Origin of the sequence: Teichococcus vastitatis (assembly GCF_003604215.1) — a bacterium.
Taxonomy (GTDB): Bacteria; Pseudomonadota; Alphaproteobacteria; order Acetobacterales; family Acetobacteraceae; genus Pseudoroseomonas; species Pseudoroseomonas vastitatis.
In genome coordinates this window covers 56,838-112,179 of sequence record NZ_QXGS01000009.1, presented here as the reverse complement: position 1 = coordinate 112,179, position 55,342 = coordinate 56,838, and the positions used below count along the sequence as shown (strand labels likewise).

The following is a 55,342-nucleotide window of genomic DNA, read 5'->3' as shown; positions in this document are numbered from 1 at the left end:
TCCAGGCTGGCAATGGCGGCGCGAAGTTGGGGAAGCCCTTCCCGCAGCTCGGCCAGGGCCGCCTCGCGGCGGGCGGAACTGGTCTTCTGCGCCGAAGCGGCGGCCAGCAGCGCCTGCATGCCCTTGTCGCTGCCATCCCACAGGCGCAGCACCAGGTCACGGTCCATGCGGGCCGCCACGGCCAGGCGCAGCACGCGACCGTCGAGGCTCAACAGGCGGCGGTTCAGGTCCCGCATCTGCCCGACCAGCATGTCGAGCCGTGCCGGACGCAGCCGCAGCGCGCCGAACAGGCCCACCATCTCGGCCCGATGCGCCAGCGCCGCCTCGCTGCCGAGGCTCAGACCGCGCAGCGCGTCATGCGCCTCGATCGCGGCGGTGAAGGCGGCCAGCACCTCCGGCTTCATCTTCTCATCGAGGGTGGCGTGCGGCGCCGGCTCGCCTTCCTCCGCCTCCTCGGTTTCGGGCGCGGCGGCCGCTGGGCTGGCGGCGTCGGCCGCCATCGCCTCAAGCTCCACCACGTCGCGCAGCGGCATCTGCCCCTGTTCCAGGGCGGCCCGCCAGCTGCGCAGGTGATTGAAGGAGAGCGGGCTTTCGCACAGGCCGGCCAGCATCGCATCGCGCCCGGCCTCGATCCGCTGGGCGAGCGCGATCTCCTGCTCGCGGGTCAGCAGGTCGGTGCCGCTCATCTCGCGCAGGAACATGCGAACGGGATCGTCGGAACGGGCCATGGCGGCCGCGTTGACGTTGCCACCCTCCTCGCCCTGTTCCTCGGTGGAAGCCTCGGCCTCCTCCGGGTCGCGCTCTTCCTCGGGCTCGGCGGCGGCGGGGCCGGCCTGCTCCTCCTGGTCGGGATCGACGAAGCCCTCGGCAAATTCGGGGCGCCAGTCGGGATCGGCGGACAGGTCCTGTTCCATGCGGTCGCTGTTTTCCTGTCCGTCGCGTCGCAGGATGCCACCGAACGCCACGCGAGCCTTGAGCGTCGCGCCGTTCTCGGACTCGCCCTGATCCGACGCGCCGTAGTTAAACATCCCGTCCATGCGATTCACCCGTGCTTCTTTCGTCTTCTGGGGGACCAGGTCGGTCCCGGAACCCTGGCCCGCTCCGCCTTCGACACAGACCGGCCCGCCGCGTCTGGAATGACGCGCGGGCTGGGATGCGCAGCGGGATTGGGTGCCACCTCGCGTGGCAACGCGTTATTTAGGAATGTCAAACGACCGGAAACACCCCTGAGCCACCATCCTTTGTGTCATGCCAGCTTTGCCAAAGCGTCACTCCCGGTCGGGAAGGGACGCCATATGCCAGAAGGCGGGGTCGTTTTGCATCACAGAAGATGGCCTGCGGCATGAAAAACCGTAAGCAGCCGGTCACAATTGGTCATTGCGCCGCTGATCCGGGCGTCGTTCCTCGCGGCTGTGCCACACGCGGATCACGACCACGGCGTCCCGGCCTCCATCGCGGCGGTAGCGCAGGACATAGGCGCCGCTGGCGAAGGGCACCAGCAATTCGCGGCGCTCCGTGCCATCGGCCAGGGGACGGCCCAGCGCGGCATTGACGGCCAGCCGATCGGCGCCGCGGGCGATCGCCCGGGCGGCGCGCCCCGCTGCTTCGGGATTGTGCCCGTGCAGGAACAGCAACAACCGCTCCAGATCGGCGACCGCTTCGGGCAGCCAGAACAGGCTGGCCATGCCGGAGCGCTAGCGGCGCGAAAACGGCGTGGCCGCCTGCCCGAAGCCGTCCAGCCACTCCGCAACGCTTGCCTGTGGCAGCGCTTCCCCGGTCAGGCAGAAGCGTTCCCACCGGGCGAGATCCTCCTGTTGTTCCTGTTCCAGTGCTTCCTCGCGCTCCAGGAACTCCATTACGGCTCGCTTCATCAGCCAGTGCGGTGAACGATCGCGCTTCTCGCCAAGCGCCTGGAGCCGGCGCCGGGTGTCCTCGTCCAGCTTCAAGGCCAAGCTGCCCGACATATCGGTGCTCCGGTCAAAGGTGATACTTTTCTATACCGCAGCCCAGGTCGGACACAACCGAAAGCCTTAACGCCACCTGTGAACCTTGCCAGCCAGTATCCGCTGGGCAGCAATCGGGGACCGGCCGATTCGTGAACCTTGCCAGCCCCATTCCGGCGGCGTCACGGAGCGGATGTGACCCTTGCCAGCCATAGTTCGATGGAGATCAGGCCCCAAGGTGTGAACCCTGGCAGCAACACCCTTCGCCGAAAGATTGTTCATTTCCAGCAAGATACGCAGTTGTCCACGGGAACCTTGCCAGCCCTCTACAATACAATCCTTCCTTCAACCTGAAGCATTGCGGAGTGATGGCAAGGTTCACAGCAGGGCTGGCAAGGTTCGCATCGACGGAGCAGCCGACGCCGTGCAGGGTGCGCCGCATGGTCGAGGCGAACGCGAAATCCGTCACCCACGAGGCTCAGGAACAGGGCGATCTTTTTCCGCCGGCAGCCACGGTCCATGAGGTGGTGGAAGCCCGCGGCGCGAGAGGTGCCGTGCAGGCAGCCCAGATGGCCGTGCTCGACGGCAGGGCGCCGAGCCTGCCCAAGGTTCTGGCCGGGCGCATGGGCCGCCAGATCGCGGACACGGCGTCCTCGGCCATTGTGCGCGAGTTCGAGGGTAACAGCGAGATCGGCTACAGCTATTCCGCCTGGTGCCTCGCTGGCCTGCCGCACCGCGACCAGCCGAAGGACCAGAACTGGCTGATCGAGACCGATTACGCGCGACTGCTCGTGCGCCCCGGCGTCCGCCTGTGCGACGACAACAGCCAGGAATATATCGGCACGCCGTTCGGCAGCTATGCCCGCCTGCTGATGATCGACTGGCAGACCGAGGCGCTGGAGCGCGGCAGCCGAGAGATCCACATGGGTCGTTCCGCCAGCGCGGTGGTGGCCCGCCTCGGCATCAATCGCGGCGGTCCCAGCAACGGCAAAGTGGCCGACCAGCTGGAACGGCTCGCCACCTGCACCGTGGATTTCAGCTTCGGAAACGACAAGAAGGGCGTGATCGTTAACCAGAGGCTGGTCGACGCCTTCAGCTATGTGGGCGAGCGCGACCCGCGCTCCAAGCGCACCGCGCGGCTGGTAGAGCGGGTGATGCTCTCGGAAGCCTTCTTCAATGAGTTACGGCGGCATCCCGTGCTGGTGGACCGCGCCGCGGTGCGCGACCTGACCACCTCCCCCTTGGCCATCGACATCTATCTGTGGCTCGCCTACCGGCTCCACTCCTTGCCCAAGGAAACGCCGATTGGCTGGGACAGGCTGTGGCGGCAGTTCGGATCAAGGGTCGGCGCGCTGAAGAACTTCAAAACGCAGTTCGAGGCGCCCCTGCACCTCGCCTTGTCGGCCTACAAGAACGCCCGGGTGCGGGTCACCGATCGCGGGCTGCTGCTGGAACCCTCCCCGCCGCCGATCAACAGCTGAGGGGCCGGCGGAGCGGCTTCCAAGGTTCGCACTTCACCGGCTCATTCCTTTAACAGCAGGGTCGGCAACTGATCCGCCAAGCGCTGCACTGTACTGTCAGACAACGTGGTGGCGAAACGGAACACCCATTGTCCCCCGTTCCGCGTCAGCGTGCCGATGCGCTGTCCCTGATGAACAATGTGGCGCCGCTCCGGCCGCGCCGCCTGCCCGGCAGGCGCAGGGCCCCTCCCCTCGGCCGCGCGCATCAGCACGGCGATCTGCTCCTCCGGATCGAGCTTGCCCTGATCAGCGCCGAGGGCCTCGCGCTGAGCATCCAGCGCATTCAGGATGCGCGGCAGCGCTTCCGGATCGGCCTCCACGGCCTCCATCACGCGACGCGCCCGCAGCATCGCCAGCTTGCGCGGAGAGCGCAGCCGGTCGGTGATCTCGGGCGGAAACCGTGCCAGACGCAGATAGAGGCTGAAGGTGGACGGGTCGAGGCCGAACTGCGCCGCCAGATCTCGGCCCTGCAGCGTCATTCGGCTCCGCACCTCGGCAAACCAACGCGCCCGTTCCAGGGCCGAGATATCCTCACGGCGCTCATTTTCTGAAAACTGCACGCGCAGCATCGCCGCTTCGTCCAACTCACGTCGGCGCGCCAGCACCGGAAGACCAAGGCGCCGACAGGCTTCCAGGCGCCTGCGCCCCGCGGCGATCTCGTAGCGGTCGCCATGCTGCCGCACGGTGATGGCGTCGTTCTGGCCATTCGCCCGGATATCATCCAGCAAGGCGGTGAACTCCGGGCCCTCGAAGGCGGCCGGCAGGCGGTCCCGCGGCAGAGTGTCGATTACCAAGGCCGGTTCCAGAAACAAGAATTCCTCGACTGTGTCGCCCGCCGCACCGGCAACGCCGCGGATCCGAGACAATTCCGATTGCAGCGCCGTGTTGGTCGATCCTGCCTGCGCGAGTTCAGCCTCGAGCCGCGCGATCCGCTCCTTCAATCCTTCCGAAGCCAGACCCAGGGCCATGCTGGGGCGGTGTGGCGTGGCCTCCTGCGCCGCGGCCTCGGGCAGTTGCGCGGTGCTGCTGCGGACCGCCTCGGCCAGGGCGCCAAAGCGGGAGTTACGGCGGGTCATGGCCGGCTGTCCCCGGACGCCGCAATCCGTCCCCAGGCCATCCGCATCTGCTCCTCCAGCGCCCGGTTAACCGCGTTCACGCTGGCCAGCACCCGGTTGTAAGCGGCGCGGTCAGTGCTCGGCTCATATTCATAAAGTGTTTCCTTGCCGAAGCCGGCGGTGCCCACGATCCGGGAATGCAGGAAGGCTCCGGGCAGCACCATATCGCCGAAGCGCTCGCGCAGCAGCGCCGCGAGCGCCTCCTGGCTTCGGTCGGCCGGATCGAAATCGGTCAACAGGATGCGGCTGAAGCCGAACCCGATGCTCTGTCCGAAGGCCGCCTCGAAATCCGCGGTGTATCCCGCCAGATGCGAGAAGAAGGCTCCGGTGGACGCCAGATCGGTCATGGTGGCCCGGGTCGGGATCACCACGCCCGTCGCGGCGTGCAGGGCGGTGGTCATCAACATGTTCACGTCGGGCCGGGTATCGACCACCACGACGTCATAGCAATGCTGCAATTGGGCTTGCAGTGCGGAGAGTTCATCGAAGTACAGCGTGGTCTCTGCCCGACCGCCTTCCGCGCGGCGGGCTAGGATTTCCTCAGCATCCGCCAGGCTCGGTCCGGCGGGAACCAGATCAATGCCGGGCCAGTAGGTCTTCTGGCACAACCGGCCCGCCACATCCCTGGACCCGTCTTGCGGCCGTTGGAGCCAAGCCGTGAAGCAATCCTCGGTGCCGATCTCATGCACCGGGTCGAGTCCGAACTGCGCCGTGGCGCTGCCCTGGCTGTCGAGATCGATGAACAGGACCCGGTATCCGGCCAGCGCGAGGTATTGCGCGAAGTGGACGCTGCTCGTGGTCTTGGCCGAGCCGCCTTTGAAATTAGTGAAGACGATGGAAGCCAAGCCCTCACCACCCTGCCGGCGCGGCCAGGCTTCAGGCCGTTTCAGCATCCGGGCCGCCGCCTCGCGCGCGGCAAGCACTTCCTCAAAGCTGATGCGGGCCCTTGGTGCAATGCCCGTGCCGGTGCCCGCCAGCCCGGCAACCTGGCGCAACTGGCGCGGCGAAAGGTTCATCAGGGTGGCAGCTTCTTGGACCGAAAATTGCCGCAGCCTCTTGCGCTTATCCGGAGCGTTCTCGACCTCGATGGCGGTGCGTTGTGCCGCTTGCAGCACATCGGCCACATGGCGAAAAAGGCGATGTGTGCTCATGCTGCTCCTGCCGGGGATCGAATGACAATTTTCCACGCTTCTGGTTCCTTCGCGCAGAAGTTCCCAGTTCGTCAACCTCGATTGGATGCATCCAAGTGAAGATAGAATTGGATGCATCCAATCAGGCGCGTCGCCCATGACCCAGATGGCGGAACGTGAACGGGTCAAAGCAAGAATCCGTCTGCTGGTCGCCCGCACCGTCGAGAACGGATGCACGGAGGCCGAGGCGTTGGCCGCGGCGGAGATGGTGGGGCGCCTGCTGCACCAGTTTGCCCTGACTATGGACGAGGTGACCTTGCGCGAGAGCGCCTGCGTGCAGCGCAGGATCGCCTGGCCCACCACCCGACGGCGGCCGGTGGATGGCTGCGTCCCAGCACTGGCCCGGTTCTGCGACTGCAAGGTCTGGATCGACCGGCAGCAGGGCGCCGCTGCCTACATCTTCTTCGGCATGGCCGAGGATGTTGAACTGGTCGCCTACCTCTACGAGATCATCCTCCGTGGGATCCAGGGCGCAACCAAGGACTTCAGAGCCGCTCGGCCTGAATTAAAAGGCGGCGCCCTGGTCTCGGCACAGCGCCGCTACCAGACCGGCATGGCCGCGAGGCTGGCGGAGCGCCTGGAAGCCCTGCGCCAGATGCGCCACACGGAGTTTCGGCAGCAGCATGCGCGGGGCGGAGCCCTGATCCTTGTGAAGGATCAGGCGGTGGAGGCCGCTTTCCGCGCCACGGCCGTTCGCTTGGTAAGCACGAGACGCGGAATGGTGCGGGCGGATGACGCTTACCACCAAGGATACGCCGCGGGTGAGGGCATCAACCTGAACCGGCCGCTGCGCCGACAGGATCGGGATCGCATCCGGTGACGCCGGATCGGCAACGGCAAAGGGTCTATCGCTGGGAGGACCGGGTGGTTGCGCCGCGCGACGCCACCCAACTCCCTGCGGCCATCGTCGCCGGCATGGTGGAGGCCATCTGGAGCGAACTTGGCTTGCGGCACCCGCCCTGCGTGGAGCCCCTGCCGCTCCAGGCGCGCCGCAGGCTTGCCGATGGCTCGCGCCTTTGCATCCGGGTGAGTGGCACGGCACCATCCTGGGTGGTGCTGCACGAATTGGCGCATGCGCTGAGCAGCACCGCCGAGGGGTGGTCCGATGGCCACGGTGCCATCTTCGTAGGCCTCTATGCACAATTACTCACCCGGTACCTTCGCATCCCGGCTCATGAGCTGATGCTGTCGCTGAAACAGGCGGGAATCGCCGTCGAACAATCGGCGCGTCCTGTCTTTCTGGATCCCGCGGCGCCGTGGCCAGACAGTTTGTGAACCTTGCCAGCTCATCGGTTCGCGGTGCTTGACCGCGGCGGAGGGTACCCCACACAGTCGCTGCGACAATCATGAGAGGAGAGCAGGCCATGCCGCATGACGGGCACGAGCACCACGATATGCCGCCGCCGGCGCCGCAGGATGGCTGGAAGCACAGCGGGGTGCGCGTGGTTCCGGCCGGCAGCTTCGACACGGGGACGGCGCAGACCCAGGGCATGAACCGCGCCGCAGCCATCAATCTGGCCCGGGTGGGGGCGCAGAAGATCTGGGCTGGCACAGTTCACATCCATGCTAATGCCAAGACGGGCGCGCACCACCATGGCGCGCTGGAGAGCGTGATCTACGTGATCAAGGGCAGGGCGCGCATGCGCTGGGGCGAGAAGCTCGAGTTCACCGCCGAGGCTGGTCCGGGCGATTTCATCTATGTGCCGCCCTACGTGCCGCACCAGGAGATCAACGCTTCCTCCGACGAGACGTTGGAATGCGTGCTGGTGCGCAGCGACAATGAGGCGGTGGTGGTGAACCTGGATATCGAGCCGGTGGAAAGACCGGAGGACGTGCCCTGGGTGGATCCGATCCACAAGGACCCGGCCGCCGGCTGATCCTCAGTCCGTGGCCGGCCGCAGGCTCACCTGCACGCCGCCAGATCGGCGCAGCACCTCCAGTTGCACCGCCGTCCCCACCCGGCGCAGCAGAAGATCGGCACCACCATCGCCGAGCCGCAGATTGTGCAGCATCAGATGGTCGACTGATGGCGGCAGCATGGGCGCGTCCAGCACGATGGTGTTGCGATGCGCCTCGAAGCGAAGGCCGAGACAGACGCCCAGCAGGGCGATCGGGGTGCTGGCGGCCCACGCCTGCGGAGAGCAGGCGACCGGGTAAAGAGTCGGGCCTTCCCCCTGGCGCCGCCGGAAGCCGCAGAACAGCTCCGGCAGCCGGTGCGCGGGATCGTGGCTCGCCGCCTGCAGCAGGACCTGGAACACCTGCATGGCGGCTTGGCGGTGCCCGTATCGCGCGAAGCCCTCCGCGATCAGGGCGTTATCGTGCGGCCAGACGGAGCCGTTGTGATAGCTCATCGGGTTGAAGCGCGCCGCATCCGATGCAACGGTGCGGATGCCCCAGCCGCAGAAGGAGGCCGGCTCCAGCAGCGCCTCGGTCATCCGGCCAGCGCGCTCGCGGCTGGCGATGCCGCCGAAGAGAGCGTGGCCGGCATTGGAGCTGTGCACCCGGCAGGGCTGCTTCTGCCCGTCGAGGGCCAACACGTAGCTGTTCAGTTCCTCATCCCAGAAGGCTGCGTCGAAGCGGTCGCGCAGCGCCACAGCGCAGGCGTCCAATTGGGCGGCGCGGTCCGGACGATCCACGGCCTGCGCGATGCGCGCCCCGGCCCGCCACGCCGCGTAGGCGTAGGCCTGCAGCTCTACGAGCGCGATCGGTCCCTCCGCCATGGTGCCGTCGGCGTGGAAGATCGCGTCATGGCTGTCCTTCCAACCCTGATTGATCAAGCCGTTCGGCGTCTTGCGGAGATACTCGACGAAGCCGTCGCCGTCTGAGTCGCCATGCTGTTCGATCCAGCCGAGCGCGGCCTCGATATTCGGCCACAACTTCCGCAGCGTCGCGACGTCGCCGGTACGATCCAGGTAGGCCCCGGCCAGCATGATGAACAACGGCGTGGAGTCGACACTGCCGTAATAGTGCCGGAACGGCACCTCGCCGAGCAGCGCCATCTCGCCTTGGCGCATCTCGTGCAGGATCTTGCCGGGTTCGGCATCGTTCTCCGGATTGACCTCCTGCGCCTGGTGGGCCGCCAGGAAGTGCAGCACGCCGTGGGCGAGGGCGGGGTCGAGCCACAAGGTCTGCCATGCCGTGATCAAGGCGTCGCGGCCGAATGGCGTGCTGTACCAGGGCGTGCCGGCATAGGGGTAAGGTCCGTGCGGCGTATCGGTGACCAGCATCGCCAGATCGGCGGTGGAGCGGTGCAGAACCGCGTCGAGCAGCGGATCATTGCTGTCCACCCGCGCCACCCGCGCCCGCGCGGCATGGCGTGCGGCGCGGGACTGATGTAGGGCCGCGCCGAAACCATGCCGCGGCGGCAGCGCCGTTCCGTCACCGCAGCGCACCGACAGGAAGAGGGTGGTGCGGCCATTGGCTGGCAGGGTGATGTCGTGGACCGCGCGTTGAGCCTCGAGCAGCCGCGGCGCCGGATCGAAGCACAGGGCCGTCCGCCGGTCGGTGCCGTCAAGACCTGTATACGACAGGCACACGCCGTTGCCGATAAGGCCGGGGCGATGATGTTCGCCATGGGCCGGTCGGCGGCGACCGCGCACTTCGAACAGATCCGCGAAGTCGGCGGCGAAATGGAATTCCAGGCGGAATCGGCAAGCGGCACCCGAGAAATTGCGGATGGCCAGCCTTTCATGCCAGGTGCCGTTCCACAGGAAACGCGTCCGCCGCAGATGCAGCTGGCCGCGCAGCAGGGGAGCGCCGAATCCGTTATCGGGCAGCGCCGGATTGGTCAGGTCTGCCGTCAGTGCCGAGTTATCGGATTGCAGGCCGGCGCTGAGTTGCTGCGGCCGGAGCCCGTTGAGGCGCAGGCACAGAAATGACAGGTGCCGGGTGTCGCGGTGGAAGAGGCCTTGCGATCCACCGCTCAACTCGCCATCCGCACCGAACACGGCGAAGCTGTCGCCATGCTTGAGCGTCATGGCGCGGCTGTCCTGGGGTTCCGTGGCATCCTCGGTCGCAATCAGGCCCGCTGGACCATCCATCATCGGGAAGACCTGTTAGAAAAGGGCAGGAAATGGCGCATGCCGGGGCCGCTCCGCTGGAGGCCCTCTATGCGTAGAGAGTGGGAGCCGAGCCGTTCAAGCGGTTTCGGGACCGGATCCCTGGAAATCCACCACGAAGGTTCAACCTTCCGGGGAGATGTCCAGCAACATACCGACAGTAGTGGGGGATGATCCGTTCACCTCCACCGGTTGCCCGCCGCCGATCAAGCGGATCAGTTCCAGCCCGGAGCAGCCATGGTCACGCCCGCCTGCGCCGGCACAGGCCGCGGGTTCGAAGCCGGGACCCTGATCCGTGACCAGGATGCGGAGCCTGCCGCAGGATGGCTCGTGCCGCAGCTGCAGAGTGACGGTTCCGGTGCCGTGCCGCATCGCGTTGAACAGCAATTCCCACGCCACCATGCCGAGGCGCGGCGCATCCAGCGCACTCAGCCGGATGTCGTGGCCGAATTCCGTGCGCACCTGCCGCACGCCGTCCGGCAAGAGGCGGCGGAAGCTCTCGACCAGCGTGCCGATATACTCCTCAACGGCGATCCAGCGACCGCACGGCTGGCCCCGAAGCCAAGTGTGCAGGTCGGCCACGGCCTGGATCCTGCCGGCGGCCGCGGTGAGGCGATCGGCCAGGAAACGGTCCCCCAGGCCCAGCGCCTGCAGGTACAAGGCATCATTGACCATCTGCAGGCCGTTGCCGACGCGATGGTCCATCGTCTGGATCACCGAGTCGCGTTCCTGCAGCAGCTTCTGGAACCGTGACTGCGCGCAATCCGCTTCGGTCCGCGCAGCCTGCAGGGCGCGCTGCTGTTCCAGCATCTCCAGCTGGCGGAGTTGCAGCTCCCATTGGCCGGTCAGCAACTCCGCCAGGGACCAGAGGCGGGCCTGCTCCTCGGGTTGCAGCCCGAGCGGCCTCGGCTCAGTTGCCAGGATCACCAGAACACCGCGCTGCGTCTCGCGCAGGATCAGCGGCACCACGGCGCAGAACCGCATCGACAATTCGCCGAGGTGAAGCTGAAACGCCGCCAGAACCGGATGTCGTCGTGCATCCGGCACGACGACCAGGCGGTGCTGCTCGGTGAGCCAGTGCCACGCCGCACCCCTCGGGCCGTCCGGGCTTGAAGCCAGTTCCAGCCCGTCGGGCACCTGCCCGCGAAAGCAGGCCAGGGCAGCAGTGGTGCCGAAGCTGGCGCACGCGAGGTCGGTGACCTGGTCAATCGCTCGATGCAGCGGCGTGGCGCAACCGGCGCCCGGCCAGCCGGGCCAGGTGCCGACGGCAAGGACCTCTGGCGTGTCGGTGACGAAGGGGGGCAGGGCTGACAAGGCAGCCGTGTCAGCATCCATCGGCTGATCGAATGGCGTGGCACGTCTCACGGCGCTGGCTCCCCGTCTTCCGGCGACGAGCTTGGTCCGGCAACCTAATGGTTGAGCGGAGAAGCGTACCGGATGCGCGATCTTCCCTAGCACGAGATGTTCTGCAATCTATAGTTGTACAACGATGGAATACAAGCGGCAAGAACTGGTGGCCAGCCTGAAACGGACACGCGCAGGAGGCAGTCCCGAGACACGGTCGGCCCAACAGATCGTCAACGGCCAAGCTTTTTTGATTGCCGCTCGATCACAAAACCGCGAGTAGTAGGGCGGGGCTAAAACAGCCCGGTTCGGTGGCGATGCGAGCAGGGCACGCCGGGAATTCCAGAACAGGAGGCCCAAGATGGTGGCTGACGCGGAATGGTGGCGCGGCGCAGTATTGTACCAGATTTACCCGCGCAGCGTCGCGGACAGCAATGGCGACGGCATCGGTGACCTGCCAGGAATCGAGGCGCGGCTGGAGCACATCGCCAGCCTGGGCGTGGATGCCATCTGGATCTGCCCTTTCTACGCCTCGCCCGGGCGCGATTTCGGCTACGACATTTCCGATCACGTCGCGATCGATCCGCAGTTCGGCAGGCTGGAGGATTTCGACCGCGTGCTCGCCAAGGCGCACCGCCTGGGGTTGAGGGTGCTGCTCGACCTGGTAGGCGGCCATACCTCCGACCAGCACCCCTGATTCCAGCGCAGCCGCACCGCCCGCACCGCGACTGAGGCCGATTGGTATGTCTGGGCTGATCCCGCGCCGGACGGCACGCCGCCCAACAATTGGCTCAGCGTATTCGGCGGGCCGGCCTGGAAATGGGAACCGCGCCGCCGGCAATACTTCCTGCGCCATTTCCTGGACAGCCAGCCCAGCCTGAACCTTGCCAACCCGGCGACGTTGGATGCGGTGCTGGAGGTGGGCGAGTTCTGGCTGAAGCGGGGCGTCGACGGCTTCCGCCTCGACGCCATCGACTTCCTGGCCCACGACCCGCTGCTCCGCTGCTCCGCTGCTCCGCTGCTCCGCTGCTCCGCGGCAACCCGGCACGCCCCACGGCAGACGGGCAGGTACCGGCGAAGCTGTTCGGGCTGCAGAGCCACCACAACGACATGATGCATCCGGATACGCTGGCTATTCTGGGCCGGATCCGCGCATTGACCGACCGCTACCCGGGCACCACCACGCTGGGTGAGGTTTCCAGTCAGGACGGCGCTTTCAACCGCGTGCGGCGCTACACGGCGGGGGAAGAGCGGCTGCACATGGCCTATACCTTGCGGCCGCTGCGCGGCGGCTTCGACCAGGCCACGGTGAATGGCCTGATCGAGGCCGCGGCGGCCGACGCCTCGACGCCAGGCTGGCCCTGCTGGTCCTTCTCCAACCACGACGTGGAGCGGGCGGCGAGCCGCTGGAAGCCGCCCGGCGCGCAGGATGGCGATCCGCGCTTCGTGCGGTTGCTCGCCATGCTGCTGCTGTCGCTACGTGGCAGCGTCTGCCTGTACCAGGGCGAGGAACTAGGCCTGCCCGAGGCCGAGTTGCTGTTGCAGGATGTCCGCGATCCCTTCGGCCTGACCTATTGGCCGGAATTCCGCGGCCGCGACGGCAGCCGGACGCCGATGCCCTGGGCCTTCGCCCAGCCGAATGCCGGCTTCTCCGAGGCCAGGCCGTGGCTGCCGGTGCCCGAGGTCCATCGGGCCCTGGCCGTGGACCGACAGGAAGCCGATCCGGCCAGCCTGCTGCAGATGTGGCGGCGGGCGATCGGGCTGCGCCGGGCCTGTCCCGCGCTGATGCGGGGGACCCAGCGGCAACTCGACCTGCCGGCGCCGGTCGTGGGACTGGTGCGCGAACATGGGCGCCAGAGCATCCTGGTTTTGTTCAACCTATCGGCCGAGCCAGCACGGCTCAGGATCCCCGAACTGGGCGGCGCCACGGTGCTGCCGGACGTGGCGGGACTCGGCGCCTGGATCGAGGTCGAAGAGGGCGAGGCGGTGGCCATGCTGCCGCCCTTCGGCACGCTGATGGCGACGGTGGATCCGGCGCTGGTTCCGGTACTGGTTCCGGCGCGCAGCCTGGAATTGCAGACCGGCTGACGTCTGCGGGTTGCGGCGCGGACCGAGCGGCCCTTGCCCGGTCCGGCACCGGCGTGCTTTCTGGCGGCAGAGGCCCGGCAGAGGCCATCGCCAGTCCTGGTCCATGGCTCGGAGACAGGTTTCCATGCACCGCCGTACCCTGATGGCCGCCGCCGCGGCCGCTGCCCTCGCCCGGCCCTCGTTGGCCCAGCCGGCAAATGCGCGCGTCCTGAAATACGTGCCGCAGTCCGACCTCACCGTGACCGATCCGGTGCTGACCACCGCCTACATCACCCGCACCCATGGCCTGCTGATCTGGGATCAGCTCTATGGCCTCGATTCCGAACTGCGCGCCCAGCCGCAGATGGTGCAGGGCCATACCATCGAGAATGACGGCAAGCTGTGGACCTTCCGGCTGCGCGAAGGCCTGCTGTTCCATGACGGCGAGCCGGTGCGCGGCCGTGACTGCGTCGCCTCGATCCGGCGATGGGCACAGCGCGATGCCCTGGGCCAGGCGCTGCTGGCGCGCACGGAGGAGATGGCGGCGCCGGATGACCGCACCTTCACCATCCGCCTGAAGCGGCCCTTCGGCGCCATGCTCGACGCGCTCGGCAAGGTCGGGCCCTCAGCCCTGTTCATCATGCCCGAGCGGCTGGCCACCACCTCGCCGACGCAGCCGATCCCGGAACTGATCGGCTCGGGCCCGTTCCGCTGGAAAGGTGATGAACGCGTGGTCGGCGCCCGCGTGGTGTATGAGAAATTCACCCGCTACAAGCCACGCGAATCCGAGGCCGTGTCCTGGGCGGCGGGGCCGAAGCGGGTGCATTTCGATCGGGTCGAATGGCAGGTGATGCCTGATCCGGGGACCGCCACGGCCGCCCTGCAGAACGGCGAGGTGGATTGGTGGGAGAACCCGCCCAACGACCTGCTGCCGCTGCTGGAAGGCCATCGCAATATTTCCACGATGCGCGCGACCCCGCTCGGCACCCTGGGGACGGGCATATTCAACCAGCTTTATCCGCCCTTCAACAATCCGGCGATCCGGCGCGCGGTGCTCGGCGCCGTCAACCAGGACGATTTCATGACGGCCGCCGCCGGAACTGATCCCAGCCTGTGGCGCGCGCCGGTCGGCATCTTCACCCCGGACACGCCGATGGCGACCCGAGCCTCGCTCGACGTGTTCGGCACGCCGCCGGGGCTGGAGCGTTCCCGGCAGGCCTTGCAGGATGCCGGCTACAAGGGGGAGCAGGTGGTGCTGATGTCGCCCTCCGACCAGCCGGTGCTGTCGGCGCTGGGCGATGTGTGCCACGATCTGCTGAAGAAGCTTGGCATGAATGTCGACTATGTGGTGTCGGACTGGGGCACGCTGGTGCAGCGCCGCGCCAGCAAGGCGCCACCGGAGCAGGGTGGCTGGAACATGTTCAACACCACCTGGGCCGGGCTCGACATGATCAACCCGGTGACGACGCAGGTGCTGCGCACCAGCGGGGAGAGCGGCTTCTTTGGCTGGGCCGATATCCCGCGCCTCGGGGAACTGCGCGAGGAATGGCTCGATGCGCCCGATCTGGAGGCGCAGAAGAGTGTCGCCCGGGAGATCCAGTCGGTCGCCATGCGCGAAGTGCCGTTCCTGCCGCTCGGCCAGTATTTCTACAAAACCGCGTATCGCAAGGATCTGCGTGACGTGGTCGACGGGTTGTTCGTCTTCTGGAATGCGCGCCGCGCCTGACTTCGAGGAATCACCATGTCCGCCCTGGATCACATCCGCCGCTACCATGACGGCCTGACCGCCATCCGCCGCGACCTGCACGCGCATCCCGAACTCGGGCTGGAGGAACACCGCACCGCCGGCATCGTGGCCCGCCTGCTGGAGGAATATGGCGTCGACGAGGTGCATCGCGGCGTCGGCCGCACCGGTGTGGTGGGCGTGCTGCGCGCCGGCAGCGGCAATCGCGCCATCGGCCTGCGGGCCGATATGGACGCCCTGCCGATGACCGAGATGACCGGACTTGACTATGCCTCCACCACGACGGGCAAGATGCATGCCTGCGGGCATGACGGCCACACCACGATGCTGCTCGGCGCGGCGAAGTACCTGGCCGAGACGCGCAACTTCGACGGCACCGTGCACCTGATCTTCCAGCCCGGCGAGGAAGGCTGCGGCGGTGCGCTGGCTATGCTGGACGACCGGCTGCTGGAGCGCTTCCCCTGCGACGCGTTGTACGGCATGCACAACGCGACAGACCTGGACGTGGGCAAATACGCCATTGGCAGCGGCGCCTTCATGGCCGGCGGCGCCTTCTTCGACATCACCGTGCATGGCAAGGGTTCGCATGGCGCGCGGCCGGAAGGCAGCATCGATCCGGTGCTGACCGCCTGCCACGTCGCGACCGCGCTGCAGTCGATCGTGGCGCGCAACCTGTCGCCGCGCGACACTGCGGTGCTCAGCGTCACCAAGATCACGGGCGGCGATGCGTACAACGTCATCCCGCAATCGGCCACGCTGTCGGGGACGGCCCGGTTCTTCTCCACCGCCGTGTCGGACCAGATCCAGGCGGCGATGCGGCGCGTGGCGGAAGGCGTCGCGGCGGGCTTCGGCGCCACGGCGGAGCTGGATTACCGCCTGATCTTCGCCCCGCTGATGAACGACGCCGAGTGCAGCACAGCCTTCGCCGACGCCGCGGCCGAGCTGGTTGGCGAGAGCCAGGTGGTGCGGGACCGCGCGCCGCTGATGGGCTCGGAGGACTTCTCCTTCATGCTGGAGAAATCAACTGGCGCGTACATCCATGTGGGCAACGGGCCGGGCGCCGCGCCGCACAATCCGCATTACAACTTCAACGACGACGCCATTCCTTTCGGGGCGGCGCTGTATGCGCGCATCGCGGAGCGCAGCCTTTTGAAGGGCTGAAGGGCAGGTTCAGCGGCGGGACCGCAGCCCGGCCCTGCGCAGCGCCTTGTTCACCAGCCCGAACAGGCGCGGCGTCACTTCCCGCGTCGCGGCCTGGCGGTTCACCACGAAGCTGCGCGGCTCGTCGATCCGGTCCGTGCCGAGGCCCCAGAAGCGCAGGATCCCGTGGGTCGAGGAGAGCCCGACATCCAGCAGAAAGGGGCCGGCACGACCGACTTGGCCTGCCTCCTCGCCCGGCGCCAGGGGAACGCCATGGGCCAGACCGGCGATGTCGCGGCTCTCGACCACCACCTGTCCCCGGGCATTGCGCCAGCGCCGCAGCCGAACCGGGCCCTGCTGCTCGAGGCTGTCAGGCTTGTCCAGCGTCAATTCGTGCAGGTCCAGCCACTGCTTCAGGATTTCCGTCGCGTTCCCGGGCTTCACCGTGACATCGGCATCGCCCTGCCAGACCGAGATGCGCGGCCAGGGACCCCGATGCGCCGATGCGGCGCGCACGGCGTCGCCGCGGCTGCGCGCCGGCAGGCTCGTGGGGTGGTACATGGCCTCGAAAGCCCCCGCCACGCTGGTGGCGGCACGGTAGGGCAGGCCGGCCAGGATGGCGCCTCCGGCGAAGCATTCCGGATAACAGGCCAGCATCACCGAACTCATGCCGCCGCCCGCCGACAACCCGCTGATGAAGGTGCGGGCGGGATCGAGGCGGTGCTCGCGCTGCATCCAGCCGATCATCTGCCGGATTGAGGCCGGCTCGCCGCTGTCGCGCTCGATGTCCTCCGGATTGAACCAGTTAAAGCACAGCCTGGGATTGTTCTCGCGCCGCTGTTCCGGCAGCAGCAGGGCGAAACCCAGATGCTCGGCCATGGCCGACCAGCCGCAGCCGAGATCGTAGCCGGCCGCCGTCTGGGTGCAGCCATGCAGCGCCACCACCAGCGGCGCGCCTGGCGGCAAGCCGGGCGGCACGAAGCACAGCATCCGCAGGCCGCCCGGGTTGGTGCCGAAGCCGGTGACTTCCGTCAGCCGCTCCTCCGCGACCCGCGCCGCTGCCTGATCCTCGGGAGAGGCGGGAACGTGACGGAACAAGGCGCGGCTCCAGCGTTGCCGCAGCCGGACCAGCTCGTCCAGCCGGAAAAGGGTGTTGGCCATGGCGTACTCCTGATGCCCCGGCCCAGTGAACCGGTTCGCATGCTGCAATGCAGCATCATATGGGATCGGCGTTACGGAAAGCCATGCCTGCGGCCGCCCTGGCCACGGCCCCGTCGCCGGGTTTACTTCCACGCATCGAATCGAGGAACAAGTTCATGGATCTGGCTACAAGCATCGCCGGCAAGCGTGTGGTGATCACCGGCGCCTGCGGCGTGATCGGCGGCTGGCTGGTGGAAACATTCCGGGGGGCAGGGGCACGCCTCTGTCTGACCGATGCCGACCAGACCGGCTTGGCGCGGCTCGCCGCCACCCTGCCGGAGGGCAGCTTCGCCGAACCCGCCGATCTGCGAGATGCCGCCTCGGTGGAGGCGCTGGTGGCTAACATCGGCGCCCGGTGGGGGGGGGCGGACGTGCTGGTGAACAATGCGGGCATCTATCCCAGCGGCTTCCTGCTCGACATCGATGCCGAGGAATGGGACCGCATCTTCGACATCAACCTGCGGGCGCCATTCCTGCTGACGCGCGGCGTCGCCCGGCAGATGATCGCTGCGGGGGTGAAGGGCAATGTGATCAACATCTCCTCCGGCGCGGCCCGCAAGATGCGCCGCAGCGTGGTGCCCTATTGCACCTCCAAGACGGCGCTCGACCGGCTGACCAAGGGCTTCGCGCTGGAACTGGCGGAATACGGCATCCGCGTGAATGCGCTGGAGCCTGGATTCGCCGCCGGCAGCACCGCCAGCCCGCTGACGGACGCGCATGTGCAGGCCACCACCGCGGGCATCCCGCTGGGCCGTGCCTCGTCGCCGGACGATGTGGGCCATGCGGTGCTGTTCCTGGCCAGCGACGGGGCCGCCTACGTGACCGGCGCCTCGCTGTCGGTGGATGGCGGCAACTCGATCGGCAGCCTCGTGGTCCATCAGGAGAAGAAATCGGCGTTGTGAACCTTGCCAGCGCGGCGATGCGCCCATGTGGCCGCCGCGGCGCTGGAACCGGCGCGCCGCAGTTTGCTAGAAGGCCGTGGCTGGCGCCGCATTCGCGCGGCGCGGTTTGAAAGGCAGCGCCTCATGAGGCTCCGATCCACGCTTCATCTCCGGCTCATCGCCGGTGCCATGGCGCTGCTGCTGCCCTGGGCGGGGTCCGCCGCGGCGGATGGTCTGGTGTATGTGTTGAATTCAGGCGATGCCACCATTCAGGTATTGGATGCATCCACGCGGCAGGAGCGTTCCCGTATCCCAGTGCTGCGGGAGGTGCACCACCTGGCGCTGACGCCTGACGGTTCAACACTGCTGGTGGGCGATTCGGGCGCCAATGAGATGCTGTTCATCAACCCGGCGACGGGCGAGCTGCTGAAACGGGAAGCGCTCTCCAACCCCTATCATCTCGGCTTCAGCCCGGATGGCGGCACGCTGACCATCACCAGCCTGCGCCGCGGTCAGGTGGATGTTTACCGATGGGACGGCTCGAAGTTGAGGCTGGCCAAGCGGTTGGATCTGCCGGGCATGCCGAGTCACCTAGCCTATGGTCCCGACAACAAGGTCGTCTATGTGACGCTGCAGGGCAGCGGCACGGTGGTGGCGATCAGCCTGGACACGCTGGAACCGCTCTGGACCACGGAGGTCGGACCGGAGCCGGCCGGCATCATCTGGCACAAGGGCCGGCTGCTGGTCGCCATCATGGGCAGCGACCACGTGGCGGTGCTGGACCCGGCGACACATACGGTGGAGCGGCGGATCAGCGTGGGCCGCGGGGCGCATGCCGTGTTCCCCGCGCCCGACGGCAAGCTCCTCTACGTGACCAGTCGCGTGGATAGCCGCATCACCCTGCTGGATCCTGAAACCCTCACCATCACCCGCAGCCTCAGCGTGCCGGGCGGCCCGGATTGCGTCACCTTCGATGCGCAGGGACGCCTTTGGGTAACGCTGCGATGGAAGGGGCGGATCGGCATCATCGATCCAGCGACCGGCGCGATGGAGACGCAGCGGGTCGGGCGCTCGCCGCACGGCATCCTGTTCGCCACCACGCCGCCTGCCGCCTCGGCCGCGACGAACTGAGCATGGCCATGCTGCACCGGCGGGCCTGGCTCGGCGCCGCCGCGGCGCTGCTGCCCGTCATGCGGGCCGCCACGGCGCAGCCCTTAGGGACACCGGCCCTGCCGCAATGCCGCGCCGGCACGCTGTACCTTACCATCGATACCGGTTGGGGCCGGGAAGCCGAAATGATCGCCGCGGCCCTGCAGCGGAGAGAGGTGCGCGCGACGCTGTTCCTGGCCGATGAGCCGACCTTCCGTGGCGATACCTCGCTCAGCGCCGGCTGGTCCGGCTTCTGGCGAGACCGTGCGGCCGAGGGCCACGCCTTCGCCAGCCACACCTGGCGCCACTGGTATTTCGGCGCCGATCCGGGTCCCAGTCGGGTCCGCTATGCGTCGCGCCGCGGTCAGGGCACCGAATTGCTGGATGGCGCAGCCCTGTGCGCCGAGCTGGCGCGACCGATGGACATGCTGCGCGCCGCGGCACCCGAAGCGAAGATCCTGCCCCTGTGGCGGGCCCCCGGCGGGCGCACCTCGCCGAATGCCCTTCGGATGGCCGCCGCCTGTGGCCTGCGGCACCAGGGCTGGACCGCAGGCGGCTTCCTGGGTGACGAGCTGGACAGCGCCGCACATCCCAACGCCGCCCTGTTGCGGCAGGCCTTGGGGCGGATCCGGGATGGCGAGGTGCTGGTCATGCATTGGGGTGTGCGCAGCCGGCGTGAACCCTTTGGCAGAGTGTTCGAAGACCTGCTGGCCGGCCTACAGGCCAAGGGCTTCTGCTTCGCCGTGCTGCCGGCGCAAGGTGTCTGACAAGGTGGAGCAGGGCGCATGATCGGCTGGCTGCAGGATTCCTGGGACGGCGCGAATGGCTGGATCTTCGAGACGCTGGTGCAGCCGGCGCTGTATGCGCTGGGTCTGATGGCCTGGGCTGAGGACGCCTTCGAGTGGATCGATTTCGTCTTGTTCGGCTTGGTGCAGGTGCTGGTGGTCTATGCCATCTGCCGCCCGCTGGAAGCTTGGAAGCCGGTGGAACCGCGCAGTGACCAGCGCAGCATCCGAACCGACATTCTCTATACTTGCCTGTCCCGGCTGGGCTTGCTGCCGCTGCTCGCCTTTGTCGCTTTCGCGGCGCTGGGATCACGGCTGTCCGGCTGGGTTGCCGGCAGCGGCTGGGTGCCGCCGACGTTGGAAACATTGTTTCCGCTGTTGCGTGAATGGCCGATCCTGGCGCTTGCCGTCTATGTGGCGGTGCTGGATCTCGGCGAATACTGGCGGCACCGGTTCCAGCACCGCTTCTCCTGGTGGTGGTCGCTGCACGCCATCCATCATGCGCAGCGGCAGATGACCTTCTGGACCGATGACCGCAACCACATCCTGGATGATCTGATCGGTGCTGCCTGGTTCGGCGCCATCGCCCTGCTGATCGGCGTGCCGCCAGGCCAGTTTCCTGTTGTGGTGGTGATCCTGCGGGTGGCCGAGGCCATGAGCCACGCCAATGTCCGGCTGTCCTTCGGCCATGTCGGCGAACGCCTGCTGGTGTCGCCGCGTTTCCACCGGCTTCACCACGGCCCGCTCGGGTCCGGGCGGGATGGCAAGAATTACGGCGTGTTGCTGCCGGTGTGGGACTGGGTCTTCGGCACCGCGGATTTCCGCCATGACGTGTTCACCGAAACAGGCGATGCCAGGCTGCCCGAAGCGATGGCGACCGGCAGCTGGGGGCAGCAGCAGGCGGAGGGCTTCCGCCGCATGGGCCGGGCGCTGGCGAAGGGTTTCCGGAAGCGGGCCGCGCGCCGCCGGCGCACCGCCTGACGCGCCGGCGGCCGATCAGGCGGCGCGCCGCGACTTCGCCAGGGCGGAAAAGCGTTCGGCCGCCGCTTCCAGACCCGGCACCACGGAAAAGGTGGCGGCGATATCCTCGAACTTGCCGCGCGCGGCGGTATCCACCGTGGCACCGGGCTGCTCCAGCCGTGGTAGGATCAACTCGGCCAGCATGGACATCACCTGATGATAGCGGGCGGCGCTGGATGCAGGCCCCGCCCATTCCGGAGCTGCGCCCCACCACAGGATGTCGAGCAGCTTGCCTGCCTCCACGCGGCTAAAGATGCCGGCGGTGACCTGGGACACGGCGTGCAACAGGGCCTGCTTCACCGCACCATCGCTCTGTTGGCCATCGAGTCGGGCGCGCAACTGGCGGAGTTCCTGCCGCAGCACCTCCGGCGGGCACTCCAGCACGCGCGCGCCGATCATGGTCCCGGTGCCGTCGCTGAACACGCCTGGCGCTTCCAGCGCATTCACGAGCGGATGGTAGTCGTAATCGCCACTCCAGTCGAACTGCCCGCGGAAGAAGCTCTCGTCATAGCCCTTCGGCACGCCGAGGAAGCGTACACCGACATCACGGCCACTGCGGGCAATCTGGAACAGTGCCAGCTCGAGGGTGTTTACCGGCCAGCCAAGATCCACCGCGCTCCAGAAGCTGTCCGGCGCCTCGGTGCCGGACAATGCCAGCGCGTTGATCAGCAGGTGCGTAGCCTGTCGCAAATTCTGGATGTTGAAGTGACGGTCGGGCCCATGCAGCCCGACCATGCCGGCTTCGATGCCCTCGGCGATGTCGCGGGCGATGATGCCGTTCTCCAGCACATGGGTGAAGCGCGTCATGGCGAAGGCGGTGGGGCCACGCCCCTCGCGCGCCGCGGCCATCCATTGCGCTTCCGCCAGCTTCTTGCTGGCCGTGTAGACATGGTCGGTGAGGTAGGCGTAGCACTTGCCGGTGGAGGAGTAGACGGCGTGCTCGACGCCGTGCCGACGGCAGGCTTCGATGATGTTGGCGGTGCCGAACACGTTGGTGTCCACCGCCTCATGCACCACCAGCTCCGCCTTGCCCGGCTCGCGGATGCTAGCGAGATGAAACACGACCTCCGGCCGCGCGGCGGCAAAGGCGGCATCCAGCGCCGCCGCGTCGCGGATATCCGCCCCGTGCCAGCTGCCCTCGCCCGCCTCGTGCGGCACCAGGTCGAGATTGACCAGGGCGGCCGGCGCGAAGCCGGTCAGCAGGGCGCGCAGTCGGGTGCCCACACAGCCCGATCCGCCGGTCACCAGGACCCGCTTGCCGCGTAGGCGCTGGTCAGCCGCCGCCTGGTGCAGCTCCACCGTGCGGGTCAGTGCCAGCTCCATCGGGCTTTCCGCCAGCTGACCTTCGGCCTGCATGGCCTGGATCAGCTCGCGGGTCACGCGCCGCAGATCGGCATCGTTGTTCTGACCGGGTGCCGGATGCGACAGCTCGACAAGGTTGCGGATGAGGTCGGCACTGGCAGGAAGTGACATTGGCAGGAGCCCGCTTGCAGCTGGTCTTCAGAGGGAGGGAGTAACAAGGGGCAACAAGTTCAGCCCGGCACCTCGGCCAGCTGCGCAGGGTCGGCCACGGGTCCGCGCCAGGCGCCGAAGCCTCCCGTCATGTCGGTGAGGTTGCGGGCCGGGTAGCCGGCGGCAGCCAGGGCGCGGATCACCGCCGCGCTGCGCAGGCCACCCTGGCAGTAGATCACCACCTCGCGCTCGCGCGGGATCGCCGTCAGGGGCGAGCCGGCCGGCGGCTCCGAGCCGTGCGTCACGTCGCGCAGCGCCGCATCGATGTCGGGCTTCGCCAGCAGCCTGGCGCCCGGGATCACCCCGCCGGCCCATTCGGCCGGATTGCGCACATCGACCACCAGCAGGTCCTCGCCGGCATCGAGACGTGCCTGCAGGGCTTCGGGCGTGACGCTGTTGCCGACCTGCGGCGCCGAGCATACCATCTGCTCGGCCTTCAGCACGATCTCGGATGCCGGCTTGCTGCAGCAGGGACAGGCCGGATTCTTGGCGATCGTGATGGTGTCGAAGGACATGTCGAGGCCGTCATAGACCAGCATGCGGCCGATCATCGGCCGGCCGATGCCGCTGAGCAGCTTCACCGCCTCGGTCGCCTGCAACGCACCGATGGTGCCCGGCAGAACGCCCAGCACGCCGGCTTCGGCGCAGTTCGGTGCCAGCTCCACCGGCGGCGGTTCCGGGAACAGGCAGCGATAGCAGGGGCCAAAGCGGGCATCGAACACGCTGAGCTGGCCATCGAAGCGCAGCACGCCGCCGAAGACGTTGGGCTTGCCGAGCTTGGTGCAGGCGTCGTTGACCAGATAGCGCGTCGGGAAATTGTCGGTGCCGTCGATCACCACGTCATACCTGGAGATCAACTCCAGCGCATTGTCGACCGATAGGAACACGTTGTGGTGCTCGATAACCAGATCGGGATTGAGGTCGAGCATGCGGCGCGCGGCACTCTGCGTCTTCGGCACGCCCAACGTGGAATAGCCATGCGCCACCTGCCGCTGCAGGTTGGTTTCCTCGACCTTGTCGGGATCCACCAGACCGATCCGGCCGACACCAGCGGCGGCCAGATAAAGCGCCGCCGGGCAGCCCAACCCACCGGCGCCGATCAGCAGCACACTGCCGGCCTTGAGGCGACGCTGCCCCTCAATGCCGAATTCGGGCAGGATCAGATGGCGGCCGAAGCGGCGGATTTCCGCATCACTTAGTTCGGGACAGGCGTCAACATCACGCATGACTTCAGCCTCCTGCGATGCTCGCCAGGATCCGGATCTCGTCGCTGGCGACAACGGGTGTGTCGAGCCCCTGCAACAGCCTGATATCCTGGCCATTCTTGGAGATCACCACGAAATGGCGCAGCTTGTCGGATGCGAAGAGGTGGCTGCGCATTTCCGGGGCGGTGCCGGTGAGATTGGTGAGGATGTCGGACACCGTGTCTCCGGGAACGGTGACCCTCGCCTGCTGTTCCGTGTAGCGACGCAGGGAACTCGGAACAACAACAACAGGCATGGGGTACACCCTCCGCTGGAAAACAAGACCGCGCTCGCGGACGGCTAGAACATAACCCAGTCTGTCTCAGCAGAAAGAGACAACACTCACCGGCTGAAGCAGATCGCGCGATTGTGCAACTGCACGGCAAGTATCTGGCACAAACCGTACCGGCCGGAAGCAATCGCGCAACGCGCGATCTCGCTAAGACGTCATTTCGGAGAAGCAAGGCCCCGGCAACGCTTGACGATGTGTCAAAATGAGACGCGGATCTTATTACATATTTACTTGATGATCGCCGAGATCCCAGAACAGCCCGGCCATCAGGGCCAACGCCTCGCGGGTCAGGGGCACCAGCATGTGCTCGTCCGGCGCGTGTTGTGCGCAGGCCGCATAGGAATGGGGTACCCACAGCGTGGGTAGCGCCAGCAGGTCGGCGAAGACGTGGTTCGGCAGCGTGCCGCCAATGTTCGGCAGGATCGCCGGGGGCGAGCCGGACGTCCGCTGCATGGAGCCTGCGGCCCAACGGACCCAGGGCGAGTCGGGGTCCAGCCGTGTCGCGGGCGACACCTCGTGGCGCATCGAGACGAGCTCCACATCGCCGAAGCCGTGGGCATCGAGATGCGCGCGCAGCGCCGGCAGGATCTGCGCCGCATCGGTGCCCACCACGAAACGCAGCTGCATCACGGCCACGGCGCGGGGCGGCACGGCGTTTACCGGTGCGTCCGCATTGCCGGCCTTGAAGGCCAGCACTTCCAGCGTGTTCCACGCAAAGAGCCGTTCGGCGGGGGTGAGGCCGGGCTCGCCCCAATTCGCGTCGATGGCGGGATCGGTCGGGCCTCCGCCCAGTGTGATCCCTGCCAGCGCCGCCCGCACGGAGTTCGGGATGGCGGGCGGGCGCAGCCCGTCCACCAGCAGGCGGCCCCGCGCATCCGTCATGGAGGCGATGGCATTGGCCAGCACGGTTGCGGGATTGACGATCACGCCACCCCAATTGCCGGAATGATAGCCCCGTTCCCGCGCATCCAACCTCAACTCGACGTTGAAGGCGCCGCGGGAGCCGAGAAACAGCGTCGGCCGGTCCGCGGACAGGCGGGGTCCGTCCGAGGCGATCAGCACATCCGCCTTCAACAGCTCCCGCTGAGCGACGCAGATCTCGGACAAGCCGGGCGAGCCGGTTTCCTCGCCCATTTCCAGCAGCAGGACAACATTGAAGCCGAGCCGGCCGCCGCGTGCCTGCATCACCTGCTCCAGCGCGGCGAGGTTGATGCTGTGCTGGCCCTTGTTGTCGGCGGTGCCGCGCCCGTACCAGCGGTCACCCTCGGCGGTGACGCAGAACGGCGCCAAGCCTTCACGCCATTCCGCGTCCTGTCCGCGCGTGACGTCGCCATGTCCGTAAATCAGCACGGTCGGGCGCGCTGGGTCCTCGATCCGGCGCGCGATCAGGAAAGGACCCTTGCCGGCCACGGGATTGTCGAAGACCTGCGAGGCGAAACCCATCGCTGCGACGCTGGGAATGATCTCCTCGTCGAGGTAGCGATGCAGCTCCGGCAGTTGTTCCGGCACTTGGCTTTCGGTACGGAAGGCGACGCGGCGCTCCATCAGGGCCCGGAAGCGGCCATCCTCCATCAGGCCGACGGCGGCGGCGATCGCGGTGTCGCGCGTTGCGGTGTTGTTCATGCTTCAGAATGCTCCTGCCCAGCCATCACGGCGCGGGTCGCTCCCCGCCATGCGCACGCCATTGTCGAGAACCCGGATGCAGGCAACGCTGCACGGCCCTTCCAGCGGCGGCACGATTTTGAGTTGGTGGCCGCGCGCCCGCAGGTTATCCAGCGTTTCCGCCGGAAAGCCTTGCTCCAGGGTGAGCGCGTCGTCGCCGGCATGCGGCCAGTTGGCGTCCTGGCCGGGCTGGCTGCTGCTCCAGCGCGGTGCCTCGGCGATCTGTTGCGGATCAAGGCCCAGATCGATCAGGCTGACCACCGTTTGCAGGTTGATCTGCACCTGGTTGTCGGCGCCGGGCGTGCCGAGCAGCGCCCAGGGCCGACCATTCTTCAGGATCATCGGGGCATTCATGGTGTGGCGCACGCGCTTGCCCGGCCGCAGCGCGTTGGAATGCGCGGGATCGAGATGCCAGCAGGTCATGCGGTTGTTCATCAGCACGCCGGTATCGCCGGCGGTGACGCCGCTGCCGAACGGGCTGTTCAGGCTCTGGATCGCCGACACTGCGTTGCCGGCCGCGTCGATCGCGCAGAAATAGGTGGTGTTGCCATCATTCGGCGCCGGGATGTTCAGTGGAATCGCGGCGGCACGCTGCTGGTCGATGCCGGCGGCGAGTTCGGCCGCATGGGCGTCGGACAGCAACCGCTCCAGCGGCACCGGGGCGAAGCGCGGATCGGTGGCATGGCGCTCGCGGTCCAGGAAGGCGCGCTTTTTGGCTTCCACCAGCAGGTGCAGCAGCGCCGCCGATCCTTCGCCCAGGGTGGCGAGGTCGAAATGCTCCACGATCTTCAACTCCTGCAGCAGCACGAAGCCGGTGGAGTTGGGCGGCGTCTGGCAGATGTCGAAGCCGCGGTAGCTGATGCGGATCGGCGCCTGCACCTCGGCCTCGAAAGCGCCGAGATCGGCCTGCGTCACCAAGGCCCCCGCCTCGTCCAGCCCGGCGGCAAGGCGCCGGGCCAGCGGGCCGCGATAAAAGCTTTCCGCGCCGTCCTCGGCGATGGTGGCCAGGGTCTCGGCCAGGGCTGGCTGCATCAGCAATTCACCCAGCGCCGGCACCTCGCCGTCGCGCAGAAAGGCCGCGCTGCTGCGAGGATCGGCGAGCAGCCGGGCGCGCATCAGCCGCGCGAAGCGGCGATAGGTGTGGCCGACCGGCACGCCCTGCTGCGCCAGCTCGATGGCGGGGCGGCACAGTTCGGCCCAGGGCAGAACACCATGCGCCGCGTGCATCGAGGCGATTCCCGCCAGGCTGCCCGGTGTGGCGATGGCGCCGGGTCCGACGCCCGGCATGCCGTCCGGGTAGCGCCCGGACGTGGCGCCGGCTGGCGCTGTGCCGGACCCGTTATGGACGTGTCCGCGCCCCGTCCCGGCATCCCACACATGGTAGAAGCCATCGCCGCCCAGGCCGGACATGAAGGGCTCGGCCACCCCCAGCGCCAGGGCGATGGCCGCGGCGGCATCCGCGGCATGGCCGCCGGCCCGCAGCATCGCCAGCCCCGCTTCGGTGGCTGCCGGATGATTGCTCGCAACCGCGGCACGGTGCCCCATGATCAGCGGTCGGTAACTGCGGCGGTGGGGGTCCAGCACGGGTGAGCTCTCCGTTGGGCGCGGCAACAGGGCCGGTTTCCGCCCATTGGCTCCCGCGCGCAACCGGCGTGAGGCGGTTTTCCTGGCTCAGCGCGCTCCCGGAACGAACCGCAGCAGCACGTTGCCGCAGGACGCGACGTCATCGATGGCGAGGCTGCCGCCCATCTCCGAAGCGGCGATGCCGGCCGTCGCCAGCAGCCTTCCGGCCGCTGGCAGATCGGACACGGCGACGTCGATGGCGATGGCCGCGGCCTCATCCCGGCCCATCCGGGGCAGGGGCCCGGCACCGATAACAGCGTCCTCCTCGCCGGCGCGGATCACGCCGAACACGCCTTGGCCGGTCGCCACCTGCCAGCCGCCCGGCGCCGTGGTGATCCGGTCGCGGCCGAACAGGCTGGCGAGGCGGTGCAGCACGGGCTCCGGCTCCCGCGCCCGGTAATGCACGGCGGCCACGTGCGTGGCACCGTTGGCGTGCTGCATCCATTCCGGCACCCAGAGCAGCTGCGGCTTGTGCTGCTGCGCCAGGAAATGCGACACGCGAGGCAGCGCTGGGTCGCAGCTGACCTGCAGCGAGACCACCGCCTCGTCCCATTTGCCGCCCGGCGGACGGACCTTGCGGCGGAACTCGATGCCGCCCTGGAACACGGCGCCACGGGCTTCCATGATGGCGCGGTCGCCGGCTGCGTCCTGGCTGTGCAGCGCCACCAGGGAAATGCCCTCCCGCTCGGCCAGCGCGTCGCGCATGTGGCGGCCGAAGCGGAAATCTCCGGCGGCGTAGCCGTCGATCAGGTGCTCATCATAGATGGACATCAGTTCCAGCGCCGAGCGGCTCAGCACGGCGAGGCTGGTGCTGGTGCCCCAGGGATGCCGCCCCACCGGCGTCACGGTGAAGCCGAGCCGCGCATAGAAGCCGCGCGCCGCGTCGATGTCCCGCACCAGGATCAGCGGATGATCGATGCCGGGCAGGTGGCGGCCGGCAGCGGAGGAGTCGGGTGCCGTCATGCGCGGAACTCCGCATAGGGGTGGCGATGGCGCAAGCGGGGCGTGGCCGGGTTGCCGGCCATCGTGGTGCGCGGCGGCACCGGCGCCAGCACCACACTGCCGGCGGCGATCACCGCATCCTCGCCGATCTCGATGTTGCCGAGCAGCGTGGCGCCGGCTCCCAGCACAGCGCCGCGCCGCACCTTGGGGTGCCGGTCCTCGCCGCCCCGTGTCAGGGTCGAGCCGAGGGTGACGCCGTGCCAGAGGCTCACATCATCCTCGATCACCGCCGTTTCGCCGATCACCACGCCGATGCCATGGTCGAGAAAGATGCGCTGGCCGATCCGGGCCGCCGGATGGATGTCGGCGCCGAGCATCGCCGCGCCAGTCTTGCAGGCCATGGCCAGGGCGTGCTGCCCCTGCCGCCAGAGCCGATGGTTCAGCCGATGCGCCAGCAGCATGTGAAAGCCGCGGCCGCCGATCCAGGTCCCCAGCAGCCCGCCCGGCTCGAAATTCCGGATGGTAATGGCCTGCAGGTCGGCCAGCGTCGCATCCACGTCCTGCGGCAGCAAAGTCGCGCGCGCCAGGTCGCGCAACGCGCCGGGTTCCAACAAGGGGGACGGGGAAAGCCGCGCCAGCAGCGCGGCGAGACCCCCGGCCGCATCCGGCGCGCCGGCCGTATCGGCCAGAAACGGCGCCAGCGTGGCCTCGGCGGTTCGGGCCTCGGCGCCGAGGCGGCGCCAGATCTCAGCCGACATAGCCGAAGGCGACCGGCGGCGCGGCGGCGGTTTCGACCCACACGCTCTTGGTCTGGGTATAGCCGAGCAGCGCATCCCGGCCCGAGGAACGGCCGAAGCCGGAACGCCCGAAGCCGCCGAAAGGCGAGGCCACGTTGATGGTCTTGTAGCCGTTGATCCAGAAGGTGCCGGCGCGCACCGCTGCCGCGACGCGGTGCGCGCGGCCGACATCCCCCGTCCACACTGCCCCGGCCAGGCCGTAGGGTGTGTCATTGGCCAGGGCCACTGCTTCCTCTTCCGTGTCGAAGGGCAGCACGGCGAGAACGGGGCCGAACACCTCCTCCCGCGCGATGGCGGCGTCCGGCGCGATGCCGTCCAGGATGGTGGGCGCGAAGAAGAACCCGCCGGTGCCGCGCAGCGCCGCCGGGCAGCCGCCGCCGGCGGCGATGCGCGCGCCATGCCCTGCCGCCGCCGCCACCATCTCGCTGATCTTGTTGAACTGGCGTCGGTTGTGGATGGGGCCGATCTGCGTGGCCGGATCGGCCGGGGCGCCAAAGGGAATGTGACCGGTGGCTTCGGCCAGCCGCGCCACGAAGCGATCCTGGATGCGGCGCTGCACCAGCAGGCGGGAGCCGGCCACGCAGCTCTGGCCGGCGCCGCCGAAGATCGCCGCCTGCGCCCCGAGGAGGGCGCGGTCCAGGTCGGCATCGGCGAAAACGATATTGGCGCTCTTGCCGCCCAGCTCCAGGATGGACGGCACGATGTTGCGCGCCGCGGCAGCGGCGATCTGGGACCCAGCCGCCGCGGAGCCCACGAACACCACCAGCCGCGTGTCGCGATGCGCGACGGCCGCGGCACCGGTGGTGGGGCCGGCGCCCGCCAGGATGTTCACCAGCCCTGGCGGAACGCCGTCTACGGCGCCGCACAGCACGCCGAGCGCTAGCGTGGTCAGCGGCGTCAGCTCGGAGGGTTTCAGCACCACCGCATTGCCGGCACACAACGCGGGCGCGATCTGCCAGCCGGCGGTGAAGACCGGCGCGTTCCAGGGCGTGATCTGCACCACCGTGCCATAGGGCTCGGGCCGGGTGTAGTTCAGGTGGCTGGTGGGAACCGGGATCACCTCGCCATGCAGCTTGTCGGCCCAGCCGGCGTAGTATTCGAACATCTCCGCCACCTTGGCGACCTCGCCGCGGGTATCGCGGATGGGTTTGCCGGCGGACAGCATCTCCAACTCCGCCAGCTCTCCGGCCCGGCCCCGCACCGCTTGGCCCATGGCCCACAACGCACGGCCGCGTGCGGCCGCGGTCATCGCCCACCAGGCGCGCTGCGCTGGGGCGGCGGCGGCCATGGCCGCATCCACCACGCCGCGGCCGGCATCGGCGAAGCCCAGGATCACCCGGCCATCCGCCGGGTTCACCAGGTCCAGGCGGGCGCCGGTGCCCGGCAGGATCGCGCCGCCGACCAGGGAGCCGACCGCGCCGCCCGGCAGCAATTGGTTGACCAGTTCCGCGACACGCGGTGCGGCGGGGCTGAGGGCGTCGGGCATCATTCGGTTTCCCTGCTCTGCGGGTCGCGCCGGTAATCCGCCATGCGGGTAAAGTCCTCCGGATCGGGAAGGGGGGCCTCGCGCCACAGCTGGTCCACCAGGCGCGACAGCGGCAGGTCCAGGCCCACCTCGCTCATCAATCCGGTGGCCAGCCGCACATCCTTGCGCATCAGCCCGGCCGAGAAGCCGCTGTTGAAGCTGCCGGGCAGCACCCAGCGCGGGTACATCGCCTCGCTCACCGCGCTACGGCCGGTCGCGGCATTGACCACCTCTATCGCCTCCGCGGCGGACAGGCCTGCCGCCTCGGACAGGCGCATCGCCTCGCCGGTGGTGATCAGATGCGCTGCCACCAGCAGGTTGTTCACCAGCTTGGCGATGTTGCCGGCGCCGGAAGGGCCGACATGCACGATTCTGGCGGCCATCGCCTCCAGCACCGGCCGGACCCGCTCCAGATCCTCGGCGGCACCGCCGGCCATCACCGTCAGGCGGCCGGATGCGGCGCCGGACGGGCCGCCGCTGACCGGCGCGTCCAACAGGCCGTGCCCGGCTCCCGCCAGCAGGACGGCGAGCCTGCGCGAGGTGGTGGGGTCGGAGGTCGACGTGTCGATCACCACCACCCGCCCGTCATGCCGCTCCAGCAACCCGCCGGGCGCGGTGACCACCGCTTCCACGTCCCGTGCATAGGGGAGGGAAACCACCAGAACCTCCGCCTCGCGCAGCACAGCGCCGAGGTCGTGGCGAAATGCGATGCCGGCCTCGTCACAACTCGGCTTGCGGGCCGGGTTGATGTCGTGCCCCTGCACGGCGAAGCCCGCTCGGGCCAGCGTCGCCGCCATGCCGAAGCCCATCTGCCCGAGCCCGACCACCCCGACCTGCTGCCCTGTCACTGTTGCTGCCCCGACGCTGCCATCGCGTCAGGGTGGGTGGTTGCCGGCGTTGCCACAAGCAGCGTCTTGCGAACGCGATGTTGCCCCACCGGCAACGGCATCAGCCCGGCCGGCAGCAGACCAGATGCTTCGCCAGCCAGTCGCGCAGGCGTTCCGCCGCCTCCGGCAGGCGGCGGCCGGCGCGCACCACCAGATGCGCTGCGGCTTCGGCGAGCAGCGGATCGGCCAGCGGCACCGCCGTCATTTCCCCGGCTTCCTCAGGTGCGAGGGCGAAGCGCGGCAGAAACGCCACGCCCATCCGCGCGGCCACGAAGCGCCGCTGCAATTCGAAGGAATCGGTTTCCAGCACGGGCAGCAGGCGGAACCCACCATCGGCCTCCACCCGGCTGATCATCTGCCGGATGCCATGATCAGCCGGCAGCAACGCAACCGGCTCGGCAGCCAGCCGGCGCAGCAACAGCGGGCGGCGCTGCGAGGCCAGTGCGTGCCCGGCCGGCAGCAGCGCCACCAGGGGCTGCCGGGTCACCAGCGCGGCGTCAACCTCCGGATGGGCCTGCGGATTATAGGCCAGGCCGAGATCCGCCTCGCCCTCGGCCACGGCCTTCAGGATGGAATCACTGGTGCCCAGCACGACCTGGAAGGTGATGCCGGGATGCGCCGCGGAAAAGCCGGCCAGCCCGTGGCGCATCAGGTCCGGCAGGAAGCCGGCGCCGCAGCGGATCCGCACCAGGCCCCGCTGCGCGCCGCGCAATCGTTGCAGCCGATCCTGCAGCAGCGCCGCCTCATCGGCCTGGCGCCGGGCGTGCTCGGCGATGATGCGCCCTGCCTCGGTCGGCACCACGCCACGCGGCAGGCGCTCCAGAAGCAGCGTGCCGCATGCGGCCTCCATCTCGGCCACCTGCCGACTGACGGCGGAGGCGGCGACGTGCAGAACAGCCGCGGCGCCGCGGATCGAGCCGGCGCGCACCACCGCCAGAAAATAACGCAGGGCACGATCGTTCATGGCGCGGCGGAGACTGCCCGCCGCGCCGCCCTGCGGCAATGCGTCCTGTTAAACGGCGATGGCCAGCTGCGGCGGCTGCCGCATCAGGTGCGCGCGCTGCATGCGCGGATGCGCGGCGGTCAGGCGGGCGCGGGCGGCGGCCAGTTCGGCGGCGCTCGGCTCCTCCAGCACATAGCCGCGGCCCCAGATGGTGCGCACGATCTCGGCAGAGCCCGCGGCCGCCAGCTTGCGCCGCAGCTTGCAGATGAAGACGTCGAGGATGCGCTGGTCCGGCCCGTCTTCCAGGCCGTAGGCGCGGGTCATGAAATGCTCCTTGGTGAGCATCGCGCCCGGCCGGAGCATCAGCATCTCCAGCACGTCGAATTCGCGGCAGGTGATCCGCACGGTGCGGCCATCCACGGCAACGGTGCGGCGCGCCTGATCCAGCAACACGTTGCCGCAGCGCAGTTCCGGGCTGGCGTGGCCGAGGCTGCGGCGCAGCACCGCCTGCATGCGGGCCTGCAGCAACGGCATCAGCGGCGGACCGCCGAGCACCTGGTCGGCGCCCGCTTCCAGCAACAGCAACTCGTCCTCGGGCGTGATGCGGGGACTGAGCACCAGCACCGGGCAGCGCACGCCTTTGCGCCGGATCTCGCGCACCAGGCCGATGCCGTCCCGTGTCGGGCTGGCGGCCTCGATCAGCAGAACATCATAGTCGCCGCTGTGCTGGGCGATCGACGGCGCTTCCAGAAAGGGCTCCGCCAAATCGCAGCCATGGCCCTGCCGGCGCAGGGCGTCGAGCAGCGTGGTAGTCGGGCCAGCGCTGCTGGCGAGAAGAATATGCATACCCGGTCCCTGCGATTTTCGCTGGCCTGACGGCCGGAGGGTTCATGATCTTCAACCGGGATAATTCACGGCATCGTGATTGGCAAGCTCTTATCAACATTTCGGGAGCTGGTTACGCATCGCCCTCCCCGGGCTGTTGCAGCAATGCATCATCATGGGGGAACAAGGTCCGTACCCGGCGCATGGCGCTCCAGAATTCGCCGGCCTCCATTTCGGCCAGCGCCAGCCGCAGCGCCTGCCGGGCGCCTTCCACGGTGGTGGCGGCGATGTAGGCCTCGGTCAGCGCGCGTGCCGTCTGCACCAGGGCAGGCCGCTCCTGGTCATCGCACACATAGGCGCCCTGCATGGCCAGGTAGATGCGGCGGGCAGGTGTGGTGGCATCTTCCGGCTCCATGATCTGGCGGCCGAACAGGAAGCGGACGTGGTTCGACACCAGCATCGTGGTGCGCGTCTTGAACTGCAGCGACGCGCCATTCACCAGCAACTTGTCCCCGGCCCGCAACTCGATCACTAGACGACCCTGGCCGCTGCCGCGCCGGACTTTTTCTGCGCTCATGGTTGGACTTTGAATGGGAAGGTGGAAAGGGTTGGCGATATCACCGGGCGAGGGCAGGGGGCCAAGAGCAGAAGCGTGGATCGCGGAAGCGCTGGCGCAACCGTGTCCGGATGGCGCCATTTTGGGCTGCGGCATGACGCTCTGCTCTCCGAACTCCGTTGATCTCTCCTTAGGATAGCTTTGCTAACTCAATGTTTACGGCAAAAGCGACTAAGCCAATGCGCGTAAAGGTTTATAGCGCAGGCCCAGCGATCCCAGGGACACAGGGCCGTCAGCTTCATCACGAGGGGGTGAAAATCTGATTGATGTTCGCTACATAAAATTCCACCCGATGGTTCCGGCTTGCTCCAGAAGGGAGAGACCGACCTTGACCGTCCCGACGCCCGCCGATGAAGCTCAACGAATTGCCGCCTTGCGCGCCTATGAGGTGCTGGATACCGCCTGCGAGGCCAGCTTCGACAACATCGCACGCCTCGCTTCCATGGTGACCGGCTGCCCCATCGCCGCCGTGTCTTTCACTGATGTCGAACGGCAATGGTTCAAGGCCCGGATCGGCACCGATCTTGCGGAATGCCCACGCGAACTCGCGTTCTGCGCCCACGCCATCCTGCAGCCCGACCGCCCGATGGTGGTCGACAATGCCGCTCAGGATGTGCGGTTCCGCGAAAATCCATTGGTGAACGGGCCGGCCTCGTTGCGCTTCTACGCCGGGGCGCCGCTGGTCAATCCCGCTGGCCAGCCCTTGGGCACGCTGTGCGTGATGGACCGGCGACCGCGACGCATGAATACCGAGCACCGGCAGGCGCTCGCGCATCTTGCGGAAACGGTGGTCACCACGCTCGAACTGCGCCGCGCCATGAACCAGGCACGCGGCGCCGCCCTGAGCGATCCGCTGACCGATCTCGGCAACCGCCGCGCATTGCTGGACGCTTTGTCGCTGGCTGTGGCCCGGCACGCCGCGTCGGGTGTGCCGTTCACGCTGCTGTATCTCGACCTCGATGGTTTCAAGCAGGTCAATGACCAGCAGGGGCACGCCACAGGCGACAGGGTGCTCCGCCAGGTGGCGGAAGTGATGCGGGGCGGATTGCCCGCGGGTGGCTGCGCGGCGCGGCTGGGTGGCGACGAGTTCGCCATGCTGTTCACCGATGATTGGCCTGAAGCCGTGGCGGAACGGCTGCGCCAGGCCCTGGAAACCGCGATGTCGTGGCAAGGTTGGGCGGTCACCGCATCGATCGGCGCCGTGACCGTGAACGATGCGGGGCTCGGTCTGGACGAGGTGCTGGCGGCGGCCGACGCCTCGATGTACCGCGCCAAGGGGGCCGGCAAGAACCGCGTCCAGCACCGGTGGCTCAGCCAGGTGTCTGAAACCGCCGCCTGAGGCGGCGGCCTGGGTCAGGCGCCGAAACGGTCCCGGACCCGGCCTTCCAGCACCTTCGCCCAGACACCGAGCCGCCAGAACCGGTGCAGCGGCATCGGCCGGATCGGGGTCACCGGCATGTCCAGCGCCTCGGGCGTGGTGCCGAGCAGGCGGCGGGCCAATTGCCCGCCCATCGCCGTGGCCATGGCGACGCCGCGTCCGTTGTAGCCATAGGCGGCCAGCAGCCCCGGCGCGGGCTCGTGCAGATGCGGATAATGGTCGCGAGTCATGGCCAGCTGGCCGTTCCAGCCATGTGTCCAGCCGATGCCGCGCAGCGCCGGCCACAAGGCCTCGGCATAGCGCGTCAGATAGGCAATCCGCCCGGGACCTTCAATCGGGCTCTGCGGCCCACGGCCTCCCATCAGCAGCCGGTTGCCGGCGTCCACGCGGTAATACACGGTGATGTGGCCGCTCTCGTACAGCGCGCCGCGCAGCGGGAAGATGTCCCGGTGCAAAGCCTCGGGCAGCGGTGCCGTGGCGACCACCGAGCTGAACACCGGCGCCAGGCTTTGCCGCAGGCCGGGCCAGAGATCGCCGGTGTAGCCGTTGGTGGCCAGCACCACCTGCTCGGCGAGCAACGCGCCGCCGGGCGTCGCCACCCGCCAGCGATCGCCGTCCCGCCCCAGTGACAGCGCCGGCGTTTCGCCATGGATGCGGGCGCCGAGCTGCGATGCGGCCCGCGCCAGCCCTCGGGCGTAGGACAGGGGATTCAGGTCGCCGCCCCTCCGGTCCAGCATGGCGCCACGGTAGCGCCGCGTGCCGCTCAGCGCGTGGATGCCGGCCTCGTCCAGGAACTCGACCGGCATGCCGCGACGCAGGCATTGTTCGGCGGTGGCCCGCACGGCGGCGGCATGGGCCGGCCGCAACGCGGCACGCAGGGTGCCGTTCTGCCGCGCCTCGCAGGTGATCTGATGGCGGCGGATGAGGTCGAACACCCGATCGGGCGCGGCATAAGACAGCGCCACCATGCGCCGGCCGAGCTCGGGTCCCCAATCCGCCTCCACCGTGTCCGGATCAGGCTTCAGCCCCGGGTTGACCTGACCGCCATTGCGGCCAGACGCGCCCCAGCCCGGCTCCGCCGCCTCGATCAGCGTCGCCGCGACGCCCTGCTCTGCCAGGTGCAGCGCGGTGGACAGGCCGGTGAAGCCGCCGCCGATGATGGCCACCGGCACCCGGTGCTCACCCTGCAGCGGCGGTGTCGGCGCGGCGGGAATGGCGGTGGCGGCATACAGCGAAGGCGGCAGCGGCGCGGTTGGCATGGCGGCCCTGATCATCCGATGGGGTTCATCCGGCGGGTGTCATCTGGGGGGTTCAATCCAGCGGGTGCAGCACGCGGTGCAGGAAGTCCTGCGTGCGCGGCTCGCGCGGCGCAGTGAGGATCTCGCCGGGCGGTCCTTCCTCCACGACCTTGCCGCGATCCATGAACACCACGTGGTCGCCGACCGAGCGGGCGAAGCCGATCTCATGCGTCACCACCATCATGGTCATGCCGCCGCGCGCGAGGTCGCGCATCACCGTCAGCACCTCGCCCACCAGTTCGGGATCGAGCGCGCTGGTCGGCTCGTCGAACAGCACGGCGCGCGGCCGCATCGCCAGGGCACGGGCGATGGCGACGCGCTGCTGCTGGCCGCCGGAAAGCTGCCGCGGATAGGAACCTTCGCGCCCGGCCAGCCCCACCTGGGCGAGCAGTTCGCGCCCGCGCGCCTCGGCGGCGGCGCGCGGCTCGCCCAGCGCGTAGATCGGCCCTTCGGTGACGTTCTGCAGCGCGGTGCGGTGGCTGAACAGGTTGAAGCGCTGGAACACCATGCAGACGCGCTGGCGCACGGCGCGAATCGCGGCGCGGTGCTCCCGGTTCACCACCTGCCCATCCACCCGGACGCTGCCGCCCTGATAGGGCTCGAGCCCGTTGACGCAGCGCAGCAGGGTCGATTTGCCGGAGCCAGAGGGGCCGATCACGCATACCACCTGGCCTTCCGGCACGCGCAGCGAGATGCCGTCCAGCACCCGCAGCGGGCCATAGCTCTTCTGCAGCCCATCGATCTCGATCATCCGCGGCCGAACCTTTTCTCCAGCCGGCCGACCAGCACGATCAACGGAACGCTGAGCGCCAGGTACAGCAGCGCGGCCAGGGTGAAGACTTCCTGGTTCTTGAAGGTGGAGGAAGCGATCAGCCGCGACTGCGTGGAGATCTCCGCCACGGTGATGACGCTGGCCTGGCTGCTGTCCTTCAGCATCATGATCAACATGTTGCCATAGGGCGGCAGCACGATGCGCGTGGCCTGCGGCAGGATCACCCGCGTCATGACCCGGAAGCGCGACAGGCCGAGGCTGTCCGCCGCCTCCACCGCGCCGGGGTCCACCGCCAGCATGCCAGAGCGGAACACTTCGCCCATATAGGCCGAATAGGCGACGCCGAGGCCGATCACGCCGGCCTGAAAGGCGGACAGATCGACGCCGAACTCAGGGAGCACGAAGTAGATGTAGAACAGCTGCACGATGATCGGGATGCCGCGCAACGTGTTCACGATGGCCAGGGCCGGCCATTCCAGCCAGCGCAGCCCCGAGGTGCGCATCAACGCCCAGATCAGCCCGAGCAGCGTGGCGATCACCAGCGCGCAGAGGGTCAGGGCAACTGTGATCCAGACGCCCTGAAGCAGGATCGGCAGGAAATCGCGCGCCGAGGCGAGAAAGCCGGCGAGGTTCATGCCCGCGCGGCGGGCGGCAGGTTCCACTTGGTGATCAGCGCCTGCACCGTGCCATCGGCCAGCAGCTTGGTCAGCCCGGCATTGATCTTCGCCATCACCGGATCGCCCTTGCGGGTGCCGATGTTGACGGTGCCGACCACGGAAGGCTTGTAGCCCGGCAGCAGGGTGACGCCGCGGAAGGCGCCCTGGGCGATCTGGTAGCCGACGATCGGCCCGTCGCCGAAGCCGACCTTGATGCGGCCGAGCGATACGTCGCGCATGATGTCGGCCACGCTGTCATAGGTGCGCAGGTCGAGCCCGGCCTGCTTCGCTGCCTCGGCATAGGTGGTGCCGAGTTGCGCCCCGGCGGAGAGGCCCTTCAACTCGGCCATGCTGGTGCCGGGCAGGCTCGCGCCCTCCTTGATCACCGCGCCCTCGCCATAGGCGTAGACCGGCTCGGAGAAGTCGATCTGCTCGCGGCGGGCGGCGGTCGCGGTCATGGCCGCGGCGATCACGTCGATGCGGTTGCTGGTCAGGGACGGGATCAGCGCCGCGAAGGGCGTGCCCTGCACCTCGACCCCGAAGCCCTGCTCCTTGCCGATGGCGTTGATCAGGTCGACCATGAAGCCGGTGATGCTGTTGGTCTTGGTGTCGAGAAAGGTGAAGGGGATCCCGGTCGGGGTGGAGCCGACGCGGAGCACCTGTTCCTGCGCCCGGAGCGCCACGCCGGGTGCCCCGAGGGTCAGGGCGGCGGCGCCCAGCAACGTCCGGCGTGCGATCATCTCGGCCTCCTCATCCTGTGCCGCCGATTGGGTCACAGCAGGCATTCCCCGACAAGCCGAATTTTCATATGAATGAAAAAGCTATGGCAGATTTCACAGCTCGCCCGGAAGCGCTCAGTGCCGCCGATCCTCTGGATGCTTCCATGGGTCAGCAGATCCGCGCGCTTCGGCGCCAGCGCGGCTGGTCCCTGCAGGAGGTCGCGGCGCGGGCGCAGATTTCCATCGGCTTCCTCAGCCAGATGGAGCGCGGACTATCATCGCCGACGCTGCGCGACCTGATCCGCATCGCCGAGGCGCTGGGCACCAGCCTCGACAAGTTGCTGGAACTGGCGCGGCCGGAAGCGGCGGCGGACGGGCCGGTGGTGCGCGTGGCGCAGCGCCGCGACGTGGCGTTCCACCAGGGCATCACCAAGGAGGCACTGACGCCGCCCGGCAGCATCGGGCTGGCGCTGTACCTCGTAACGCTGGAGCCCGGGGCCCGTACGGGTGACGGGCTTTACGCCCATGCCGGGCAGGAGGCGGGCATGGTGCTGCAGGGCCGGCTGCTGCTCACCGTGGGCTGCGCCGATTACTGGCTGAGCGAGGGTGACAGCTTCGGCTTCCCGAGTGTTGTTCCGCACGGCTTCGCCAACGCCGCCCAGGCGGTGACGCGGGTGCTCTGGAGCAATGCCGCGCCGGACCGGCCGGCTGCCGGTCAGTCCTGCGGCGCCGGCGACTTGAAGTAAGGCTCGACGCTGCCCTGCACCTTCATGGTCATCGGGTTGCCCTTGCGGTCCAGCGTGGTGCCGATGGTGAGACGCACCCAGCCCTCGCTGACGCAGTACTCATCGACATTGTTCTTCTCGACGCCCTTGAAGCGGACGCCCACGCCGCGTTCCAGGGCTGCCGCGTTGTAATGCGGGCTTTTCGGGTTGCTCGACAGTCGGTCGGGCGGAGTGTCGCTCATGATGCGCCTCTGCTGCGGGAGGGGCGGGTGATAGCCACCCCGCCCCGGCTTGCCAAATCCGGGACGGATCAGGATTCCCGGGCGATGATGCCGTTCACCGTGCGGCAGGCCGCGACCACCGCCAGAAGCAGCAGCCCCTGCCGGATCATGCCGCCGGGCGTGAAGCGGTAGCCGCCTGCCCGCAGCATGTCCGGCACATAGTGAAGGTATTGCTGCAGTTCCGGCTCCAGCTGCATGCCGCCCAGGATCTGCAGCCCGATCCACCACAGGGCGCCGGCGATCAGCAATAGCGGACCGGCCAACTCCGCCACCAGTTCAATCAAGGTGAAGGCGAAGGTCACAAGCCCCCAGAACAGGATGCGCAGGCCCCGCAAGGCCAGGGCCGGGCCGCGCGTGCCCCGCAGGCGGCGATGATCGGCGTCATAGCGGGCCGGGGCGATGGACATGGCGGGGATCCTCCTGCGGAACGGTCCGGGGCCGCGGAGCGGGCAGCCCGGGGCGGGCAACGCGGTGCCTTACCGGCATTGGCTGCCAGGTTCAAACCTGACCCCGCGCATCAACCGGAAGGCGCCGAAACCGGGTGGAGCGGTATGCCCCCCGTCGCGAAAGCCTGGAGGTTGCCGAGCGTGGTCTCGGCAATGGCGCGCATCGCAGCCGCGGTGAAGAAGCCCTGATGGCCGGTGATCAGCACGTTGGGAAAGGTCAGCAGGCGCGCAAACACGTCGTCCTGCAGCACGGTGGCCGAGAGATCCTCGAAGAACAGGTTGGCCTCCTCCTCGTAGACGTCGAGGCCGAGATGGCCGAGATGCCCGCTCTTCAGCGCCGCGATCACCGCCTGCGTGCCCAGCATCCCGCCGCGGCTGGTGTTGATCAGCATGGCCCCGGGCTTCATCCGGGCCAGCGCCTCGGCATCGATCAGCCGGTGGGTCGCCGGCGTCAGCGGGCAATGCAGGCTGACGATGTCGGATTGCGCCAGCAGCTCCGGCAGGGAGACATATTCCAGCCCGAGGCGGGCCGCGGTTCCGGCATCGGGAAACGGATCATGCGCCAGCAGCCGGCAGCCGAAACCGCCCATGATCCGGGCAAAGGCCCGCCCGATCTGCCCGGTTCCAATGATGCCGACGCTTCTGCCATGCAGATCCAGGCCCAGCAGGCCGTCCAACGCGAAATTGCCCTCCCGCACCCGGGCATAAGCCTTGTGCAACCGCCGCCCCAGCGACAGCACCAGCGCCGCGGCATGCTCGGCCACGGCTTCGGGCGCATAGGCCGGCACGCGCCCCACGGCGAGCCCGAGCCGCGCTGCCGCGGTGAGGTCCACGTTGTTGTAGCCGGCGCAGCGCAGCGCGATCAGGCGCGTGCCCTGGTCATGCAGCGCCGCGAGCGCCTCGGCATCGGCACGGTCATTGACGAACAGGCAGGCGGCCTCGGCACCGGCCGCCTGCAGCGCGCTGCGCGGCCCGAGATGGGCCTCGATCCACTCGAAACGGTGCGGCGCCCCGGCGGCCGCATTGGCCGCTTCCAGGAACTGCCGGTCGTAGGGCTTGGCGCTGAACACCGCGACGCGCATGCTGTCTCCTCCTGGCCGGACGCGCCGGCCGCCGCGGCAGCTTGGCACAAGGATTGCCAAGCTGCCGTCACCGCACCGGCTGGACGTCCGGCGCAGCGTGACGGAACGGCGGCCACGTGGCCGCCCGAGACCACCATTTTGCACAGGCCTGAAGCCTGCGTGAAGGAGCACTGTTTTGCATTCGACACCCGATGTGCGTTTGGCGGCCGATATCGGCGGAACCTTTACCGACATCGTGCTGGACGCCCGCGGCACGCGCCACACGCGCAAGGTTCTGACCACGCCAGCCGCGCCCGAGGAAGGCGTGCTCACGGGGATCGGGCTGGCGCTGGACGATGCCGGGCTGCATTTCTCCGACATCGATGTGTTCGTGCACGGCACTACCCTGGCCACCAACGCGATCATCGAGCGGCGCGGCGCCAAGACCGCTCTGGTCGCGACGCAGGGCTTCCGCGACGTGCTGGAGATCGGCACCGAAAGCCGCTACGACCAGTATGACCTGACGCTGGAAAAGCCGGTCCCGCTGGTGCCGCGTGAGTTGCGCTTCACCGTGCCGGAGCGGGTCGACGCGTCCGGCCAAGTCCGGCTGCCCCTCGATGAGGCGGCGGTCGGCGCCCTGGTGCCGCGGCTGCGCGAGCTCGGCGTGCAAAGCGTGGCCTTGGCCTTTCTTCATGCCTATGCCAATCCGGAGCATGAGCAGCGCGCCGCCGCCCTGCTGAAGGCAGCGATGCCGGAACTGGCGATCACCCTGGCCAGCGAAGTATGCCCCGAGGTGCGCGAGTATGAGCGCACCTCCACCGCCGCCGCCAACGCCTATGTGCAGCCGCTGATGGAGGGCTATCTCGGCCGCATGGCGGCGGCGTTGCGCGAACGGCAATATCGCGGAGCGACCTATCTCGTCACCTCGGGCGGCGGCCTGACCGCGCTGGAAACCGCGCAGCGCTTTCCGGTGCGGCTGGTGGAATCCGGCCCGGCTGGCGGCGCGATCTTCGCCGCGCAGGTGGCGCTGCGAGCCGACGAGCAGCGCGTGCTGTCCTTCGACATGGGCGGCACCACGGCGAAGATCTGCCTGATCGAGAAGGGCGAGCCCGCCACATCCCGCGTCTTCGAGGTGGACCGTACGGCGCGCTTCCTGAAAGGCTCCGGCCTGCCGCTGCGCATCCCGGTGATCGAGATGGTGGAGATTGGCGCCGGCGGCGGCTCCATCGCCCAGGTGGACGCCTTGCAGCGCGTCACGGTGGGACCGGAAAGTGCGTCCTCGGTGCCGGGGCCGGCTTGCTACGGCTTGGGCGGCCAGCGCCCGGCGGTGACCGATGCCGACGTGGCATTGGGGCTGATCAAGCCGGAGGGCTTTGCTGGCGGCAGCATGGACCTGAAGCCGGAGCTGTCGCTTCACGCGCTGGGCCGCGAGATCGGCGACAAGCTCGGTCTGTCGCCCGAGATGTCGGCCTACGCCGTGTACGAGATGGTGTGCGAGAACATGGCCAGCGCCGCGCGCGTCCACGCCGCCGAGCGTGGCGCAGTGATCGGCCAGCACACCATGATCGCCTTCGGCGGCGCGGCGCCGCTGCATGCCGCGCGCGTGGCGGAAAAGGTGGGCGTGCCGCGCGTCCTGGTTCCGCCCAATGCCGGCGTCGGCTCGGCCGTCGGCTTCCTGGCCGCGCCCGTGGCCTATGAGATCGTCCGCTCCCGCCCCGCACGGCTCGACGAGGATTTCGATGGCGACGCGGTGTCCGCGCTGTTCGCCGAGATGACGAGCGCCGCACGCGCCCTGGTGGAGCCCGGCGCGCGCGGCGCGGCGCTGTTCGAACGCCGCAGCGCCTTCATGCGCTACGTCGGCCAGGGCCACGAGATCACCGTGGATCTGCCGGACCGCACCTTGAGCGCCGCCGACGTTCCCGAGCTGCGCCGGATCTTCGAGGCCGAGTACGCGGCGCAGTTCGCCCGCGCCATCCCGGCCGCGGCGATCGAGGTGCTGAACTGGTCCGTGCTGGTTTCCACCCATGCGCGGCGCCCGGAGATGGCCCCCATGGTGGCACCCGCACCGGCGCCGCAGCCCGCGGGGCTGAGATTGATCTTTGACGGCCGCGCCGAAAAGAAGGTGGAGGTGCCGCTTTACCGCCGCGAGGCCATGGCGCCTGGCGCCCGAATCGCCGGCCCGGCGCTGATTGCCGAGGACGAAACCACCACCTTTATCTCCGCCAGCTTCGATGCCCATATCGATGGCAGCGGCTGCATCGTCATGGAGCGGAAGGCAGCATGAGCAGCAACATGACCGAATCCACGCCCAAGGTCGGCTTGATCGACCTCCAGATCATGTGGAACCGCCTGATCGCCGTGGTTGGCGAACAGGCACAGGTGCTGATCCGCACCGCCTTCAGCCCCATCGTGCGCGAATGCGGTGATATTTCCGCCGGAATCTTCGACCTGAAGGGGCGGATGCTGGCGCAGGCGGTGACCGGCACGCCCGGCCACGTCAACTCCATGGCCGAGGCGGTGAAACACTTCATCCGCCACTTCCCGACCGAGACCATGCGCGAGGGCGATGCCTACATCACCAACGACCCCTGGATGGGCACGGGGCACCTGAACGACTTCGTCATCACCACGCCCGCCTTCCACAAGGGCAAGCTGGTGGGGCTGTTCTCCTGCACCAGCCATCTGATGGACATCGGCGGCCTGGGCAACGGGCCTGAAGCCTCCGACGTCTACATGGAAGGCCTTTACATCCCGATGCTGAAGCTCATCGACCGGGGCGTGGTCAATGAAACGCTGATGGCGATGATCCGTGCCAACACCCGGCTGCCGGTGGACACCGAGGGCGATACCTACTCGCTGGCCGCCTGCAACGATGTCGGCGTCAGGGCACTGTCGGCGATGATGCAGGAATTCGGCATCGACAGCCTCGATCCGTTGGCGGAGCACATCATCGAGAAGTCGCGCGCCGCCGTGCTGGCGGAGGTCGCCAAGCTGCCGAGGGGCAGCTGGCGCTATGCCATGACGGTGGACGGCTATGACCATCCGCTGACGTTGGAAGCGACGCTGACCATCGCCGACAGCGGGATTCATGTCGATTACAGCGGCACCTCGGACATGGTCCGCCGCGGCATCAATGTGCCGATCTCCTACACCACGGCCTACACGGTGTTCGGCCTCGGCTGCGTAGTGGCCTCGCACATCCCGAACAATGCCGGCTCGCTGGCGCCGCTGACGGTGTCGGCGCCGGTGGGGTCGGTGCTGAACGCGCCGAAGCCGGCGCCGGTCTCCTCCCGTCACGTGCTGGGGCAGATGCTGCCCGACATGGTGTTCGGCTGCCTGCGGCAGGCATTGCCGGACCGGGTGCCGGCGGAAGGCACCTCCTGCCTTTGGAACATCACGGTGCGCGGCGAGCGCCGGAACCCCGGCAAGGCGCATCCGGTCTTCGCCCTGGCGATCACCACCAATGGCGGCACGGGCGGCCGCCCGGCGCAGGACGGGCTCTCGGCCACGGCCTTCCCGTCCGGCGTCATGGGCACGCCGATCGAGATCGCCGAGATTCAGTCGCCGCTGATGTTCTGGCGCAAGGAGTTCCGCCCCGACAGCGGCGGCGCCGGACGGAGCCGCGGCGGCCTGGGCCAGGTGATGGAGATCGCCAACAACGACGATTCCCCGTTCGAACTGCTGGCCGCCTTCGACCGCATCGCCTTTCCGCCGCGTGGCCGCGATGGCGGCGGCGACGGCGCTGCGGGCCATGTCGGCCTGGCCTCGGGCCCGGTGTTCCGCGGCAAGGGGTTGCAGGTGGTTCCGCCGGGCGAACGGCTGGTGGTGCTGACGCCGGGCGGCGGTGGCCTGGGCGATCCGAAGCTGCGCGACGCGGCAAAGCTTGCCGCCGACCAGCGCAACGGACTGGTGTCGGAGGAGGCCGCGATGCGGCTCTACGGCGCGCAACAGGCCGCAGAATAAACCCGCAGAAACCAGGCCGGGCCGAAGCAGCCCGGCCGCCACGGCTTTACAGGAGAGTTTGCATGACCACGCGTCGCACCCTGATGACGGCGGCCCTAGCCACCCTGGCCGCTCCCGTCCTGATCCGCCCGGCGCGCGCCGCCACCCAGTTCGACCTGGCCACGGTCTGGCCGGATGGCAATTTCCACACCGTCAACGCCAAGCGCTTCGCCGCGGAAGTGGCGAAGGCCACGGACAACGCTGTGACCATCAACGTGCAGGCGGGCGGCGCGCTCGGCTTCAAGGGACCGGAACTGCTGCGCTCGGTGCGCGACGGGCTGGTGCCGATGGCGGATGTGCTGAACAACCAGCAGATCGGCGACGCGCCCACCATGGGGATCGAGAGCATCTCGTTTCTGATCGGATCCTTCGACGAACTGAAGGTGCTGCACAAGTACCTGATGCCGGAATACGACCGCGTGGCGAAGGCCAACAACCAGAAGTTCCTTTATGTGGTTCCCTGGCCGACGCAGTACCTGCATGTGAAGACGCCGATCTCCTCGATCGACGGCCTGCGCGGCGTGCGCATCCGCTCCTCCGACAAGACCACGGCCGACATGTGCAATCTGCTCGGTGCCGCCGGCACCATGATGCCGTGGGGCGAGGTGGTGCCGGCCCTGGCTTCGGGCCGCATCGACGGCGTCTGCACCTCCGCGACCTCCGGGGTGGACGGACGATTCTGGGAATTCCTCAAGGCCGCCTACCGCACCAACCATACCTTCTCCTCCCAGCTGGTCAGCATCAACCTCGACAGTTGGAACGAATTGTCCGCGGCGAACCGGCAGGTGATCGAGGGCGTGGCCAAGGCGCTGCAGCCAGAGTTCTGGAACGTTGCCGCCATGGATGACACCAACAGCGTCCGCAAGCTGACCGAGGGGGGCATGCAGGTGGTGGATGTGGATCCCGCCATGCTGGCCGAGATGCGCCGCCGCACCGCCAGCATCAAGGACGACTTCATCAAGCGCGTACCCGCGTCGCGGCCGATCATCCAGGCCTACCTCGCTGAACTTGGGAGGGCCTGAGTTGCGCAGTGCCGTGCTGAGCAGGGACAGCGCGGGAGCCGGCGGCGGGGCCGCGGCCCTGCTGCGCGCGTCGGACCGCATCGCAGCCCTCAGTGGCGTCTTCGCCACGCTCTGCCTTTGCGCGCTGCTGCTGCTGATCCTCGCGGGGGTAGGCCGCAGCATCCTCGGCAAGCTTTCCCCCGATTGGGGCGGCGAGATCACCATTGCCTGGGAATACAGCGCCTATCTGATGGGCGCCGTGTTCATGTTCGGGGCGGCGGCCGGGCTGCGCGCGGGATCGCATGTGCGCGTCTCGATCCTGCTGGCGCGCACCGGGCCCGCGCTGACCCTGCTGCTGGAGGTGCTCTCCACCGTGATCGGCCTGCTGGTGTGCGGTTTCCTGGCTTGGTCCTTGTTCAACTTCACCCTGCGCGCCTGGAACAACGACCAGCTGTCGAGCGGCAGCCTGACGCCGCTCTGGGTGCCGGATGCGGTGCTGGCACTGGGCGCCTTTCTGCTGGCGCTGCAGATGGCGGTGCGGCTGCTGCGGCTGGTGATCGGCGTGCCCACCGAGGATGACGCGCTGAAGGCCGGGAGCGTCAGCGAATGACCGGCGTCATGGGCGCGCTGTTCGGCGCGCTGTTCGGCATGCTGGCGCTGGGTGTGTGGGTCGGCATCGCGCTGATCGCCACCTCCATTGTGCTGCTCTACAGCTTCCGCAACCTGCCGGTGGACCGCCTGCTGGCGCAGTACACGTTCAACATCTTGACGACGCCGGAACTGGTGGCGCTGCCGCTGTTCATTCTGATGGGCGAGTTCCTGTTCCGCACGCGGTTGTCGCGTTCGCTGTTCAACGGGCTTTCTCCCTGGGCGGCCCTGCTGCCGGGGCGGCTTCTGCACGTCAACGTCATCGGCTGCACCATTTTCGCGGCGATCTCCGGATCCTCCGCGGCGACTACCCAGGTGGTCGGCCGCATCGCGCTGAATGAGCTGAGCAAGCGGGGCTATGACAAGCGCATCGCCATCGGCAGTCTCGCCGGGGCGGGCACGCTCGGCTTCCTGATCCCGCCCTCCAGCATCATGATCATCTACGGCGTGCTCGCCGATGAATCGGTGCTGCGTTTGTTCACCGCCGGCGTGCTGCCCGGCCTGCTGCTGGCCGCCTGCTTCATGGCCTGGGTGATGCTGCACAGCACGCTCAATCCCGCCCTGCTGCCGGAGCGCACGGCCGAGGAGCGCGGCATGAGCTTCGGCCAGCGCCTCGCCGCGCTGCGCGAGCTGGCGCCGACGCTGTTCCTGATCCTGTGCGTGCTCGGCTCCATGTATGCCGGCATCGCAACGCCGTCGGAGGCGGCGGCGGTGGGCGTGCTGGGCGCGCTGCTGGTCAGCGCGCTGCAGGGCGAGCTGACCTGGCCGACGCTGAAGGCGGTGGGCCTGGGTGCGGCGCAGACCTGCGGCATGATCGGGCTGATCGTGCTGGGCGCCTCGATCCTGGGCAACGTCGCCGCCATTCTGGGCGTGCCGCGGCAGGTGGCGGAAATCGTCACCGAGTGGGGCTTGTCGCCGCTGATGCTGATCGTGGCGCTGACCCTGCTCTACCTGGTGCTCGGCTGCTTCCTGGACGGCTTCTCGATGATCGTCATGACGCTGCCGGTCGTGCTGCCGCTGGTCTTGGCGGCGGGCTTCGACAAGCTGTGGTTCGGCATCTACCTGGTGATTGCCGTGGAGATGGCGCAGATCACGCCACCGGTGGGCTTCAACCTGTTCGTGATCCAGGGGCTGACGGGAGAGTCGCTGTCAACCATTGCCAGGGTCACACTGCCTTACCTGCTGATCATGGTGGCCTTTGTGTTCCTGCTGGTGCTGGCGCCGGGCATCGTCGGCATCCTGCCGTCCCTGCTGCTCGGCTGATCCGAGGCGGCGGCCCGCAAGGCCGCCGCCCACGGCGTTCAACCCGCGTAGGTGACCTTGACCTCGCCCACGCCCTCGCAGGTGCCGTGCAGGCTGTCGCCTGGCTTCACCGCGCTGACACCGGCCGGGGTGCCGGTCATGATCAGGTCGCCCGGCAGCAACTCCACGTAGCGCGAGAGGAAGGCAATGCTTTCCGGCACCGACCAGATCATCTGGTTCATGTCGCCGGTCTGCTGCACCTTGCCGTTCACCGACACTTCGATCTTTCCCCGGGTCGGGTGGCCGATTCTGGCGGCGGGCACGATGGCGCTGATCGGCGCCGACTGGTCGAAGCCCTTCGACAGCTCCCACGGGCGGCCCATCTTCTTGGCCACTGCCTGAATGTCGCGCCGGGTCATGTCGAGGCCGACGGCGTAGCCATAGACGTGGTTCAGCGCGTCCGCCTCGGCGATGTCCTTGCCGCCGGTGCCGATCGCCACCACCAATTCGATCTCATGGTGGAGATCCTGGGTCTGGCCAGGGAAGGGCAGGGTGCCGCCGCCGGGCACCACGGCATTGGCCGGCTTCGAGAAGAAAAAGGGCGGCTCGCGATCGGGATCATGGCCCATCTCGCGGGCATGGTCGGCGTAGTTGCGGCCGACGCACCAGATGCGGCCAACGGGAAACAGGCCGGCCTCGCCCTCGACCGGCACGGTGGCCGGCTGCGGCGCCTCGATGACATACTGCATGCGGATCGCTCCCCAGGCCCGTCGCGCGGGCCGGTTATGGTCTGCCGGAATGGGTAGGAGGGGGGCAGGTACCCGTCAAGCCGGTGGTGGGCGGGTGGGCAGCCGGCTGGCTGGCAGGCGGCTTGCAGGAGCGGGGCGACATGCAGGGAGATGGCCATGGGCCTGTACCGAAGCGACTTTCAGGGCGAGCGGCACCGCTTCGCCGATCTGCGGGTGGTGCTGGCCAAGGCGTCGCCGCGCCGCTCGGGCGATGAACTGGCAGGGCTGGCGGCGGAGAGCGACGCACAGCGCGTCGCCGCCCGCGCTGTTCTGGCCGACCTGCCACTGTGCCGCTTCCTGGAGGAGCCGCTAATCCCTTATGAGGCGGATGAGGTGACGCGGCTGATCCACGATACCCAGGATCAGGCGGCCTTTGCCCGCATCCGCCACCTGACGGTGGGAGGCCTGCGTGACTGGCTGCTCTCCTATGACGCGACTCCGGAAGCCCTGGCCGCCCTTGCGCCGGGGCTGACGCCGGAGATGGCGGCCGCCGTGTCCAAGCTGATGCGCAACCAGGACCTGATCGCCGTGGCGCGGCGCTGCCGGGTGGTCACCGCCTTCCGCTCCACGATCGGGCTGGAAGGACGGCTTTCCACGCGGCTGCAGCCCAATCACCCGGCGGATGACCTGCGGGGCATCGCCGCCGCGACGCTGGACGGGCTGCTCTACGGCACGGGCGATGCGGTGATCGGCGTCAATCCGGCCACCGACAGCGTGGCCAATGGTCTGGCGTTGCTGGAGATGCTGGAAGGATTGCGCGAGCGCCACGCCATCCCGACGCAGAGCTGCGTGCTGGCGCACGTCACCAACACCATCCGCATGATCGAGCAGGGCGCGCCGGTGGATCTGGTGTTCCAGTCAATTGCTGGCACCGAGGCCGCCAATGCCGGCTTCGGCGTGAGCCTGTCGGTGCTGCGCGAGGCGCATGAGGCGGCGCTGTCGCTGCGGCGTGGCACGGTGGGCGACAACGTCATGTATTTCGAAACGGGGCAGGGTGCCGCGCTGTCGGCCGACGCGCATCACGGCATCGACCAGCAGACGGTGGAGGCGCGCGCCTATGCCGTGGCGCGCGCCTTCCGGCCGCTCCTGGTGAACACCGTGGTGGGCTTCATCGGGCCGGAATACCTGTATGACGGCAAGCAGATCATCCGGGCCGGGCTGGAAGATCATTTCTGCGCCAAGCTGCTCGGCGTGCCGATGGGCGTCGACGTCTGCTACACCAACCATGCCGAGGCCGACCAGGACGACATGGACACGCTGTTCACCCTGCTCGGCGTCGCCGGCGTGAACTTCGTCATCACCGTGCCAGGCGCCGATGACGTGATGCTCGGATACCAGAGCGGCGCCTTCCACGATGCGCTCTACCTTCGCTCCACCCTCGGCCTGCGCGCCGCGCCGGAATTCGAGGATTGGCTGGAGCTGAGGGAGATGACCGACGCCCGCGGCCGCATTCGGGCGCTGGCGCCGCAGCACGCGACGACGCGGCGCCTGCTCTCCGGCGGGAGCGACGCCGATGCCGCGTGACGCCGCGCCGCCGATGACCTCCCCCGCGGACGATCCCTGGGCCGCGCTGCGCCGCTTCACCCCGGCGCGCATCGGCCTCGGCCGCGCCGGGGATGCACCGCCGCTCGGCGCCGTGCTGGATTTCCAGCTGGCGCATGCGCGGGCCCGCGACGCGGTGCATGCGGCCCTTGACCGCGTGCCGCTGCAGGCGGCGCTGGGCGGCCTTCCGTGGCTTGCCGTGCGCAGCCAGGCGCCGGATCGCGGCACCTATCTGCGCCGTCCCGACCTCGGCCGACGCCTGGACCCGGAATGCCTGCCCCTGCTTCCGAAAGGCGAGTGGGACGCCGTGTTCGTGCTCGCCGACGGATTGTCGGCCACAGCGGTGCAGCAACACGCTGCCGCGGTGCTGCGGGCGACGCTGCAACGCCTGCCCGGCTGGCGCGTGGCCCCCGTGGTGATCGCCACGCAGGCCCGTGTTGCGCTGGGTGATGAGATCGGGGAAGCGCTGGGCGCCAGCCTGTGTGCCATGCTGATCGGCGAGCGGCCCGGCCTGTCGGTGGCCGACAGCCTTGGCGTCTACCTGACCTACGCGCCGCAGCGCGGCCGGCGGGACTCGGAGCGTAACTGCATCTCCAACATCCACCGCTCCGGCGGGCTCGCGCCGGAATCCGCAGCCGACAAGCTGGCTTGGCTGATGACCGAGGCGCTGCGGCTGCGGCTCACCGGTGTCGAACTGAAGGACGAGCAGCCGCCGCACCTCGAACACGGCGCGCCCGGGGTGGGTTCCCGGCCTGTCCTGGGCAGCGGCGGACCCTCCGCGGACCGGCCGTTCTGAGCGTCAGGAAGGCCGGCCCGCGGGGTTGACCTCCGGTTCCTCGCGTCGGCGGCCTCAAACCCGTGCCCAATCCTCAGCCGAGACGCTTCGCCGATTCCATCGCCGCCTCCACCTCTGCCCGCAGCGCCGCCTCGTCCAGCAGCACGATGGCGAGCGGCCCGACCTGGAGGCGGCCGGCGTGGGCCAGTTCCGCGAGGTCGCGCGACACGGTTTCCCGCCGCGCCCCGATGCCCGCGGCGAGATCGGGCCGGGGGTGGCGGAAACACCGCTAGGCCGCCCCCGCTTCCGGTGGCCGTGGCCGGGCGAGGCGTAGCAGCGCCGCGTACACCAGCAGCCGGCGGTTCTGGCTGCGCACGCGCTCCGCCAGCACCGTGACCAGCCGCCGGCCAAGCGGCGGCAAGGAAGGCGGGCGAATTCGTGCCGGATTTCGACTGCCCTTCCACGGAGGTGCGCGTCGTGCTGCGCGGCGGGCCACTGCGGGTGCTGATGCGCACCAGCGGCGGCCGGGAAAAGATCGTCGCCGAGGTCGCACCGGGGCGTCCGTGGGGGAACTCGCGGCCTTAGCCGGCCCTGTCTTCCCTCCTTCGGCCGGCATCCGCGCGGTGCACCGCGCGCTGGTCGCGGTGCTACCCGGCGAGGTGTTCGTGGAACTGGTTCCCGGAAGGCCGCCATACGCGGCGCGGCCTCGGCACGCGCGAGCGCGGCCCCTCGAAGAAAGTGAGCCGGTCGAGGCTCGGTGGCAGGCGCTCCATGTCCCGCGTAATTCCCTCACCTGGTGTGCCGCGCAGCATCCAGGTGGGCCACGTGCGCCAGGCGATAGCGCCCGCCCGTACTGCCGGGAGCTCCACCCTCAGCCGCGGCGATCCGGTCGGGATCAGCAGCTTCGCGCGCTTCAGCGACCGCAGCAACTCCGCATCGGGATGCGGCCGCGCGGCCTCCTTGATTTGATGCTCGAAGCCGGCATGCTGCACTGTGAGCCGCGACAACAGGGTGGATTCACGTGGTCGTCGCAACACCTGTCTGCGCTGATCGTAGCACCGCATCAAGAGCTTCGGCTGGCGTTCTCCAGCCGAGCGTCTTGCGCGGTCTCGCGTTGAGTGCTGTCGCTACGGCGATGAGGTCATCGCCGCTGTATGCCACCAGGTCGGTTTCCTTGGGGAAGTACTGTCGCAGCAGCCCGTTCGTGTTCTCGTTCGTGCCGCGCTGCCACGGCTGTGCGAACCGCAGAAGTATACCTGCAGCCCGGTGTCGATCCGCAGCCGCGGATGCTCCGTCATCTCCGTACCTTGGTCCCAGGTGAGTGACCGCCGCAGCGCCTCCGGCAGGGTGATGATCGTGCGCGTGATGGCGTCACACACTGCCTCTGCACCATGCCCGGCCAGCGCCGGCCCGTTCTTCGCGCGGAGCCCGTTCCCGTGGCCTGGCATGCGCGGCAGGTGTAGCAGCATCGTGAACCGTGTCGTGCGCTCCACCAGGGTGCCGATCGCCGAACTGCCAAGGCCGAGGATCAGGTCCTCCTCCCAGTGCCCCGGCACGGCCCGATCGTCCGCCTCCGCTGGACGCTCGCTGATCTTCACCTCAGGGCCGACATGTGACTTCCCCCTCCCCGCGGCTCCGCGCCCGCGGTACGCGGAGTGCCCGACCGGTGCGCAGACACGCCGTCAGCTCTCGCCGCAGTGCGCCGCGGCCCTGGATATAAAGCGACTGGTAGATGGCCTCATGGCTGATCCGCATCGCCCCATCGTCCGGAAAGTCGAGCCGCAGCCGCCACGGCACCCGCCAGCCGGTCCTGCACATAAGCCCTGAGCACTGGCTGCTTCACCAACTTCGCCGGCTTCGGACGCCGCGCCGCCTGCTCGGCGTGCCACTGCGCCGTCGTGGCCCGGTACTCCAGCCCGCCGCTGCGCGTCGCAGCATTGCGCCGTAGCTCGCGCGAGACCGTCGAAGCCGCCGGGCAACCTCCCGCACCCCATGCCCCTGCGCACGCCAGAGCGCGATCTCCTCGCGGTCCGCAAACGACAGGGATCGCCCCGAGGGCGACTTCGACGACCGCCCGAGCGTTGATGGTGGCATCCCGCCCGCCTCCTGAAACCATCGGGACCCTACCGCCTCCGAAACCCCTGCGCCGATCGCCGCGTCCCAGCTCGACTGGCCCGCCGCAATCAACCTCCAGAACTGCCGCCGGTCCTCACGCCGGGCTACCCCCGGCCGCCCCGGCGAGGGAGACTTTGCCCGCAAAGCCAGATCCGAACGCCGCCGACCCGCCATCGCAACCACCCTCCGCCTCGGTGTTGCGACGACCACGTGAATCCACCCAGCCATGCGCGCTCGCCTCCTCGGGGAGCAGCGCCTCGCTGGCCTGGGACCGTAGCGGTGTTGCGCGGAGTCGCTTGAGAAACAGGTGCAACCGCTCCGCAAGGGCGTGCACGGGCGTCGCGAGGCTGCCGGGGATCGGAAGCGAGCGGGCGTCGGCGGTCATGGTCGGCGTCTCCGTCATCTGCAGGTCCGGGAATGGGCCGGGTCCAAGCTCGGCATCGGTGGCCCGCCATGCAACGGGGCGGCGGCACACCCCGTGCGGAAGCGCACAACCGTGACCTCGATCTTGCGGAACAGGCACATCAGGTGCCCGGCTCGATCTGGACAGGGGTGCGAAGGGCGGCAACATCGTTCAGCAGACGCAACCAGGCCCCTCTGGCCGGCGACATGCCGCCATGTCGGACTGTCCATACCACGTTATGGAGCCCGATCCTCATGGGCCTGTTCGATCCCCTCCTGTTCGGCAGCTTGCTCGGCAAGCTGGGCTGGATGTGGCTCGCCTTCATCGCCATCGTGGCCGCGCTGCTGGTGCTCGACCTCGGCGTGCTGCACAAGGAGAACCGCGAAATCGGCGCGCGGGAGAGCCTGGCGCTGTCGGCCGGCTATATTGGCCTCGGCCTGGCCTTCGGTGGCTGGGTCTGGTGGTATCTCGGACCGCAAGCCGGGATGGAGTACCTCACCGGCTTCGTCGTGGAGGAGGCGCTCGCGATGGACAACGTGTTCGTTACCGCCATGATCGTCGCCTTCTTTGTTGTGCCCAGACTGTACCAGCACCGCGTGCTGTTCTGGGGCATCCTCGGCGTCATCGTGCTGCGCGCGACGATGATCGGCCTCGGCGCCGCCATCGTGTCCGAGTTCTCCTGGGTGCTCTACGTCTTCGCGGTTTTCCTCATCACAACGGGCGTGAAGATGCTGGTGTTCGCCGAACAGGAATACGACGTCGGCAACAACCCGCTGCTGCGCTTCATGAAGCGCCGCTGCAACGCCACCGAGGAGCACCACGGCGAAAGCTTCTTCGTCCGCCTGCCCGATCCGGCCCGCCCGGGCCGCACGGCGCGGCTTATGACGCCGCTGTTCCTGGCCCTGGCGCTGATCGAGATCGCCGACGTCATCTTCGCGGTGGACAGCGTGCCGGCGATCTTCGCGATCACCACGGACCCGTTCATCGTCTACACCTCCAACATCTTCGCCATCCTGGGCCTGCGCGCCCTCTACTTCGCGCTCGCTGCCATGGTGCACCGCTTCCGCTACCTGAAATACGCGCTGGCCAGCGTGGTGATCTTCATCGGCTCCAAGGTGTTCCTCGCCGACCTGCTGGGGATCGACAAGGTGCCGCCAGCCCTGTCGCTCGGGATCACCTTCGGCATTCTGGCCGCGGGGGTGGTGCTCAGCCTGCTCAGGACGCGGAAAGGCGAGGCCGCGCGGCGCACGGCCTGATCGCGGCTGCGGCCGACACCCGTGCCACGGGAACGGCACGGGCCAGCCGCGGCGTATGGTTCGCGGCCGCGCGGGTTAATCCGTGCTCTCGTACCAGGTGCGGCCGTCGCGCTCGATCATGGCGATGGCGGCGCTTGGTCCCCAGGAACCGGCGAGGTAGGGGCGGGGGGCGTCGCGCCGCTCGCTCCAGCCGCGCAGGATCGGCTGCAC

The 55,342-nt window shown here is 68.5% G+C and carries 54 protein-coding genes and 3 pseudogenes (2 of these 57 only partly in view); 22 read left to right on the top strand and 35 right to left on the bottom strand.

Translation table 11 applies throughout. From position 1 onward, the window contains the following. The 3 genes from rpoD to D2K64_RS13415 form a co-directional block, all read right to left on the bottom strand. Positions 1-1,037, bottom strand: partial view of an RNA polymerase sigma factor RpoD gene (gene rpoD / locus D2K64_RS13425; protein ID WP_120008876.1) — the 5' portion only. Its footprint begins 796 nt before the window's first position; the window shows 1,037 of its 1,833 coding nt (coding positions 1-1,037); it begins with the start codon at positions 1,035-1,037; its stop codon lies off the left edge, out of view. A gap of 327 nt (positions 1,038-1,364) precedes the next feature. After that, positions 1,365-1,685, bottom strand: a complete 321-nt coding sequence (locus D2K64_RS13420; RefSeq protein WP_120008875.1) for a type II toxin-antitoxin system RelE/ParE family toxin — start codon at positions 1,683-1,685, stop codon at positions 1,365-1,367. A 9-nt stretch (positions 1,686-1,694) separates the two neighbouring features. After that, a complete protein-coding gene (locus D2K64_RS13415; protein ID WP_120008874.1) occupies positions 1,695-1,964 on the bottom strand; it encodes a CopG family ribbon-helix-helix protein in 270 nt (89 codons plus the stop codon). A gap of 419 nt (positions 1,965-2,383) precedes the next feature. On the opposite strand from D2K64_RS13415, the gene D2K64_RS13410 reads away from it, so the two are divergent. Continuing rightward, a complete protein-coding gene (locus D2K64_RS13410; RefSeq protein WP_120008873.1) occupies positions 2,384-3,424 on the top strand; it encodes a replication protein RepA in 1,041 nt (346 codons plus the stop codon). 41 nt (positions 3,425-3,465) lie between these two features. Here the strand turns inward: D2K64_RS13410 and D2K64_RS13405 are convergent, their stop codons facing one another. After that, on the bottom strand, positions 3,466-4,539 hold the full coding sequence (locus D2K64_RS13405) for a ParB/RepB/Spo0J family partition protein (protein WP_120008872.1): 1,074 nt from the start codon (positions 4,537-4,539) through the stop codon (positions 3,466-3,468). Next, complete coding sequence (locus tag D2K64_RS13400; RefSeq protein WP_238384173.1) at positions 4,536-5,804, bottom strand: AAA family ATPase; 1,269 nt, start codon at positions 5,802-5,804, stop codon at positions 4,536-4,538. Before D2K64_RS13400 ends, D2K64_RS13405 begins: the two co-directional genes overlap by 4 nt. A gap of 61 nt (positions 5,805-5,865) precedes the next feature. Here D2K64_RS13400 and D2K64_RS13395 point away from each other — a divergent pair, with 61 nt between their 5' ends. From D2K64_RS13395 to D2K64_RS13385, 3 genes are all read left to right on the top strand, one after another. Next, the gene (locus tag D2K64_RS13395) at positions 5,866-6,588 is read left to right on the top strand and encodes a DUF7168 domain-containing protein (protein WP_120008870.1); all 723 of its coding nucleotides are present in this window, start codon (positions 5,866-5,868) and stop codon (positions 6,586-6,588) included. Beyond that, a complete protein-coding gene (locus D2K64_RS13390) occupies positions 6,585-7,043 on the top strand; it encodes a hypothetical protein (RefSeq protein WP_120008869.1) in 459 nt (152 codons plus the stop codon). The genes D2K64_RS13395 and D2K64_RS13390 overlap by 4 nt, the downstream gene beginning before the upstream one ends. 89 nt (positions 7,044-7,132) lie before the next feature. Then, positions 7,133-7,645 (top strand): cupin domain-containing protein, encoded by a 513-nt coding sequence (locus D2K64_RS13385; RefSeq protein ID WP_202910664.1) that lies wholly within the window; start codon positions 7,133-7,135, stop codon positions 7,643-7,645. A 3-nt stretch (positions 7,646-7,648) separates the two neighbouring features. Here D2K64_RS13385 and D2K64_RS13380 read toward each other — a convergent pair whose 3' ends face one another. Beyond that, positions 7,649-9,745 (bottom strand): amylo-alpha-1,6-glucosidase, encoded by a 2,097-nt coding sequence (locus tag D2K64_RS13380; protein ID WP_202910663.1) that lies wholly within the window; start codon positions 9,743-9,745, stop codon positions 7,649-7,651. A gap of 204 nt (positions 9,746-9,949) precedes the next feature. After that, on the bottom strand, positions 9,950-11,161 hold the full coding sequence (locus tag D2K64_RS13375; protein ID WP_120008866.1) for a histidine kinase dimerization/phosphoacceptor domain -containing protein: 1,212 nt from the start codon (positions 11,159-11,161) through the stop codon (positions 9,950-9,952). Between the two features lie 370 nt (positions 11,162-11,531). Between D2K64_RS13375 and D2K64_RS25505 the strand changes: the two are divergent. From D2K64_RS25505 to D2K64_RS13360, 4 genes and pseudogenes are all read left to right on the top strand, one after another. Further along, positions 11,532-12,284, top strand: a pseudogene (locus tag D2K64_RS25505) (alpha-amylase family glycosyl hydrolase). Beyond that, entirely contained in the window at positions 12,173-13,258 is a 1,086-nt protein-coding gene (locus D2K64_RS25095) for an alpha-amylase family glycosyl hydrolase (protein ID WP_456316376.1), read from the top strand. The pseudogene D2K64_RS25505 and the gene D2K64_RS25095 overlap by 112 nt, the downstream one beginning before the upstream one ends. Positions 13,259-13,382: 124 nt before the next feature. Continuing rightward, a complete protein-coding gene (locus D2K64_RS13365; protein WP_120008865.1) occupies positions 13,383-14,963 on the top strand; it encodes an ABC transporter substrate-binding protein in 1,581 nt (526 codons plus the stop codon). Positions 14,964-14,978: 15 nt separating this feature from the next. Next, on the top strand, positions 14,979-16,142 hold the full coding sequence (locus D2K64_RS13360) for a M20 aminoacylase family protein (protein ID WP_120008864.1): 1,164 nt from the start codon (positions 14,979-14,981) through the stop codon (positions 16,140-16,142). A 9-nt stretch (positions 16,143-16,151) separates the two neighbouring features. On the opposite strand, the gene D2K64_RS13355 is transcribed toward D2K64_RS13360, so the two are convergent. Continuing rightward, the gene (locus D2K64_RS13355; protein ID WP_120008863.1) at positions 16,152-17,282 is read right to left on the bottom strand and encodes an extracellular catalytic domain type 1 short-chain-length polyhydroxyalkanoate depolymerase; all 1,131 of its coding nucleotides are present in this window, start codon (positions 17,280-17,282) and stop codon (positions 16,152-16,154) included. 155 nt (positions 17,283-17,437) lie between these two features. Between D2K64_RS13355 and D2K64_RS13350 the strand changes: the two genes are divergently transcribed. The 4 genes from D2K64_RS13350 (at position 17,438) to D2K64_RS13335 (ending at position 21,117) form a co-directional block, all read left to right on the top strand. Continuing rightward, entirely contained in the window at positions 17,438-18,223 is a 786-nt protein-coding gene (locus D2K64_RS13350) for an SDR family NAD(P)-dependent oxidoreductase (protein WP_120008862.1), read from the top strand. A 123-nt stretch (positions 18,224-18,346) separates the two neighbouring features. Beyond that, a complete protein-coding gene (locus D2K64_RS13345) occupies positions 18,347-19,333 on the top strand; it encodes a YncE family protein (RefSeq protein ID WP_120008861.1) in 987 nt (328 codons plus the stop codon). A 2-nt stretch (positions 19,334-19,335) separates the two neighbouring features. Next, positions 19,336-20,118 carry a polysaccharide deacetylase family protein gene (locus D2K64_RS13340; protein ID WP_120008860.1) on the top strand — a complete coding sequence of 261 codons (783 nt, stop codon included), beginning with the start codon at positions 19,336-19,338 and terminating at the stop codon, positions 20,116-20,118. An 18-nt stretch (positions 20,119-20,136) separates the two neighbouring features. Continuing rightward, positions 20,137-21,117: a sterol desaturase family protein gene (locus D2K64_RS13335; protein ID WP_120008859.1), complete on the top strand. Its 981-nt coding sequence runs from the start codon at positions 20,137-20,139 to the stop codon at positions 21,115-21,117. Positions 21,118-21,132: 15 nt separating this feature from the next. On the opposite strand, the gene D2K64_RS13330 is transcribed toward D2K64_RS13335, so the two are convergent. From D2K64_RS13330 to D2K64_RS13275, 12 genes are all read right to left on the bottom strand, one after another. Further along, entirely contained in the window at positions 21,133-22,629 is a 1,497-nt protein-coding gene (locus D2K64_RS13330; RefSeq protein WP_120008858.1) for a polysaccharide biosynthesis protein, read from the bottom strand. A 59-nt stretch (positions 22,630-22,688) separates the two neighbouring features. Beyond that, complete coding sequence (moeB, locus tag D2K64_RS13325) at positions 22,689-23,894, bottom strand: molybdopterin-synthase adenylyltransferase MoeB (protein ID WP_120008857.1); 1,206 nt, start codon at positions 23,892-23,894, stop codon at positions 22,689-22,691. Positions 23,895-23,898: 4 nt separating this feature from the next. Continuing rightward, positions 23,899-24,168 carry a MoaD/ThiS family protein gene (locus D2K64_RS13320; protein WP_120008856.1) on the bottom strand — a complete coding sequence of 90 codons (270 nt, stop codon included), beginning with the start codon at positions 24,166-24,168 and terminating at the stop codon, positions 23,899-23,901. A 255-nt stretch (positions 24,169-24,423) separates the two neighbouring features. After that, positions 24,424-25,827, bottom strand: coding sequence for a M20 family metallopeptidase (locus D2K64_RS13315; RefSeq protein WP_120008855.1), 1,404 nt, complete (start codon positions 25,825-25,827; stop codon positions 24,424-24,426). Between the two features lie 3 nt (positions 25,828-25,830). Next, positions 25,831-27,450, bottom strand: a complete 1,620-nt coding sequence (gene ggt, locus D2K64_RS13310; RefSeq protein WP_120008854.1) for a gamma-glutamyltransferase — start codon at positions 27,448-27,450, stop codon at positions 25,831-25,833. Between the two features lie 87 nt (positions 27,451-27,537). Beyond that, complete coding sequence (locus D2K64_RS13305; protein ID WP_120008853.1) at positions 27,538-28,452, bottom strand: VOC family protein; 915 nt, start codon at positions 28,450-28,452, stop codon at positions 27,538-27,540. Then, positions 28,449-29,189 carry a serine O-acetyltransferase gene (locus D2K64_RS13300; protein ID WP_157985835.1) on the bottom strand — a complete coding sequence of 247 codons (741 nt, stop codon included), beginning with the start codon at positions 29,187-29,189 and terminating at the stop codon, positions 28,449-28,451. Before D2K64_RS13300 ends, D2K64_RS13305 begins: the two co-directional genes overlap by 4 nt. Next, a complete protein-coding gene (locus tag D2K64_RS13295) occupies positions 29,179-30,714 on the bottom strand; it encodes an aldehyde dehydrogenase family protein (RefSeq protein ID WP_120008851.1) in 1,536 nt (511 codons plus the stop codon). The genes D2K64_RS13300 and D2K64_RS13295 overlap by 11 nt, the downstream gene beginning before the upstream one ends. Beyond that, positions 30,714-31,601, bottom strand: a complete 888-nt coding sequence (locus tag D2K64_RS13290) for an NAD(P)-dependent oxidoreductase (protein ID WP_120008850.1) — start codon at positions 31,599-31,601, stop codon at positions 30,714-30,716. The genes D2K64_RS13295 and D2K64_RS13290 overlap by 1 nt, the downstream gene beginning before the upstream one ends. 100 nt (positions 31,602-31,701) lie before the next feature. Beyond that, a complete protein-coding gene (locus tag D2K64_RS13285) occupies positions 31,702-32,604 on the bottom strand; it encodes a LysR family transcriptional regulator (RefSeq protein ID WP_120008849.1) in 903 nt (300 codons plus the stop codon). A 48-nt stretch (positions 32,605-32,652) separates the two neighbouring features. Continuing rightward, positions 32,653-33,429, bottom strand: coding sequence for a response regulator transcription factor (locus tag D2K64_RS13280; protein WP_120008848.1), 777 nt, complete (start codon positions 33,427-33,429; stop codon positions 32,653-32,655). Positions 33,430-33,541: 112 nt separating this feature from the next. Beyond that, positions 33,542-33,985 carry a flagellar biosynthesis repressor FlbT gene (locus D2K64_RS13275; protein WP_157985834.1) on the bottom strand — a complete coding sequence of 148 codons (444 nt, stop codon included), beginning with the start codon at positions 33,983-33,985 and terminating at the stop codon, positions 33,542-33,544. Positions 33,986-34,352: 367 nt separating this feature from the next. Between D2K64_RS13275 and D2K64_RS13270 the strand changes: the two genes are divergently transcribed. Further along, on the top strand, positions 34,353-35,363 hold the full coding sequence (locus D2K64_RS13270; protein WP_162306194.1) for a sensor domain-containing diguanylate cyclase: 1,011 nt from the start codon (positions 34,353-34,355) through the stop codon (positions 35,361-35,363). Positions 35,364-35,377: 14 nt separating this feature from the next. Here the strand turns inward: D2K64_RS13270 and D2K64_RS13265 are convergent, their stop codons facing one another. The 4 genes from D2K64_RS13265 to D2K64_RS13250 are packed head-to-tail and all read right to left on the bottom strand — an operon-like array spanning position 35,378 to position 38,868. Further along, entirely contained in the window at positions 35,378-36,661 is a 1,284-nt protein-coding gene (locus D2K64_RS13265; protein ID WP_120008913.1) for an NAD(P)/FAD-dependent oxidoreductase, read from the bottom strand. A gap of 52 nt (positions 36,662-36,713) precedes the next feature. Next, positions 36,714-37,451: an amino acid ABC transporter ATP-binding protein gene (locus tag D2K64_RS13260; RefSeq protein WP_120008845.1), complete on the bottom strand. Its 738-nt coding sequence runs from the start codon at positions 37,449-37,451 to the stop codon at positions 36,714-36,716. Then, the gene (locus D2K64_RS13255; RefSeq protein WP_238384172.1) at positions 37,448-38,134 is read right to left on the bottom strand and encodes an amino acid ABC transporter permease; all 687 of its coding nucleotides are present in this window, start codon (positions 38,132-38,134) and stop codon (positions 37,448-37,450) included. Before D2K64_RS13255 ends, D2K64_RS13260 begins: the two co-directional genes overlap by 4 nt. Further along, positions 38,104-38,868: an ABC transporter substrate-binding protein gene (locus D2K64_RS13250; protein ID WP_120008911.1), complete on the bottom strand. Its 765-nt coding sequence runs from the start codon at positions 38,866-38,868 to the stop codon at positions 38,104-38,106. Before D2K64_RS13250 ends, D2K64_RS13255 begins: the two co-directional genes overlap by 31 nt. Before the next feature lie 143 nt (positions 38,869-39,011). Between D2K64_RS13250 and D2K64_RS13245 the strand changes: the two genes are divergently transcribed. Then, positions 39,012-39,593, top strand: a complete 582-nt coding sequence (locus tag D2K64_RS13245) for a helix-turn-helix domain-containing protein (RefSeq protein WP_162306193.1) — start codon at positions 39,012-39,014, stop codon at positions 39,591-39,593. Here the strand turns inward: D2K64_RS13245 and D2K64_RS13240 are convergent. From D2K64_RS13240 to D2K64_RS13230, 3 genes are all read right to left on the bottom strand, one after another. Beyond that, positions 39,563-39,814 (bottom strand): DUF3297 family protein, encoded by a 252-nt coding sequence (locus D2K64_RS13240; protein ID WP_120008843.1) that lies wholly within the window; start codon positions 39,812-39,814, stop codon positions 39,563-39,565. The two genes, D2K64_RS13245 and D2K64_RS13240, sit on opposite strands and share 31 nt — an antisense overlap. A 68-nt stretch (positions 39,815-39,882) precedes the next feature. Further along, positions 39,883-40,260, bottom strand: coding sequence for a hypothetical protein (locus D2K64_RS13235; protein WP_120008842.1), 378 nt, complete (start codon positions 40,258-40,260; stop codon positions 39,883-39,885). Positions 40,261-40,370: 110 nt separating this feature from the next. Beyond that, complete coding sequence (locus tag D2K64_RS13230; RefSeq protein ID WP_120008841.1) at positions 40,371-41,381, bottom strand: 2-hydroxyacid dehydrogenase; 1,011 nt, start codon at positions 41,379-41,381, stop codon at positions 40,371-40,373. Positions 41,382-41,556: 175 nt separating this feature from the next. Between D2K64_RS13230 and D2K64_RS13225 the strand changes: the two genes are divergently transcribed. From D2K64_RS13225 to D2K64_RS13205, 5 genes are all read left to right on the top strand, one after another. Beyond that, positions 41,557-43,644: a hydantoinase/oxoprolinase family protein gene (locus tag D2K64_RS13225; protein ID WP_162306192.1), complete on the top strand. Its 2,088-nt coding sequence runs from the start codon at positions 41,557-41,559 to the stop codon at positions 43,642-43,644. An 8-nt stretch (positions 43,645-43,652) separates the two neighbouring features. Continuing rightward, positions 43,653-45,323: a hydantoinase B/oxoprolinase family protein gene (locus D2K64_RS13220; protein ID WP_120008910.1), complete on the top strand. Its 1,671-nt coding sequence runs from the start codon at positions 43,653-43,655 to the stop codon at positions 45,321-45,323. 62 nt (positions 45,324-45,385) lie between these two features. Further along, positions 45,386-46,384, top strand: a complete 999-nt coding sequence (locus D2K64_RS13215) for a TRAP transporter substrate-binding protein (protein ID WP_120008839.1) — start codon at positions 45,386-45,388, stop codon at positions 46,382-46,384. 1 nt (position 46,385) lies between these two features. Next, entirely contained in the window at positions 46,386-46,973 is a 588-nt protein-coding gene (locus D2K64_RS13210; protein WP_157985833.1) for a TRAP transporter small permease subunit, read from the top strand. Next, complete coding sequence (locus tag D2K64_RS13205; RefSeq protein WP_120008837.1) at positions 46,970-48,274, top strand: TRAP transporter large permease; 1,305 nt, start codon at positions 46,970-46,972, stop codon at positions 48,272-48,274. Before D2K64_RS13210 ends, D2K64_RS13205 begins: the two co-directional genes overlap by 4 nt. Positions 48,275-48,312: 38 nt before the next feature. Here the strand turns inward: D2K64_RS13205 and D2K64_RS13200 are convergent, their stop codons facing one another. Then, a complete protein-coding gene (locus D2K64_RS13200; protein WP_120008836.1) occupies positions 48,313-49,002 on the bottom strand; it encodes a fumarylacetoacetate hydrolase family protein in 690 nt (229 codons plus the stop codon). 150 nt (positions 49,003-49,152) lie between these two features. Between D2K64_RS13200 and D2K64_RS13195 the strand changes: the two genes are divergently transcribed. Further along, entirely contained in the window at positions 49,153-50,565 is a 1,413-nt protein-coding gene (locus D2K64_RS13195) for an ethanolamine ammonia-lyase subunit EutB (protein ID WP_456316374.1), read from the top strand. Next, on the top strand, positions 50,555-51,379 hold the full coding sequence (eutC, locus tag D2K64_RS13190) for an ethanolamine ammonia-lyase subunit EutC (RefSeq protein ID WP_120008835.1): 825 nt from the start codon (positions 50,555-50,557) through the stop codon (positions 51,377-51,379). Before D2K64_RS13195 ends, eutC begins: the two co-directional genes overlap by 11 nt. 73 nt (positions 51,380-51,452) lie before the next feature. Here eutC and D2K64_RS13185 read toward each other — a convergent pair. The 6 genes and pseudogenes from D2K64_RS13185 to D2K64_RS13170 all read right to left on the bottom strand — a co-directional run. Beyond that, positions 51,453-51,617, bottom strand: a pseudogene (locus D2K64_RS13185) (helix-turn-helix domain-containing protein); the annotation flags it as partial. 30 nt (positions 51,618-51,647) lie between these two features. Next, a complete protein-coding gene (locus D2K64_RS25945) occupies positions 51,648-51,779 on the bottom strand; it encodes a hypothetical protein (RefSeq protein WP_274379304.1) in 132 nt (43 codons plus the stop codon). Between the two features lie 226 nt (positions 51,780-52,005). Continuing rightward, entirely contained in the window at positions 52,006-52,365 is a 360-nt protein-coding gene (locus D2K64_RS13180) for a hypothetical protein (protein ID WP_120008833.1), read from the bottom strand. A gap of 10 nt (positions 52,366-52,375) precedes the next feature. Then, a pseudogene (locus D2K64_RS26165) lies at positions 52,376-52,713 on the bottom strand (IS30 family transposase); the annotation flags it as partial. Positions 52,714-53,197: 484 nt separating this feature from the next. Next, positions 53,198-53,452, bottom strand: coding sequence for a helix-turn-helix domain-containing protein (locus tag D2K64_RS26160; protein WP_370764851.1), 255 nt, complete (start codon positions 53,450-53,452; stop codon positions 53,198-53,200). A 115-nt stretch (positions 53,453-53,567) separates the two neighbouring features. After that, the gene (locus D2K64_RS13170) at positions 53,568-53,858 is read right to left on the bottom strand and encodes a hypothetical protein (protein ID WP_157985832.1); all 291 of its coding nucleotides are present in this window, start codon (positions 53,856-53,858) and stop codon (positions 53,568-53,570) included. 272 nt (positions 53,859-54,130) lie between these two features. Between D2K64_RS13170 and D2K64_RS13165 the strand changes: the two genes are divergently transcribed. Continuing rightward, positions 54,131-55,132, top strand: coding sequence for a TerC family protein (locus D2K64_RS13165; RefSeq protein WP_120008831.1), 1,002 nt, complete (start codon positions 54,131-54,133; stop codon positions 55,130-55,132). Positions 55,133-55,207: 75 nt separating this feature from the next. Here the strand turns inward: D2K64_RS13165 and zwf are convergent, their stop codons facing one another. Continuing rightward, positions 55,208-55,342, bottom strand: partial view of a glucose-6-phosphate dehydrogenase gene (zwf, locus tag D2K64_RS13160; RefSeq protein WP_120008830.1) — the 3' end only. The gene runs 1,341 nt beyond the window's last position; 135 of the gene's 1,476 nt are visible here — the last part of the coding sequence; its start codon lies off the right edge, out of view — the gene reads right to left on this strand; it ends in the stop codon at positions 55,208-55,210.

Excerpts from the sequence above, each read along its gene's own strand:
- D2K64_RS13420 (WP_120008875.1), bottom strand. The coding sequence starts at position 1,685 with ATGGCCAGCCTGTTCTGGCTGCCCGAAGCGGTCGCCGATCTGGAGCGG.
- D2K64_RS13415 (WP_120008874.1), bottom strand. The coding sequence starts at position 1,964 with ATGTCGGGCAGCTTGGCCTTGAAGCTGGACGAGGACACCCGGCGCCGG.
- D2K64_RS13410 (WP_120008873.1), top strand. The coding sequence starts at position 2,384 with ATGGTCGAGGCGAACGCGAAATCCGTCACCCACGAGGCTCAGGAACAG.
- D2K64_RS13405 (WP_120008872.1), bottom strand. The coding sequence starts at position 4,539 with ATGACCCGCCGTAACTCCCGCTTTGGCGCCCTGGCCGAGGCGGTCCGC.
- D2K64_RS13395 (WP_120008870.1), top strand. The coding sequence starts at position 5,866 with ATGACCCAGATGGCGGAACGTGAACGGGTCAAAGCAAGAATCCGTCTG.
- D2K64_RS13385 (WP_202910664.1), top strand. The coding sequence starts at position 7,133 with ATGCCGCATGACGGGCACGAGCACCACGATATGCCGCCGCCGGCGCCG.
- D2K64_RS13380 (WP_202910663.1), bottom strand. The coding sequence starts at position 9,745 with ATGACGCTCAAGCATGGCGACAGCTTCGCCGTGTTCGGTGCGGATGGC.
- D2K64_RS13375 (WP_120008866.1), bottom strand. The coding sequence starts at position 11,161 with ATGGATGCTGACACGGCTGCCTTGTCAGCCCTGCCCCCCTTCGTCACC.
- D2K64_RS13365 (WP_120008865.1), top strand. The coding sequence starts at position 13,383 with ATGCACCGCCGTACCCTGATGGCCGCCGCCGCGGCCGCTGCCCTCGCC.
- D2K64_RS13360 (WP_120008864.1), top strand. The coding sequence starts at position 14,979 with ATGTCCGCCCTGGATCACATCCGCCGCTACCATGACGGCCTGACCGCC.
- D2K64_RS13355 (WP_120008863.1), bottom strand. The coding sequence starts at position 17,282 with ATGGCCAACACCCTTTTCCGGCTGGACGAGCTGGTCCGGCTGCGGCAA.
- D2K64_RS13350 (WP_120008862.1), top strand. The coding sequence starts at position 17,438 with ATGGATCTGGCTACAAGCATCGCCGGCAAGCGTGTGGTGATCACCGGC.
- D2K64_RS13345 (WP_120008861.1), top strand. The coding sequence starts at position 18,347 with ATGAGGCTCCGATCCACGCTTCATCTCCGGCTCATCGCCGGTGCCATG.
- D2K64_RS13340 (WP_120008860.1), top strand. The coding sequence starts at position 19,336 with ATGGCCATGCTGCACCGGCGGGCCTGGCTCGGCGCCGCCGCGGCGCTG.
- D2K64_RS13335 (WP_120008859.1), top strand. The coding sequence starts at position 20,137 with ATGATCGGCTGGCTGCAGGATTCCTGGGACGGCGCGAATGGCTGGATC.
- D2K64_RS13330 (WP_120008858.1), bottom strand. The coding sequence starts at position 22,629 with ATGTCACTTCCTGCCAGTGCCGACCTCATCCGCAACCTTGTCGAGCTG.
- moeB (WP_120008857.1), bottom strand. The coding sequence starts at position 23,894 with ATGCGTGATGTTGACGCCTGTCCCGAACTAAGTGATGCGGAAATCCGC.
- D2K64_RS13320 (WP_120008856.1), bottom strand. The coding sequence starts at position 24,168 with ATGCCTGTTGTTGTTGTTCCGAGTTCCCTGCGTCGCTACACGGAACAG.
- D2K64_RS13315 (WP_120008855.1), bottom strand. The coding sequence starts at position 25,827 with ATGAACAACACCGCAACGCGCGACACCGCGATCGCCGCCGCCGTCGGC.
- D2K64_RS13305 (WP_120008853.1), bottom strand. The coding sequence starts at position 28,452 with ATGACGGCACCCGACTCCTCCGCTGCCGGCCGCCACCTGCCCGGCATC.
- D2K64_RS13300 (WP_157985835.1), bottom strand. The coding sequence starts at position 29,189 with ATGTCGGCTGAGATCTGGCGCCGCCTCGGCGCCGAGGCCCGAACCGCC.
- D2K64_RS13295 (WP_120008851.1), bottom strand. The coding sequence starts at position 30,714 with ATGCCCGACGCCCTCAGCCCCGCCGCACCGCGTGTCGCGGAACTGGTC.
- D2K64_RS13285 (WP_120008849.1), bottom strand. The coding sequence starts at position 32,604 with ATGAACGATCGTGCCCTGCGTTATTTTCTGGCGGTGGTGCGCGCCGGC.
- D2K64_RS13280 (WP_120008848.1), bottom strand. The coding sequence starts at position 33,429 with ATGCATATTCTTCTCGCCAGCAGCGCTGGCCCGACTACCACGCTGCTC.
- D2K64_RS13275 (WP_157985834.1), bottom strand. The coding sequence starts at position 33,985 with ATGAGCGCAGAAAAAGTCCGGCGCGGCAGCGGCCAGGGTCGTCTAGTG.
- D2K64_RS13265 (WP_120008913.1), bottom strand. The coding sequence starts at position 36,661 with ATGCCAACCGCGCCGCTGCCGCCTTCGCTGTATGCCGCCACCGCCATT.
- D2K64_RS13260 (WP_120008845.1), bottom strand. The coding sequence starts at position 37,451 with ATGATCGAGATCGATGGGCTGCAGAAGAGCTATGGCCCGCTGCGGGTG.
- D2K64_RS13250 (WP_120008911.1), bottom strand. The coding sequence starts at position 38,868 with ATGATCGCACGCCGGACGTTGCTGGGCGCCGCCGCCCTGACCCTCGGG.
- D2K64_RS13245 (WP_162306193.1), top strand. The coding sequence starts at position 39,012 with ATGGGTCAGCAGATCCGCGCGCTTCGGCGCCAGCGCGGCTGGTCCCTG.
- D2K64_RS13240 (WP_120008843.1), bottom strand. The coding sequence starts at position 39,814 with ATGAGCGACACTCCGCCCGACCGACTGTCGAGCAACCCGAAAAGCCCG.
- D2K64_RS13235 (WP_120008842.1), bottom strand. The coding sequence starts at position 40,260 with ATGTCCATCGCCCCGGCCCGCTATGACGCCGATCATCGCCGCCTGCGG.
- D2K64_RS13230 (WP_120008841.1), bottom strand. The coding sequence starts at position 41,381 with ATGCGCGTCGCGGTGTTCAGCGCCAAGCCCTACGACCGGCAGTTCCTG.
- D2K64_RS13220 (WP_120008910.1), top strand. The coding sequence starts at position 43,653 with ATGACCGAATCCACGCCCAAGGTCGGCTTGATCGACCTCCAGATCATG.
- D2K64_RS13215 (WP_120008839.1), top strand. The coding sequence starts at position 45,386 with ATGACCACGCGTCGCACCCTGATGACGGCGGCCCTAGCCACCCTGGCC.
- D2K64_RS13205 (WP_120008837.1), top strand. The coding sequence starts at position 46,970 with ATGACCGGCGTCATGGGCGCGCTGTTCGGCGCGCTGTTCGGCATGCTG.
- D2K64_RS13200 (WP_120008836.1), bottom strand. The coding sequence starts at position 49,002 with ATGCAGTATGTCATCGAGGCGCCGCAGCCGGCCACCGTGCCGGTCGAG.
- D2K64_RS13195 (WP_456316374.1), top strand. The coding sequence starts at position 49,153 with ATGGCCATGGGCCTGTACCGAAGCGACTTTCAGGGCGAGCGGCACCGC.
- eutC (WP_120008835.1), top strand. The coding sequence starts at position 50,555 with ATGCCGCGTGACGCCGCGCCGCCGATGACCTCCCCCGCGGACGATCCC.
- D2K64_RS26160 (WP_370764851.1), bottom strand. The coding sequence starts at position 53,452 with ATGCCACCATCAACGCTCGGGCGGTCGTCGAAGTCGCCCTCGGGGCGA.
- D2K64_RS13170 (WP_157985832.1), bottom strand. The coding sequence starts at position 53,858 with ATGACCGCCGACGCCCGCTCGCTTCCGATCCCCGGCAGCCTCGCGACG.
- D2K64_RS13165 (WP_120008831.1), top strand. The coding sequence starts at position 54,131 with ATGGGCCTGTTCGATCCCCTCCTGTTCGGCAGCTTGCTCGGCAAGCTG.